Raw genomic sequence first — 56,138 nt, 5'->3', positions numbered from 1 at the left:
GCAGCGGCATGAACGGGGCGAACCTCACCATGCAGCACTCCCTCTCCGACCTCCCGGGAGCCTCCTTCGTCCGGGTTGCTGGCTGACACCGGAACGAACCACGCGCGGGAAGCGGCAGGTGCTTGGACGGGGCCCTGCCGCTTCCTTCTTTTAATGACCGCTCCCGGACGGTGCGTCAGCGGCGGGACAGCACGTCCTGGATCCCCGCGATGCACCCCTCGTTCTGCAGGGACGTGGTGTCCCCGAGCGGCGACCCCTCGTAGAGCTGCGTCAGCAGACGGCGCATGATCTTGCCGGAGCGCGTCTTCGGCACATCGGGCACGACGACGACGGCGGACGGCCGCGCGATCGGTCCGATCGCCGCCGCGACGTGGGCGCGGAGCGTCGAGGTGACGTCCGTGTCCGGATCCGCACCCGCGGCGAGGACCACGAAGGCCGCGATGGCATGGCCCGTCAGGGGATCGGGCACGGGGCATGCGCCGGCTTCGGTGACGAGGGGATGGGCCACGAGCGCCGATTCGATCTCGATCGTGGACAGGCGATGACCCGAGACGTTGATGACGTCGTCCACGCGGCCCAGGATCCAGGTGTCACCATCGTCGTCGTACCGGGCGCCGTCGCCGGCCAGGAACCAGCCCTGCGCGGCGAACCTCCGCCAGTAGGAGTCGAGATACCGCTGCGGGTCTCCCCAGACGGTGCGCGCCATGGCCGGGCCGTGACGGTCCACCACGATCAGGCCCTGCACGCCCGGCGGGACGGGGTGGCCCTCCTCGTCGACGATGCGCGTGCTGACCCCGGGCAGTGCGCGGGCAGCGCAGCCCGGCTTGAAGTCCGCGTCGGTGGGGCTGGGGGAGAGCACCGTGGCGCCGGTCTCGGACTGCCACCAGGTGTCGACGACGGGCACCTCGTTGCGGCCGAGGTTCCGGCGGAACCAGCGCCACGCCTCGGGGTTGACCGCCTCGCCGACCGTGCCCAGCACGCGGATGCTCGAGAGGTCGTGGGAGGCGGGGACGCCGTCCGGGAACCACCCCATGAGCGAGCGGACCAGGGTGGGCGCCGTGTAGTAGCTCGTGACGCCGTAGCGTTCGATGACCTCGAGGTGGCGTCCCGGATGGGGCGTGTTCGGCGTGCCCTCGTAGAGGACCTGCGTGGCGCCGTTGGAGAGCGGCCCGTACAGCTCGTAGGTGTGCGCGGTGACCCACGCGAGATCGGCGGTGCACCAGTGGACGTCCCGCTCCCGCAGGGCAGGGTCGGGGTTGCTGAAGAGGTGCTCGAAACTCCAGGACGCCTGCGTGAGGTACCCGCCCGAGGTGTGCACCAGGCCTTTGGGCTTTCCTGTGGTCCCGGACGTGTACATGATGAACAGCGGCGTCTCGGCGTCGAACGCCTCCGGCTCGTGGTGCTGTGAGGCGGTGTCGACGACGTCGTGCCACCACACGTCGCGGCCCTCCGTCCAGCTGATGTCCGACCCCGTGCGGCGGACCACCAGGACGTGCTCGATGCTGTTGTCCCCGGCCACCGCGGCGTCGGCGTTGTCCTTCACGGACACGGCGACGCCCCGCCGGAACTGGCCGTCGGTGGTGACCAGGAGCTTGGCGCCTGTGTCCTCCACACGGAAGCGGAGCGCCTCCGCGGAGAACCCTCCGAAGACCAGCGAGTGCACGGCGCCGATCCGCGCGCAGGCGAGCGTGACGACCACCGTCTCGACGAGGACCGGCAGGTAGACGACCACCCGGTCACCCGGTCCGATGCCCAGTGCCAGCAGCGCATTCGCGGCCCGCGACACCTCGTCCTGCAGGTCCGCGTAGGTGACGGTGCGGCGGTCCCCGGGCTCACCCTCGAAGTGGAGGGCCACACGATCGCCGCGGCCGGCCCGGACATGCCGGTCCACGCAGTTCACGGCGACGTTCAGGGTGCCGCCGGCGAACCACTCGATGGCGGGGATGCTCAGCGTCCCGTCCCTCTGCGGCTCCGCCCGGTCGAAGGAGTGCACGGTGTGCCACGGTGCCTCCCACTCGAGCCTGGCTGCCTGCTCCGCCCAGAACGCGAGGCGCTCGGCCTCCTCCTGGGCCATGGCGCCCGCCCCCGTCGCCGTGCCTGTGCCTGCCGTGCCTGCACTCACCGTGCTCACGCCCACCGACGCACCGCCCAGCGTTCGGCGACGCCGAGGAGCGCGTCCGTCGTCTTGCCGATCACGGCCAGCAGGATGATCGCGAGGATGATGCGGTCCACCCGGCCCGTCTGCTGGGAGTCCGTGAGCAGGAAGCCCAGGCCCATGGACGAAGCGATGAGCTCGGCGGCCACGAGGAACAGCCAGGACTGCGCGAGCGCCAGCCGGAGGCCCGAGAACAGGGCGGGCACGACGGCGGGCAACTGTACCGTCGTGAGCAGGCGGATGCCGTTGAGCCCGAACGCCCGGGCGGCCTCGACGAGGTTGCGGTCGACGTGCCGCAGGCCGAGGTAGAGCGTGGTGAAGACGGGGAAGAAGGCGCCGATGCTGATCAACGTGACCTTCGAGTCCTCGTTGATGCCGATCCACAGCACGAGGAGCGGGACCCACGCCAGGGACGGGACGGCGCGCAGGGCTCCCACGGTCGGGGTGAGCAGGACGTCGGCGAGGCGGGAGAGGCCCAGCAGGGCGCCGGCCACCACGCCGAGCAGGGATCCGATGACGAAGCCGAGGACCACGCGCTGGGTGGAGATCAGGATGTGGGTGGCGAGCTGGCCGCGCTCGATGAGGTCGACGGCGGCCGCGAGGACCGACGCCGGCGAGGGGAGCTGCGACGGGCGGAAGAAGCCCGACGCCGTGCTGAGGTGCCAGGCCAGCAGGATCAGTGCCGGGACGATGAGCCCGAGCAGGATGACGCCGGTACGCCGGACCGCCCTGCCCCGCCCCGCGTCGTTCTGTGCCTCGGGGCCTCCCAGCGGTGATCCTGCCGCGGAGAATCCGTCCCTGGTGATGGGAACCGCGCTGCCCCCGGTCAGATAGTCGGCACTCATGAATCGGAGCCGACGGATGCCGGATCGGCGTTCTCGACGAGCGAGGCGTCGAACAGGGAGTCGAGTGCTTCGTCGATCTGCTCCTGGCTCTGCACGTCACCGGTCTCCACGAACACGGGGCCGATCTTCTCCAGGACGCTGCGCTGGGCGTCGCCCGGGGCGGGATCGACGTCGAGGTTCGTGCGGTCGATGATGACCGACTCGGCGATCGTCGGGTCGATCGCGGCGACCTCGGCGAGGATGGCGGCCGTCTCCTCGGGATTCTCCTTCGCCCATTCCCGTGCCTTCTCGTAGGCGTTTACCACGGTCTGGGCGACGTCCGGCTTCTCCGTGAGGAAGTCCTCGGTGGCGTTGAGGAAGCCGTAGGTGTTGAAGTCGATGTCGCGGAAGAAGAGCTCCGCGCCGTCCTGCTCGGCGGCGGCCATGATCGGGTCCAGGCCGGACCAGGCGTCCACGGCGCCGCTGGCGAGCGCAGCCCGGCCGTCGGCGTGCTGCAGGTTCTCGATCGTGACCTCGGACTGGTCCACGCCCGCGGCCTCGAGCGCCTGCAGGAGGAAGAAGTACGGGTCCGTCCCGCGGGTCGCCGCGATGGACTTGCCGCGCAGGTCCTCGACGCTCGTGATACCGGAGTCGGGGAGCGTGACGAGGGCCGCCCACTCGGGCTGCGAGTAGATGTCGATGGCCTTGATCGGGGAGCCGTTGGAGCGGGCGAGCAGCGCGGCGGACCCGGCGGTGGAGCCGACGTCGATCGCCCCGGCGCGCAGTGCCTCGTTGGCCTTGTTCGACCCGGCGGACTGCACCCAGTTGACGGTGATGTCCTGGTCGGCGAGTTCCCCCTCGAGCCAGCCCTGCTCCTTGATGACGAGGCTCAGCGGGTTGTAGGTGGCAAAGTCGATGTTGAGCTCACCGCCCTGGGTGGCTCCGCCGTCGGCGGCCTGCGTGTCGGAGGCGTTCTCTCCCGCCAGGCAGCCGCTGAGGCTGAGCGAGAGGGCGGTGGCGAGGGCGAGGGTCGGCAGGAGGGCGCGGCGGTTCATGGTGGTCCTTCGGTGGAGGGTATGGAAAGTGGGTAGGCAGGGAGGCAGCGCGGTACGACGGCGCTGCGGGGAGGGCGGGAAGGCGGGCTCAGTGCCCGGTGACGCCGAGCATCGACAGCAGGGTGCTGCGCAGTGCCCCGAGGTCCGCTGAATTCCGGTCCCTCGGTCGGTCACCGGGCACGGTGACGAGTTCGGCGACGGTGGAACCCTCAGGCCCGTTCCCGTCCCCGCGGCCGAGCACGAGGACCCGGTCGGCGAGCTGGAGGGCCTCGTCGACGTCGTGCGTGACCAGCAGCACCGTGGTGGGCTGCGCGCGGTGGATGTCCAGCAGGAGGTCCTGCATGCGGATGCGGGTGAGGGCGTCGAGTGCGCCGAAGGGCTCGTCGAGGAGGAGGACGCCGGGGTTGCGGGCCAGGGCGCGTGCGAGCGACGTCCGCTGGGCCATGCCTCCCGAGACCTCGCGCGGGCGGTGCTTGGCGAAGGTGTCGAGTCCCACGAGCTTCAGCAGCTCGAGGACCTTCGCCTTGCCGGCACTGGCACTGGAGGACTTCGGGAGCCCGATCGCCACATTGGCCTGCAGGGTGTGCCACGGCAGCAGCCGGGGTTCCTGGAAGGCGACGGCGCAGCGCTCGTCGATGCCCGTCACGGGGGTGCCATCGATCAGGACCTGCCCGCTGTCGGGGATGTCGAGTCCGGCGGCGGCACGCAGGAGGGTGGACTTGCCGCAGCCGCTCGTGCCGAGGATGGCGAGGATCTCGCCGGGTTCCACGTCCACGGTGACGTCCCGGAGGACGGTGCGGCGGTTCGCGGACGGGCCGAAACTACGCCCGAGCCCGGCGAAGCGGACGCCGAGGGCCTGTTTGCGGTGGGACTGGGTGCTGCCGGGTGCCAGAACTGCGGTCATGGTGTCTCCATCGGTCCTGGCGGTAGCACCCTACGGACCGAGCCTTCGCCACCGTCTCCGGTGGTTCCCGTGGCTCGGACCTCGATATCGTCCGGCATCAGGGGGATGCGGACGACCAGGGTTGCTGCGGCTTCACTGATCCAGGTCTCTCAGCCGCTCGGGATGGTCACTCCTATGAAACGCCCGGGGTCCCGTGGGAGCAAAATGGGGCGTGTAACAAACGAGGTAACAATCGCAGGACACCCCCGGGAGGCGTCGTGGCACACCAGAACGATCCGCAGGTCATCAGGAGGCTCCTCACCGAGCACGGCCGGTGGGCGGTGGTGGGCCTGTCGAACAACCCGCGGCGCGTCGCCGTCGGGGTGTCGCAGTTCCTCAAGGACGGCCTGGGGATGGAGATCATCCCCGTGAGTCTCAAGGGCGACGACGTCCACGGCCAGCAGGGATACACGCGCCTGGCGGACATCCCCGGCCCGATCGACGTCGTCGACTGTTTCGTGAACTCGTCCCGGGTGGGAGCCGTCGTGGACCAGGCGATCGCCGTGGGCGCGAAGGCGGTGTGGCTGCAGCTGGGCGTGATTGACGAGGACGCCGCCCGCCGTGCGGCGGAGGCCGGGCTCGACGTCGTCATGGACACGTGCCCCGCGATGGAGGCCCCGGCGCTCGGCCTCTGACGCCTACATGCGCTGGTACTTCGACCGCACCCCCATGAAGACGCCGTAGGCCACGAGGCCCAGGGCCACGGCGCCGAGCAGCCAGACGCCGAAGGGCTGGTCCCGCAGGGACTTCAGGGCGCCGTCGAGCCCGGTGGACTGCTCGGGGTTGTTCGTGAGGGTGGCGACGATGACGAGGACGCCGAGGACCCCGAGGGCGAAGCCCTTGGCGATGTACCCCACGACGCCGAGGACGACGACGGCGGTGCCGGCGCGTCCCGGGGGGAGGCCGGCGAGGTTCTTGCGGAAGTGTTTGGTGGCCCCGCTGTAGACGAAGTACCCGCCGACGGCGAGGATGCCGATGCCGACCGCGAGCAGGAGCGCGGCCCCGACCGGATTGGACATGAGGGTGGCGCTCAGCGAACTCGCACTGCTGCTGCTGTCGCTGGAGCCGCCGAGCGCGTACCGGCCGAAGGTGACGCCGATCGCCGCGTACACCACGGCCTGTCCGCCGCTCTTGGCCTGCACCTTGAGCTTGTCCTTGCCCTGGCGTCCCTTCGCGCCGAAGAACACCTCGCTGAACTGGAACAGGGCGAGGGCGATGCATCCGATGAAGCAGAACCACAGGAGGGCCGTGCCGCCGGGGCTGCCGGCCAGCTGCCCGATCGCTCCGCTCTGGTCGGCCTCACCGGAGCCGCCGCGCGCCAGGCCGAGGGCTATGAGGCCGATCAGGATGTGGAGGATCCCGGCGGCCACGTAGCCCGCACGGGCCGCGACCTCGAAGCCCTTGGAGTTCGCGGCGTCCTCCGCGGCGTCGGACGCCTTGTCCGCCGCGTCCCTGCCTGGTGTGCCCGTCCCTGGTGTCATGGTGCTCCCGCCTCCCTTGTCGATCGGCGGGGCGGACGTCACAGGCGCGTCCGGGCCGGTCTGGACCTCTATCCTGCCATTGCTCGTCCATCTGCGCCCGCCGGTCCGTTTCCGGTCCACTAGGTTGGGACCGGACCCGTTCACCAGGGAGCCCTGGCGGCGAGGCATCGAGGGAAGAGGCACGCATGGAACAGTTCACGTACGAGGAGCGCGGCGCGACGGACAGGCCGTTCCCCGAGTCCCTCGAGGGCGGCTGGCCCGGCGGCTACACCGTGATGGTGGAAACCCACGAGATCGAGACCGGGGATCCTTCGGCCGCCTTCATCGCCCTCACCGAGGGCATCCTGGCCTGGGAGCTGCACCGCGGAGCCGGTCTCACCATGGAGTCCGACGCCGTGCGGGCCGTTCCCGGCGCCCGCGTCGTCTCCGGATTCGGCGTCGGCCCCGCACGGATCAAGGCCCCGTGCAGGGTCATCTGGTCGCGGGCGCCGCAGCTCGACGGCGCGGGCAGGGCGGTCCCGGGCCAGCGCGGCGGGTTCGGCTACGGGACGCTGCCCGGCCACCCGGTGCGCGGCGAGGAGGGGTTCTACGCGGAGCTGACAGCCGACAACCGGCTGCTCTTCATCTGCTCCGCCTACAGCGTGCCGGCGAGCCTCGTCTACCGGCTCGCTGCGCCGGTGACCAGGCTGACCCAGCGGTACGTCCTGTCGCGGTACGTGAAGGCAGCTCACGGGCTCGCGGGTTCCTAGCCACCCGGCGCACCCTGACGTCGGTCCCTCGCCCTCGTCCGTCGTGTGCCTGCTGCAACGGACTTCCTGCCGTATCGGATCCGAAACGGGCCCGTAACGCCCCGACGCTAGCTTGGGAAACTCCACGACCCGAGAGGATCCAGCATGGCTGACGTAGGAGGGCAGGAAGCTGCCGAGGTGTTGACGGACGGATTGGGCAGGCGGAATTTCATGGGAGTGGTCGCTGCCCTGGGCGCGCTCTCGGCCGCATCGGTGGCCGGAGCGCCTGCTGCGATCGCCACCGGCCCCGGAGCTGGGCACGACGCGGGGGCACAGGGCAAGGCCCCTTACGCGCCGGGCAAGGGATCCGCGGGGAAGGCGCCCCTCGACATCCTGCAGCCGGGACGCGGACGGATGCGCGGCGACCATTACCTCTCCTCCACACCCGACGAGGTCCTCTGGGGCTATGTGCCCACAGTGAATGCGGCACCCGTCATGACGATGCGGTCCGGCCGGACGGTCACCATCGACGCCCTCTCGCACGAGGGGATCCTCGAGGACCAGGGGCGCGACCCGGTGGAGTACTTCGGCGCGCTCGGCGTCGGCCGGTCGTCGGTCCTGGAGGACGCCGTCGACATCGCCGCCGGTTACCGTCGGACGGAACGCCGCTTCGACGTCGACGGCCCGCACGTCGTCACCGGCCCCATCGCCGTCGAGGGCGCCGAACCGGGCGATGTGCTCAAGATCGAGACGCTCGAGGTGGTTCCCCGCGTCCCCTACGGCGTGGTCTCCAGCCGGCACGGGAAGGGCGGCCTCGCGGTGCAGCCGGGGCCCATGCCCCCGGCCGGGATCACCATCGACGAGGTCATGCCGCCGGTGGCCACGGACAACCGCGCATCGGGCATCCCGTCGGACTACGGCAACGTCTCGGTGTTCACGCGGATCGAGAAGGGCAAGGGCGTGATGACCAGCGGTGACCTGACGGTGCGATTCCCGCTGCGGCCGTTCATGGGGATGATGGGCGTCGCCTTCGCGGAGGCCGACGGCCTCACGTCGCCCGAGGCGAACTCCGTGCCGCCGACGCTCGGCGGAGGGAACATCGACATCCGTCACCTCGGCACGGGATCCACCTTCTACCTCCCGGTGAAGGCCCCGGGAGCCCTCTTCTACGTCGGCGATCCGCACATGGGCATGGGCGACGGCGAGGTGGCGCTCACCGCGATGGAGGGCTCGCTGCGCGGGACGTTCCGGCTGACGGTGTGCAAACCCGGCTCCGGCGACGCTCCCTCGGTCGCGTACTCCTACCCGTTCGCCGAGACGAAGGAAGCCTGGATCCCGATCGGCCTGTCCGATCCGGACGGGCTGGCCGGTGGGGGCGTCTCGGGCGACCTGAACGTCGCCATGCGCCGTGCCATCATCAACGCGCTCGACTTCCTGCAGCATGATCGCGGCATGGACCGCGCGGTGGCCTACGCGTACCTCTCCGCGGCGGCGGATTTCGCGGTGTCGCAGGTCGTCGACCGGACGGTCGGTGTGCACGGGCTGATCGCGAAGGCGCACTTCGCCTGAGCGGCGGATGCCGCCCCGGGGCCGGCATCCGCCGCAGCGGCCCTGCCTGCGAAGCCGCACAACGCCATGCCTCCGTCGAACACGCTGATCGATGCCAAAGCGTGACCCTGCTTGATGGCCTCATCTCATTGCTTACGTCACACAACAGCTCTAGGTTGATGCATACAGCGATCGTTCGGGTAATTCACAGGATGCTGGGGCTCCTGCCCCGAAACGATCAGCGGATCATGGCGATCTTGTTCGCAGCGCCCTCTCCGAGGGCGCTGCTTGCGTGTGGGGCCGCAAGCTGCGCCGTCGGGGATGGCCCGGGGGAAACTACGTGTCCAGGAGACGCACAGACATGATCAGTACCAATACGTGGGTTGCCGCCGGTTCGACGGCCACCCTCCTCGCCGGTGGCCTGTTCTTCGGAGCTCCGATGGCGGCGGCCGCACCCGGTGACGCGGCGTGCCTGCAGGCTTCTGCGCAGTTCAACGCGGCTCTCGGTCTCGCCGGTGTCGATCTCCGCTTCGTCACCCAGTTCGAGCTGGCGACGGCGGCGGTCGTGGACGCTGCGGCGAACCTCGAGGCAGTCACTCAAGCTGCTCTGACGTCGCAGGTCGCAGTGGACGCCGAAGCCGCCCTCATAAGGGCCGAGGAGGACTACGAAGCTGCGGTCCTGCTTGCTCAGGGAGATCTGGAGGACCCGGCCGTCGTCGAGGCCCAGAGTCTCGTCGAGCTCGCCGCGGCCGCTTACGACGAGGTGACCTACACCGACGAGGTTCAGGCAGCGGAGGAAGCTTTCGTCGACGCAGACGGCGCAGCATCCGACCTCCTCGCACAGCTCGACATGGAGGTGGACCAGGCGAACGAGATCCTCGCCCTGTTCGAGGCGTTCCTCGCGGCGTGTGACGCCGAAGCGATCGGCGTCGATCCGGCCGGCCCGGGGATCACTCCGGTGGGCCCGGCTCCGGTCGCCGTGCCGGCGGCCCCGGTCGCAGTGCCGGCTCCTCCGGCCGCTCCCAGCGCCGTCGTCCCCGCACCGACCGGCACGAACAAGGGCCTGAACGTCCAGACCGCCGTCGCGACCGAGGACAACAGCGCCGCCGTGGCCCTCATCGCGGCGCTGCTGGCCGTGGGGGTCGCGGTTCCGGCGGCCACCGCCGCCCGCATGCGTCGTCTCGAGCGCGCACAGCGCTAGAGGCCGGCCGATCCGGCCCCGGGGTAGTGGTCGAAGGACCGTTGCCCCGGGGCCGGACCGGCGCATCATCCATTTCGAGCTCAGGACAGCGCAGCCATGGACCAGCCCCGGATGCCCGACGTAGCCCCGGGCCGGCCGGGTGCTCCCGCGCAGACGGCCCCACAGCCGCAGCCGCGCCGCTCGCTTGCGAAGCGCTGGGCGGCGCTGCCCCTCGTCGCTGCCGCAGGGCTCGCCATCGCCGTCTCGGTCATGCCCCCGGCGTCGTCGAGCACGCCGTCGGCCGTCGCGACCCCCGTGCCGTCGTCGCCGTCTGCAGCAGCGGCTGCCCCCGCACCCGCGGCGTCCACCCCGGCGCCCGGCCCGGCCGCAGCCGAGCCCATCGGACTGTCCTTCCCCACAGCGGGGATCGACATGGCGGTCCTGCCGCTCACGCCGAGCGAGGCGGACCTCGCCGCGCAGACCCTCGTCCCTCCGCTCACCATCGACGCCTACTGGTTGACGTCCTACGGGATCCCCGGCGCCGGATCGGTCAACACCACCTACATCGCAGGCCACAGCTGGGACGGCAGGGACGCACCGTTCAACGCGTTGAGCGACGAAACCCTGGTGGGTGCCGAGTTCACGCTCACCGTCGGGACGGGCGACCTCACCTACGTCGTCGACTCGGTGACGACCCATGACAAGGACACGCTGAAGGACAGCGACATCTGGAACATCGTCCCGAACCGCGTGGTCCTCATCAGCTGTTACACCGAGGACCCGTGGGGGAAGAACGTCGTCGTCACGGCGATGCCGAAGACCGCCTGACGTCCACCGCGGGCTGCGACTCCCGCATCTGCGTCCGGTCGAGGAACCCCGCCGGCGGGACACCGGGTCCCGCCGGAGCCGGGGTCAGCCGAAGTGCCTCGGCAGCGTCCCCTCGTGGGCTTCGCGCAGCCGGTCCAGCGGCAGGGTGAAGTAGCCCTGCACGTCCAACGCCTGGTTCTCCGTGTCCACCACGCCGATCCGGATGGTGGGGAAGTTCCGCGCCGTGCACATGTCGTTGAAGCGGACCTCCTCGGAGCGGGGGACGCTGACGACGGCGCGGGCCTGGCTCTCGCTGAACAGCGCGGTGAATGCGTCGACGCCGTCGCGTTCGCACAGCTCGTCGAGCCCGATCCGCGCGCCGACGCCGAAGCGCAGCGCCATCTCGCTCAGCCCGGCCGCGAGGCCCCCCTCGGAGAGGTCGTGGGCGCCGTCGATCATGCCGTCCCGCGAGCAGTTGACGAGGATCGCCGCGAGCGTCTTCTCGGCCGCGAGGTCCAGTGCCGGCGGCTGCCCGCCGAGGTGCCCGCGCAGGTTGGCCCACTCGGAGCCGTCCAGCTCGTCCGCCGTCGTCCCCAGCAGGTAGATGGCCTGTCCGTCCTCCCGCCAGCCCGACGGCGTGCGCCGCGCGACGTCATCGAACACGCCGAGCACGCCCACCACAGGGGTGGGGTGGATGGCGACGCCGCCGGTCTGGTTGTACAGCGAGACATTGCCGCCGGTCACGGGCACGCCGAGCTCCTGGCAGGCGTCGGCGAGGCCGCGGACGGTCTCGGCGAACTGCCACATGACCTCGGGGTCCTCGGGGGAGCCGAAGTTCAGGCAGTCGGTGACGGCGAGCGGCTCGGCACCCGACGTCGCCACGTTCCGGTACGCCTCGGCGAGCGCCAGGCGCGCCCCCTCGTAGGGGTCGAGGTAGGAGTAGCGGCCGTTCGCATCGGTGGAGATGGCGACGCCGAGGCCGGTCTCCTCGTCGACCCGGACCACGCCGGCGTCGTCGGGCATGGCCAGCGCCGTGTTGCCCTGGACGTAGCGGTCGAACTGGTCGGTCACCCAGTTCTTCGCACACATGTTGGGTGAGGCCATGAGCTCCAGGACGGCCTCGCGCAGGTCGGCGGGCCGTTCGGCGGCAGCGGAGGCGGTGAAGGCATCGGCCTGGACGCCGTCGAGCCATTCGGGCCGGTGGTACGGGCGCTCGTAGACGGGGCCCTCATGGGCGACGGTGCGGGGGTCGACGTCGACGATCTTCTCGCCGTCCCATTCGATGATGAGCCGGCCGGTGTCGGTGACCTCGCCCAGCCAGGAGTACTCCACGGCCCACTTGTCCATGATGGCCTCGAACGCCTCCACGTTCGCGGGCGTCACGACCGCCATCATGCGTTCCTGCGACTCCGACATCAGGATCTCGCCGGGGGTGAGCGAGGGGTCGCGGAGCAGCACGTTGGTGAGTTCCACGTGCATGCCGCCGTCGCCGTTGGACGCGAGTTCCGACGTCGCGCAGGAGATGCCTGCCGCGCCGAGGTCCTGGATGCCCTCGACCACGGACGCCTTGAACAGTTCGAGGCAGCACTCGATGAGCACCTTCTCGGCGAACGGGTCGCCCACCTGGACGGCGGGACGCTTGGACGGCTTCGAGGAGTCGAAGGACTCGGAGGCCAGCACGGAGGCACCGCCGATGCCGTCGCCGCCGGTGCGGGCACCGAAGAGGACCACCCTGTTGCCCGCGCCGGACGCGTTGGCGAGGCGGATGTCCTCGTGCCGCAGCACGCCGACCGCGAGGGCGTTGACCAGCGGGTTGCCCTGGTAGACGGCGTCGAAGACCACCTCACCGCCGACGTTCGGCAGCCCGAGGGAGTTCCCGTAGCCACCGATGCCCGCGACGATCCCGTGCACGAGGCGGGCGGTGTCCGGGTGGTCGATCGCCCCGAAGCGCAGCGGGTCCATGACGGCGACCGGGCGGGCGCCCATGGAGATGATGTCGCGGACGATCCCGCCCACACCGGTGGCCGCGCCCTGGTAGGGCTCCACGAAGGACGGGTGGTTGTGGCTCTCCACCTTGAAGGTCACGGCCCAGCCGTCCCCGATGTCGACGACGCCGGCGTTCTCACCGATCCCGACGAGGAGGTGCTTCTTCATGGCGTCGGTGACCTTCTCGCCGAACTGGCGCAGGTGCACCTTGGAGGACTTGTAGGAGCAGTGCTCGCTCCACATCACCGAGTACATGGCGAGCTCGGCGCCGGTGGGCCTGCGCCCGAGGATCTCCTCGACGCGCCGGTACTCGTTCTCCTTGAGCCCGAGCTCCGCCCAGGGGAGCGCCTGGCCGGGGGTGGCCTCCGCATTCGCGACGGTGTCGATGTTGAACGCACGGGACGTTGTTCCTGCAGTCACTTAGCCCACCAGTTTCTTGAGTACCGAGGTGAAGATGCCGAGCCCGTCGGTTCCACCGCGGACCTCGACGGCGCCGCGGGCCGAGGAGTCCGGGCCGAAGCCCGCCTCGACGGCGTGCTCGGGGTGCGGCATGAGCCCGACGACGTTACCCGCGCTGTTCGAGATGCCGGCGATGTCGCGGCGAGAGCCGTTGGGGTTGCCGTCGACGTAGCGGAAGACCACACGACCCTCGCCCTCGAGCTCGTCCAGGGTGCGGTTGTCGGCGACGAACTGCCCGTCCTGGTTCTTGAGCGGGATGACGATCTCCTCGCCGTCCGCGTAGTCCGAGGTCCAGGAGGTGCCGGCGTTCTCGACGCGCAGGCGCTGGTCGCGGCAGATGAAGTGCAGGGAGTTGTTCTTGATCATGGACCCGGGCAGCAGGTGCGCCTCGGTCAGGACCTGGAAGCCGTTGCAGACGCCGAGCACGGGGAGGGCATCCGCCCCGCCCGAGGCCGCCGCGGTGATCTGCTCCATGAGCGGCGCGAAGCGGGAGATGGCGCCGGCACGGAGGTAGTCGCCGTAGGAGAAGCCGCCGGGGATGATGACGGCGTCGACGCCCTGCAGGTCGTGGTCGCCGTGCCACAGCTGGGTGGCGCTGCCGCCGGCGAGGCGGACGGCGCGGACGGCGTCGCGGTCGTCGAGCGAGCCGGGGAACGTGACGACGCCGACCCTCACGCCGTCGAGCGCCCTGTCCTCGCGGCCGGCGACGGGCTGGGGGCCGCCGATGAGCGGGGTCTCGAGGGTCACTGGCCGTCCTCCTCGAGAACCTCCACGCGGGTGACGTCCTCGATGACCGGGTTGGACAGCAGCGTGGCGGCGGCATGGCGGGCCTGCTCGAGGACCTCCTCCGTGACGTCACCGTCCACGGTCAGTTCGAAGCGCTTGCCCTGGCGGACGCCGGCGAAGCCGGTGAGCCCGATCCGGGGGAGTGCTCCGGCGATCGCCTTACCCTGGGGGTCGAGGATCTCGGGCTTGGGCATGACGTCGACAACGATCCGGGGCATCCGGCAACTCCTGTGCGTGAGCGGCAAGTGCTGGGGGTTCCAGCATTAAATGCAGTAGCCCGGAAGTGCCGTCTCACGCCGCATCAGGGTTGATACCGGCGCTCCGCGAGCTTGCGGTCCAAGTCTACCGGGCATTCCCTGAGCCCCCGTCCGGCGCCCGGCTTTCGGTGCGCGCCTGTTCGGCCCGCAGCGCTCCGGTCCCGTAGGATGCCCGTCATGGCGGAGTCCCTCGAGGCGTGGACCGACTTCAACGTCGCCATGGTCGGGGCGACCGCGGCGCTCGCCGGCCTGCTGATCGTGGCGATGTCGGTCAACATCTCCGCGATCGTGGCGTCGCCGGCACTGCCGGCCCGCGCCGCCGCCTCGATCGGCACCCTCACTCTTGCGATCGTGGTCGGCGCGATCGGACTCGTTCCCGGTCAGACCGCCTGGGCCCACGGCCTCGAGGTCCTCGCCGCACTGGTGGTCGTGCTCGCTCTCGAGGTGCACGCCGTCCGCCTCGTCGCCGCCGAGAGCGGCCGGAAGCCTTCGGAGCGCGCCGGGAAGATCGTTGCAGGGGCGCTTCCCCTCGGCCCCTTCGCGGTCGGCGCCGTCCTCCTGCTCCTCGGCGCGCCCGCGACCGGTCTCGCCTGGCTCGCTGCCGGATGCGTCCTCGCGATCGTCGGAGGCATCCTGTTCTCCTGGGTCGCCCTCGTCGAGGTGCTGCGCTGAGGTTGCCCGGTCCGGCGGGCGGCCGATCCCGTCGCAGCGTCCGCCGGCTCTACTGCGCCCCGGGCGCGCCCAGGAGATCCGTCAGACTGTTCCAGCGCGAGATCTCGCAGCCGTCCGTCAACGCGAAGGATCCCACCACCGGGGTCCCGTCGATCTCCCCGGTGATGCTCGCCGTCTGCGGACCCGCGTACTGCTGGGTGCAGAGCACGTCCTTGTTCGGGCGAGCCGTGAAGAACGCGGCGCCGATCCGCGTGAGGGTCGCGCACGCGGCGTCGGCGTTGGGATGGGTGGAGGCAGGCCCGGGGACGCCGTCGACGCACTCGAGCACGTACTGGACGGGGTCCGAGGACGCATCCTGCCGGACGGAGATGGTCAGCAGGGCGTTCGTCGAGGCCGCCGGCGGAGTCGCCGACGCCGGTGGAGCGGACGCCGGTGGAGCGGAGGGCGCGCCGGAGGGCGCCGGGCCGGGGGTGGCGCTGTCGTCCGGCGCGGGCGAGGGGGTGGGGGACTGCACGGCGGTCTCCTGTTCGTCGGGTTCGTCTGGCGGGCCGCTCTCGCTGCAGGCGGAGAGGGCGAGGGTGAGCGCCACGAGCGGAACCAGGGCGCGCCGGGCGGCCCTGCGTGCACGGCCCGCTGCAGGCCTCGGATCGGTGCTGGTCATGGCGTCCCCTTCGGCTGGCTCCCCAGCGTAACGGCTGGCGATAGATCAACGCGGGACGACGGCGAGGCGTCCCGGGCGGCGCGGCTAGGGAGCATCCAGCGCGTCGTCGAGCAGCCCGAGGAGCCGCGCCCGGAGCGCCTGCGACTCCTCGGCGAAGCTGCGCTGCAGCCGGACGTACTCCGCCTTGCCCTCGGCCGTCTCGATCGCGATCGGCGTGTAGCCCCAGTCCGCGAGGTCGTACGGGGAGGCCCGCATGTCCATGGTCCGGATCCGCCAGGACAGTTCGAAGCAGTCCATGACGATCTCGCTGGGCAGCAGCGGCGTGAGCTTGTACGCCCATTTGTACAGGTCCATGTTGGCGTGGAGGCAGCCCGGTTGTTCGAGGTCCCGCTGCGTCCGGCGCGTGGGCGTGAGCTCGTTCAGGGGCACCGCCTCCGGGGTGTAGAAACGGAAGGCGTCGAAGTGGGTGCAGCGGATCCGCGCGGAGTCGACGACGCCGTCGGTGCCGTCCGCCCCGAGGCGCAGTTGCAGATATTCGTGGCGGACCCCGTTGACCGCAGACCGGTATGCCATCGCCCACTCGTGGAGCCCGAAGCAACCGAACTGCGCGGGCCGCGCCGCGGTCCGGGCGAGGATCAACCGGGCGAAGTCGACGGCGTCGCGCCGCTCGACCGCGAAGCGCTGCGCGTCGACCCGGACCCCGTCGTCGACGGCGGCGTAGTACTTCCAGCCGGTGCGCTCCGCAGCGGCCGGTCCCGCCAGCACGACGGCGGCCCCCGGGTGCCAGCGCATGAGCTGGCCCGGCTTCTGCGTGTAGTAGGTGAAGAGGAAGTCCTCCACCGGATGTTTGGCCCCCCGCGACCGCCGCTCCAGGTAGGGCTCCGCGAAGCGGGCCACCCGCTCGTGGTGCCGCCGTTCGCGGTCCTGCCATTCCGCCTGCGCGAGACGGGTCAGGAGGTCAGCGGGCATTCTCCTATTATCACCTGTTCGCCTCCTGGTAAATATCCTGTGTGAATTCTGGGAAACACGGCCGAAGGTCACTGTTCAGGGTGTGTTGCCTCGGGTAAGTTTGTGCTCGCTGTGGCGTCTGTGAGCGTCATCACAGGGGTGGGGTCCCATACGGGAGACCACGGCATCGGGGGAACGGCTTCGGCCGGCCCGTACTTTCACGAGAGGCACTACCTTCCTATGACACAACGGAGAATAGCCGGGCAGGGGCGCACCAGCATGCGCGCCGCCGCGGCGATCGTTCTGGGTCTGCCGCTACTGGTCTCATCAACGGCGGTGGCGCCGGCTGCCTTCGCAGCGCCGGCTCCGGCGACGTCAGTGACGCCGCAGAAGGCGCCCGCCAAGAGTCTGGATCCGGCGCAGTACCCGGCCGGCAAGTACATCGTGGTACTCGCCGACAAGCCGATCGCCACCTACACGGGCGGCGTGCAGGGCATCGCCCCGACGAAGCCGCAGCCGGGCAAGAAGCTCGACGCCCAGGCGCCGAACGTCCAGCAGTACTCGAAGTTCCTCGAGACCAAGCAGCAGGAGGTCGCCACCGCGGAGAGCGTCGAGATCGACCGCGCCTACACGGCGGCCATCAACGGCTTCGCGGCGGATCTCAGCGCCGACCAGGCCATCGAGCTCGCCAAGAGCGACGAGGTCCTCATGGTCGCACCGGACGTGGAGAACGCCCCGGACTACTCCACCATCGACTTCCTCGGTCTCAACGGCAACAAGGGAGCCTGGAAGACCCAGTTCGGCGGCGAGAAGAACGCGGGCAAGGGAACGGTCGTCGGCGTCATCGACACCGGCTACGCCCCCGACAACCCCTTCTTCGCCGGTAAGCCCGTCAAGCCGCTCCCCGGCAACTCCAAGCCCAAGGTGGGTGAGCCCTACCGCGACGCCGACGGCAGGATCGCCATGCTGAAGGCCGATGGGAGCACGTTCGTCGGTGACTGCGAGGTCGGCCAGGGCTTCGACGGCAGCCTCTGCAACTCGAAGGTCGTCTCCGCGCAGTACTTCGACGAGGCCTTCATCGCGAGCGTGCCCGCCGCGAACCGCGCGCCCGAGGAAGTCCTCTCCCCGGTGGACATCGACAACCACGGCACGCACACGGCGAGCACCGCCGCGGGCAACGCAGGCGTCACCCAGACCGTCGACGGCCGGAACTTCGGTGTCTCCTCCGGGGTCGCCCCCGAGGCGAAGATCTCCGTCTACAAGACCTGCTGGGAGGACACCGACCCCAACACGGGCGGCTGCTACTCCTCGGCATCGGTCGATGCCATCAACCAGGCCATCCTCGACGGCGTGGACGTGCTGAACTACTCGATCTCGGGCAGCACGACGACGACGACGGACCCCGTGTCCCTCGCCTTCCTCTCGGCCACCTCGGCGGGCATCTTCGTCGCCGCGTCCGCCGGCAACTCCGGCCCCACCGCCAGCACCGTGAACCACGGCGCCCCGTGGATGACCACGGTCGCCGCGAGCACCTTCAACTACGAGCTGCAGGGCACCGCCGAATTCTCGGACGGCACCAAGTACCGCGGCGCGTCGATCATGCGCGCCGGTGTGCCCGCCACCCCGGTCGTCCTCGCCGTGAACGCGGCGGCGGCAGGCGCGGCGAGCCCTAACCTGTGCGGCCCCAACACCCTGGACCCGGCGAAGGTCGCCGGCAAGATCGTGGTCTGTGACCGCGGCGTCGTCGACCGCACCGCGAAGAGCGCCGAGGTGCTCCGTACCGGAGGCGTGGGCATGATCCTCGTCAACCTCGTCGATTCCTCGACGGACACCGACCAGCACGTGGTGCCGACGGTCCACGTCAACGCGCCCGAGGCCCTCGAGCTCAAGGCGAAGGTCGCGGCCAACCCGTCGATCACCGTCGCCCTGCAGCCCACGGACACCACGGGCAAGCCCCTGCCTCCCACACCGCAGATCGCAGGCTTCTCCTCGCGCGGCCCCCTGCTGGCCACCGGGTCCGACCTGCTGAAGCCGGACATCACGGCTCCGGGCGTCGCCGTCCTCGCGGGCGTCTCCACGGTCGGTTCCAAGGGGGCGCAGTTCGGGTTCCTCTCCGGAACCTCGATGGCCTCGCCTCACGTCGCGGGCTTCGCCGCGCTGGTCCTCGGCAAGAACCCCGCCTGGTCCCCGGCCACCGTGAAGTCGGCGATGATGACCACCGCCTACCCACTGAAGACCGCCACGGGCGGCGTCGAGACCGACGTCCTCGCGGTGGGCGCCGGCCACATCAACCCGGCAACCGTCCTCAGCCCCGGACTGGTCTACGACCAGACCGTGGAGGACTACCTCAGCTTCATCGCGGGCACCGGTGTCGAGCTCGGCATAGCCGGCGTCGAGCCGGTCGCCACGAAGGACACCAACGTGCCGTCCTTCGGCCTCGGCAACCTGACGGGACGCATCGAGGTCACCCGCACGGTCACGGCCGTCACCCCCGGCCTCTACCGTGCGACCGCGAACGTCCCCGGAGTCAAGGTCACCGTCACGCCGTCGGTCCTGAACTTCAGTGCACCCGGCGAGAAGCGCACCTTCAAGGTCACCTTCGAGAACGAGAGCGCACCGTTCGGCAAGTTCGCAGCCGGGTCCCTGACCTGGTCCGGCCAGGGCAAGACCGTCACCTCCCCGGTGGCCGTCCGCCCGCAGGCCGTCAAGGCTCCGGCCGAGGCAGCCTTCACCTCCGCGGGTCCTGACGGCAGCGGCACCTTCGACGTCACCTCGGGCACCAACACCCCGATCCAGATGACGCTCCAGGGCCTCGCCAAGGCGGACTCGACGGCGATCAACCTGGTCCCCGGTGGCCTGGCCAACGCGAACAACGCCTCCAACGCCGTCAAGGACGTCACCGTCCCCGCAGGCGCCCCGATCGCGAGGTTCTCGGTCCTCTCGAGTGACCCGACCGCCGACTTCGACATGTTCCTGATCACGCCGGCAGGCACCGTCACCCAGGTGGCGACCGCGGATGCCAGCGAGACGATCACGCTCGAGAAGCCGGCACCCGGCAAGTACCGGATCATCGCCAACCTGTACGGCAGCACGGACAACCGGCCGACCGCAGGCACCATCGATGCGGCGGTCCTCAGCGGCACGGAGAACAATGCGACGCTGACCCCTAACCCGCTCGCCCTGGCGAACGGCAGCACGGGTGCCGTCACGCTCACCTGGACCGGCCTCGCCGCCGGCTCCTACGTGGGCCGCGTGACCTACGCCGGATCCTCGGCCGTGACCTACGTGACGGTCGTCGTGAAGTAACATCCCAGCTGAATGACAGGTAGAAGGCCGGTGGATCCCTGATCCACCGGCCTTCTCCATGTCCGTGTCCGGTCGTCTTCATCCCACTCCACGGGACCGCGGGGTGGGAAGGTTCGAACAGTCCCACTCCACGGGACCGCGGGGTGGGAAGGTTCGAACAGTCCCGCTCCACGGCCGCGGCCGATGGGACGAAGGTCGTCAGGTGACGCAGGGGCCCCGACGAAGCGGCTAGCGGCCCGTCCCCGCGTACACCGTCGCGGTGGCGTCGCCGTCGAGCTCGAACGCGGCGTGCACGGCACGTACCGCGGTATCGAGCAGGTCCGCGCCCGTGACCACCGAGATGCGGATCTCCGACGTCGAGATCATGTCGATGTTCACGCCGGCGTCGGACAGGGCGCGGAAGAAACGGTAGGAGACGCCGGGGTTCGAACGCATGCCCGCGCCGATCAGCGAGAGCTTCCCGATCTTCTCGTTGTAGTCCACCGATTCGAAGCCGACGCGGTCCTGCGCGGCGCCGAGCGCGGCGAGCGCCTCGGCGCCGTCGACGATCGGGAGCGTGAAGGAGATGTCCGTGCGGCCGGACCCGTGTGTCGAGACGTTCTGCACGATCATGTCGATGTTCGTGTTGGCGCCGGCGACGATCCCGAAGATCTCGGCTGCCTTGCCGGGGATGTCGGGTACGCCGACGACCGTGACCTTCGCTTCGGAGCGGTCGTGCGCGACGCCGGAGATGATGGGCTGTTCCAAGGGTTCTCCCTCTTGAATCTTGATCTGGTCATCGGGGCTGGGCAGCACCCAGGTGCCCTCGTTGTGGCTGAAGGAGGAGCGGACGTGCAGGGGGACGCCGAAGCGGCGCGCGTACTCGACGCAGCGCAGGTGCAGGATCTTCGCTCCTGACGCCGCCATCTCGAGCATCTCCTCGCTCGAGATCGTGTCGATCTTCTGCGCCGAGGCGACCACCCGGGGGTCTGCGGTGTAGACGCCGTCGACGTCGGTGTAGATCTCACAGACGTCCGCGCCCAGCGCGGCGGCGAGGGCGACGGCGGTGGTGTCCGATCCGCCGCGGCCGAGGGTCGTGATGTCGTTGCTGTCGCGGCTCATGCCCTGGAAACCGGCGACGATGGCGATATCGCCCTTCTCGATGGCCGTCCGGATGCGGTGCGGGGAGACGTCGATGATCCGCGCCTTGCCGTGGATGGCGTCCGTGATCATGCCCGCCTGGCTGCCGGTGAAGGACTGCGCGGAGGCGCCGGCCGCGTGGATCGCCATCGCCAGGAGCGCCATGGAGATGCGCTCGCCCGCGCTCAGGAGCATGTCCATCTCCCGGGCGTCCGACGCCGTCGGGCTCACCTGCCCGGCGAGGTCCAGCAGTTCGTCCGTGCTGTCGCCCATCGCGGAGACGACGACGACCACCTCATGGCCTGCTGCCTGGGTGTCGACGACCCGCCGCGCGACGCGCTTGATGCCTTCGGCGTCGGCCACCGACGATCCGCCGAATTTTTGGACTATGAGGCTCATGCACTCGCTCACTGACGAAGGAGGACGGCGGCGTCAGCCGGCCGTGCTTGCTGTGACGGGCGGCAGCGTCGGCGCCTGAGGGAGCGGGGGATCGGGATCCTACGCCCGTGCCAGTGTAGCGGCGGGGGAATCGTCCGCTCAAAGTCGGGGTCCGAATAAGAACCTGCGGGCGCCCCACGATTCCCTTGCCGAACTCCGGCCCAAATGCTCGCGCGTCGCCTAATCTCGGAGCATGACCAACGAATCTGGGGGAATCGTCGTCGAGGGGGTGGCACGGAGCTTCGGCTCGGTGCAGGCCGTCCGCGATATCGATTTCGAGGCTCCGCCCGGGGAAGTGACCGCTCTGATCGGTCCCAACGGCTCCGGCAAGACGACCCTGCTGCTGATGATGGCGAGCCTGCTGGCTCCCGATCTCGGCACCATCCGTGTGGCGGGCTTCGACCCCGTCACGCAGCCCAGGGAGGTGCGGAGCAGGGTCGGCTGGATGCCGGACACCCTGGGCGCGTGGGAATCGCTGACCGCCCACGAGGTGCTGACGACGATCGGCGCGCTTTACCGGATGAGCTCCGCGGACCGGACGCGGCGGGCCGACGAACTGCTGGCGGCCGTGAAGCTCACCGACTTCGGCCACCAGCCGGCCCGTGTCCTCTCCCGCGGTCAGCAGCAGCGGCTCAGTCTGGCCCGCGCCCTGATCCACGACCCGCAGGTCCTGCTGCTGGACGAGCCGGCGTCGGGCCTCGATCCCGGCTCGCGGGTGGACCTGCGGTCGCTCCTGCGCTCGCTCGCCGCCGAGGGCAGGACCGTCGTGGTCTCGAGCCACGTCCTGTCGGAACTCGACGAGATCGCCGACCGTGCCGTCTTCGTGAGCCGGGGGCAGTCGGTGAAGAGCCAGACGCTCGACGAGGCCGGTGGCCAGATCCGCCGCTACTACATCCAGGCCGAGCCGATGACCGCCCTCGCCGCAGCTTTGGAGAGCCACGGCGTGCGCTTCGAGACGCGCCGCGACTCGCGGCGCGAGGAGTTCCTCGTCCAGCTCGGCAGCACCGCAGAGGCCTCCTGGCTGCTGCGCACCCTGGTGATGGCCGACGTCGTCGTCACCGCCTTCGCACCCGCCGGCGGTGCGCTCGAAGAAACCTACATGAGCCTCGATACGGACAGACGATGAGCACAGCGACCGAACCCTCGACCCCCCACCCCGTCCGTTCCTCCACCTCCCTGCCGTTCCGGACCGCGGTCCGCACGGTGTTCACCCTCGAGATGAAGCAGCGACTCCGGGGCAGGGGCTGGTACTGGATGCTCGGCACCTGGTTCGTGGTGATCGGCTTCATCTTCGTCCTCGCCCTCGGGGTGATCGGGGCCACCGACAACGAGGGCGGGATCCTCTTCGACCTGATCGTCGGCTTCGTCCTCTTCTTCGGGCTCCTCGTCTCCCCGGGCCTCTCGGCGAACGCCATCAACGGTGACCGCGCGGGCGGCACCCTCGCGATCCTCCAGGTCACGCTGCTCACGCCGGGGCAGCTGCTTGCGGGGAAATGGCTGGCCTCGTGGGTGGGGTCCCTCGCGTTCCTCGTCCTCAGCAGCCCTTTCATCTTCTGGGCGCTGACGCTCGGCGGCGTCAACGGCCAGGAGGCCGTGGTCTCGCTCCTGATGCTCGCCGTGCAGCTCGGCGTGGTCTGCGCGATCGGCGTGGGCGTCTCGGCGCTCGCCAACCGGCCCCTCTTCTCCATCGTCAGTACGTACATGGTGGTGGCGCTGCTGGCCGTCGGCACGGTGATCGTCTTCGGGCTGAGCACCATGCTGGTGATGGAGGAGCGGACGATGACGTCGTCCTACTACAACTACCCGGAGGCAAGCCTCGACAGCATGGGCGTCCCCGATCCGGGCGCCGAGCTGGAGTGCGTGACGCAGACCTACCGGTCGGAGGTACCCAACACGCAGTACATCACCTGGATCCTGGCCGCGAACCCGTTCGTGGTGGTGGCCGACGCCGTGCCCTACAGCGTCGAGGACCTGCCGGAGCAGGGCACGCCGAATCCCTACGGTCCCGCCGACGGCCCGTACTACACGCCGGGCGTCATGGAGACGATCAGCCAGGGGGTGCGGTCGGCGCAGGCCGGACCCGACACCGACCAGACCTGCGAGGAGGCAAGCCAGGCTCTTCGCCCGCTCCCGCAGGAGACACCGATCTGGCCTCTGGGGCTGGGGATCCAGCTGGTCCTGGCGACCGGGCTCCTGCTGGCCGCCCGCCGGAAGCTGACGATGCCGGCCGGGCGCCTCGCGCGGGGGACTCGCATCGCCTAGGTGGGTCCTGCAGGGCCGCTCGCGTCAGGACATGACGCGGCGGCCCTCGAAGGCCCGGCCGAGGGTCACCTCGTCCGCGTACTCGAGATCGCCGCCGACCGGGAGGCCGGACGCGAGGCGCGTGACGGGGATGCCGATGGTCTTGAGCATCCGCACCAGGTAGGTCGCCGTCGCTTCCCCCTCCAGGTTCGGATCGGTGGCGATGATGATCTCCTGGATCTGCGCGTCCGACAGGCGGGCGAGGAGTTCGCGGATGCGCAGCTGGTCGGGCCCGACGCCCGCGATGGGATTGATGGCGCCCCCCAGCACGTGGTACCTGCCGCGGAACGAGCGCGTGCGTTCGACGGCGATCACGTCCTTCGATTCCTCGACGACGCAGATCATCGTCGCGTCCCGGCGCGGATCACGGCAGATGGCGCACTGTTCCTGCTCGGCGACATTGCCGCAGATGGTGCAGAACTTCACGCGTTCCTTGACCGTGGTGATCGCCGTGACCAGGCGCTGCATGTCCTCGCCGTCCGCTTCCAGGATGTGGAACGCGAGGCGCTGGGCCGACTTCGGGCCCACCCCGGGCAGGCGTCCGAGCTCGTCGATAAGCTCCTGCACTGCGCCTTCGTACACGGTGTGTCCTCTTCTGCCTGTGGTGATGGTGCCGGTGTTCCGGTACCAGGGGCGTGGTGCGCCCTCCCCGCTGCGTCGGCGGGAAGAAGCGCACCCTCCATTGTCCGCCCTGCCGTGGGTGTGGGGCGCCCGCGGGGAGGCGGCGGTGTTACGCCCTGAGCGTGGGCGCGGGCGGTCCTGCTGCCGGGCGCGGCCTACTGTCCGTCGATGCTGCGTTCCTCGATGAGGCGCCCGTTGAGGATGCGCTCGATCGCGGTCCGTCCCACGAGTCCCGATTCCTCGATGGTCTCGTCGTCCGCGCTTGGCTCGTCCTCCACGAAGCGGAGATCGACCGCGCCCCGTGTGGCAGCTGCCTCCTCGGCGCGCTTGCGTTCTGCTTCGTCGAGCAGCTGCTGGTAGCGGCTGACCGGCTTCTGCCGGACGTCGCCGGCTGCGACCGGTCCGGGCCCACCGGGCACAGACGACGTGCCCGGTGCCGCCGTGTCGGGTGCGGACGACGGCGTCGGGGCGGCGGCAGCGGGGGCGGGTGCCGCGAATCTGGGCACGACCGGCGTCCTGGGCTGAGTGGGAGCCGTGATGCGTGCGGCGGGAGGCTGGTGTGCCGTCCCCGCTGCGGTGAATCCCGCGCCGGGCGACGGCGTCCCGTCACCTCCGGCAGCCGGTGGCGCCGCAGCGCCCGGGGGGCTCCAGATGACGGATCGGGATGCCGTGGGTCCCGGGGCTGGACTCGCGGCCGCTCCTTCCGGTGCGGCGCGGGAGCCGGAGGCGTTTGGGTTCTGGGACATCGGGGCACGCTGGGAGCGCTGGGGGGCCGGACCTCGGCCGCCCGGGGTGTCGGGTGCGGGGGTAGTAGGCAGCTGAACGCCTCCGGCTCCGCGCGGTCCTGCGGTACGACGGTCGGAGGGATCCTCCGGGACGGAATCCCAGCCCGGACCGGGATCGTACGCGTCCTCGGGAGGTTCGACGAGGGCCCAGGAATCGTCCGACATGGACGGGTCCCAGGCACCGACGGTCTCCGCGCCGGCCGGAGCGGACGCTGCGCGTTCGGCCGGGCGGGTGCCACGGTCGGCGCCCGCGTCCGGCACCGGACCCCTCGGGCGGGACGGCATCGTGGCGTCACCGGAGCCCCGGCGCGTTGCAGGTGCAGCAGCGGACGTCGCGGTGCTGGAACGGTCGGGCTCCGCAGCGGGTGTCGGGCGGGTGTCGGAGGACTGCCGGGCCTGCGGCGCGGCCGGTGCGAGGTCCCGTTCCGGGTGGAGGGCACCTTCGGCGTCCGCGGTCGCTCCCGCGGTGTTCGCGCGGTTCGGAGTGGGCGCATCGCCCGTGACCGGCGGGGGTGCGGGGGTGCCGGTCCGGTGTGCGTCGCCGGCAGCGGTCGCGGTGGGTGCCGGACGGGTGGCGGTCGCCGCCGGGACGGAGGAGGGATCGTCAGGGCTCGGTGATGCCTGGGCGTCGGCTGATCCCGCGTCCGGGTGGCCTGCCTCGTCGGGGGTGCCGGCCGGGAGATTATGCGCCGCATCGCCCGATGGCCGCGGGGGCGTGGCCTCGGCCGTCCCGCCGTCCCGCGGTCCCGGGGTCGTGGACGACGACGGCGCAGCATCGCCGGCTCCGGCGTCACCCTGCGCAGGACCGCCGGCTCCGGTCCGCGGCACAGGGCCGGCGGGCGATGACGAAGCTCCCGGGTCCGCGTGCTGGGCGGACCCTGCGTCCGGAGACGGTCGAGCGTCATCCCGGGGGGCGGTCGGGTCGCTTTCGCGCGCCGACGCCGAGGAAGCGGGGCCCGGGCTGCTACCCGGGCCCGCCGTGCGGGCCGGTACTTTTGGGCCCGACTCACCCGACCCGCCGGCGTCGTGGACGGCTTCGATGGAGCAGGTGAGGCCGAGGACCTTGTGGATCGCCTGCTTCACGTTGTCCATGTGGGGTCCACGCTGGAACCCGATGGCGTTGCCCTGGTTCACGAAGGCGAGGACCAGCTGGTTGCCCTCGAACGACCGCGGCTTGGCCGAGACGTTCACGATGAGCCAGGTGGCGCGTTTGATGTGCGCGACCTCGTCCATGATCTCGGGCCAGGCCCGTCGGATCATCTCGACGTTGCCGCCGGACCCGGCGGGCTGCCCCTGCTGGCCCGGTTCGGGCTGCCGGGATCCCTGCTGCGGCCTTGCCGGACCGCCCGGAGTCTGTGCCGGCTGACCCGGGGACGGGGTCTGCTCCCGTGCCGCATGGGACTGCCGACCGGAATCGGCGCTCGGCTGCCGGCTCTCGTGGCCGGACGTTTGCGGGCCCTGAGCGGCAGGGCTCCGCGAACCGTCTTCGACGGAGGAGGCCTGCTCCGCGGGGACCGCCCCCGATGTGGCGCCCCGTGGGTCGGGCCTGCGCTCGTCGGCTGCCGGGTGCTCCTTGCGGTCGTCGGCGCTCACCGAGGGGTCCAGCGCCGAGGGGGCCGTCGCCGAGGTGTCCGCCGCCGCGACGTCCAGCGCCGAGGTGTCCGCCGTCGTGACCCCTGGAGGCGGGGTCGCCCCGGTGGTTCCTGCTGCGCCGGCCGCGTCCGGAGAGCCTGCTGCCTCCCGCATGCCTGCGGTGGTCGGAGCGCCTGGTGTGCCTGGAGCGCCGGGTGTGCCTGGAGCGCCGGGTGTGCCTGACTCGCCGGGGGCGCCCGCCACGGGACGCGCCGGCGTCTTCGCATCGGAGCCCGGGTCGGCGAAGGCGGAGTCGGTGGAGACGCCCCAGTTGCCGCCCCAGTCGGGCGAGGAGTCCGCTGCCGGCGATTTCGCCTGCTGGTCACGTGCGGCGGCCGGGATCGCGGGGGACTGCGCGCCGGGAGCGGCGGCGGGCACTGCAGGAGCGGAAGGATCGGCGACCGGCAGCGACCAGCGGGCTGCGGCCTCCTCGGCCGTCCGGGGGACGCCGTCGAGCCGTGGACGCGGTGGTCTCGTCGGCTCGGCCGCAGCGACCGGAGTGGGTTCAGCGGCGGGTTCGCTGCCGCTGTCGGCAGCGGGCGTCCCGGCGGCGTACTCGAGGCGACGCTCGATGCGGTCCACCCGCGCGAGCGTACCGCGGACCGAGGCGTCCGCCGCGGGGAGCAGCAGGCGTGCGCACAGCAGTTCGAGGTGCAGCCGCGGCGACGTGGCGCCGGTCATCTCGTTCAGGGCCGCATTGGTGACGTCGGCGGCGCGGGACAGCTCGCCGGCACCGAGCTGGTTCGCCTGCGTGCGCATGCGGTTCAGCTGGTCGTCGGGGACGCCGCGCAGGACGGACGCGGCACCCTCGGGGACCGCGTTGATGACGATCAGGTCGCGGAACCGCTCCAGCAGGTCCTCCACGAATCGCCGGGGGTCGTGCCCGGTCTGGATCACGCGGTCCACGGCGTTGAACACCGTTGCGGCGTCGCCGGCCGCCACGGAGTCGACGACGTCGTCGAGCAGGGTCGCATGCGTGTAGCCGAGGAGCGAGACGGCGAGCTCGTAGTCTAGCCCGGACTCGCTCGCGCCGGCCATGAGCTGGTCGAGCACGGACAGGGAGTCGCGGACGGAGCCGCCGCCGGCACGGACCACGAGCGACAGGACTCCCGGCGCCACCGGCACGTTCTCCTGGCGGCACAGCAGCTCGAGGTAGGCCATGAGGGGTTCGGGCGGGACGAGCCGGAAGGGGTAGTGGTGCGTCCGCGAACGGATGGTGCCGATCACCTTGTCCGGCTCGGTGGTCGCGAAGATGAAGAGGATGTGCTCCGGCGGCTCCTCCACGATCTTCAGCAGTGCGTTGAAGCCCGCCGACGTGACCATGTGGGCCTCGTCGATGATGAAGATCTTGAACCGGTCACGGACGGGGGCGAAGGTGGCGCGCTCGCGGAGATCGCGTGCGTCGTCGACGCCACCGTGGCTCGCGGCGTCGATCTCGATGACGTCCAGGCTGCCCGAGCCGTTCCGGGCGAGTTCGACGCAGCTGTCGCAGACACCGCACGGTGTGGAGGTAGGGCCCTGCGCACAGTTCAGGCAGCGGGCGAGGATCCGCGCCGAGGTGGTCTTGCCGCACCCACGGGGCCCGGAGAACAGGTAGGCGTGGTTGATGCGGTCCTTGTCGATGGCCGCCATCAGGGGTTCGGTGACATGCTCCTGGCCGATGACGTCCGCGAAGGTCTCGGGACGGTAGCGGCGGTAGAGGGCTGTACTCACGGATGAACCTTATCGGTTGGTGCTGATGGTTTGCATGCCGGTCCGGCGGCGGCGGGGAACAGGACGGCGGGGTCGACCACCCACGGGTGGCGCGGCAGCCGCCCAGGATCGAACACGGCGAGGGCCGAGTCCGGACTCCCGCCGGGAAGACCGAGGGAGGCCAGGATCGTCTCCAGGACCTCGGCCGGGGACCAGCCCTGCAGGGCGAGGTCCTCCAGTGTCACAGCGCCGTCGCGCTTTGCCAAGCGGCGGCCCCCGGACGCCACCGCCAGGGGCACGTGCGCGTAGGTGGGTATCGGGAGGCCGAGCAGGGAGGCGAGGTAGGCCTGCCGCGGGGCCGATTCGAGGAGGTCCTCGCCCCGCACCACCTGGTCGATGCCCTGGTCGGCGTCGTCGACGACGACGGCGAGGTTGTAGGCGATCACGCCGTCGTTCCTCCGCAGCACGACGTCGTCCACCGGAGCCGTGATGCGCCCGGCCAGCAGGTCCTCGACGGTCCAGCTGTCGACGGCGGAGCGCAGCCGCAGCGCCGGGCGGCGGCCGAGGCGCCGTCGGGCCCGCTCGTCCTCGCTGAGAGCGCGGCACGTGCCGGGGTAGAAGCCGGGCCGGCCGTGCGGGGCGCTCGCTGCTTCGGCGACGTCGCGCCGCGTGCAGAAGCACTCGTAGGCGAGGTCCCGGGCGATGAGCTGCTCCAGCGCCGAGGTGTACCGGTCGAGGCGCCCGCTCTGACGGAGGACCGGCTCGTCGGATGCGAGGCCCAGCGCCGCGAGTTCGGCGAGCTGCTCCGCCTCGGCGCCGGCGCGGACCCGGTCCAGGTCCTCCACCCGGATCAGGAACCGGCGTCCGGTGGAGCGGGCGAAGAGCCACGCGAGGACGGCCGTGCGGAGGTTGCCGACGTGCAGCCGGCCGGAAGGGCTCGGGGCGAAGCGGCCGGCGCCCGTGTCTGCCACCGTGGAACCTCCCGCTGCCCGCGTCCCTAAAGTCCTTAAAATGAAGACCCCCCATGCACCTGCCAGAGCCCGCTTACCCTTGCTACCTTCCGGTCCTGGGGGAGTTCACAGGATGACACCACATGAGGGGCCGGGAAATAGTCTACACAGTGGATCGCGTGGCGTTCGAATCCGCGGAGCAGGGCGGGAGAAGCGCCGCCGTCGCCCCGCGATATCCCGGCGATTCGGCGTGAGCCGGTTGTATGGGTATTCTGGTATCTGCTCCAAATGAGGAGGATTCGCCTAGCGGCCTATGGCGCACGCCTGGAACGCGTGTTGGGTTCACGCCCTCGGGGGTTCAAATCCCCCATCCTCCGCTTGTGGCTCGACAAGGAACACCCCGGTCTTCGGACCGGGGTGTTCCTTTTTGTCTGGGTGGGTGGTCGCGAACGGAGGCCACGGACCACCCCGCACCGGCGGGCTGCCGCGGTCCTACCGGTACCGTGCCGAACCGGCTCAAACGCTCGAGCGCGCGGGTCGCAGGTGTCCCTGGATGGCCCGCGCGGCCGCGGCGGGCCCGTCCTCGTCCGCATGGAGCAGGCGTTCCCGTTCGGCCGCAGCGCGGAAGGACCCGTCGGTGAGCAACCGCCGCACGGCGCCGGCGAGGTGCTCGGTGCCTGCATCCCGGGGCGACACCTCGATCGCGTTGCCCTGCCGCACGCACGCCGCGACGTTCCAGGCCTGCTCCGGCTGCATGCCGATGCCGACGAACGGTACTCCCGTCGCGCACGCAGTCTGCACCGTGCCCTGTCCGCCGTGGAGTACCGCCGCGTCGATGAGCCCCCCGAGTCGGTGTGCGGGTAGCAGGTCGACGACGTGCACGTTCGTCGGCAACCCGGCCACATCGCCGGGCGTGAGGAAGTGGCGGATGGGGGCGACGACGTTGATTTCCAGTGCGCCCAGGGTGTGGGCTGCACGCAGCGCTGTCCTCCGGTTGCCCGAGGATCCGAGCGCCAGATAGACGAGAGGCCGGTCCAAATGGGCGAGCTCATGCACCAGCTGGGGAACCTCGCCCGGCAGTTCGGCGAAGATCGGACCCACCCTGATGTAGTTCGCCGGGAGGTGGTACCCCTCGAGTTCGGAGGCCATGACCGTCAGGAGGTTGATGTCGCCCTCGAACAGGTCCAACCCGGTGCGCAGGGGGCGCACCCCGTTCTCCCTGGCGACGATGCGGAAGGCGCGCGGGGCGATCGGCAACCGACCGTAGACGAGGCGGAGGGCTGCCGACGCGAGGCCGTCGGCCACCCCGCTGAGGCGACCAGCCCCGGTGACGAGACCGAGCCGCGGCGTCTGCTCCACGTGAGGTCGGGTGAGCGCGAAAGGGACGGCGTAGAACAGCGGCACCTCCTCGGCGCGCGCCGAGATCAGCGAGGTGACGTTCGTCCCCATCACCACGGCCTCGGCGCCGGTCTCACGGAGGAGCCGACGCTCGGCATCCACCCGGGCGCGGACGAGCCCGGGGGAGAACGGATGGCGGAGCGAACGCCCCTGGTCGAGGGCCAGGACCTGGCCCTGCTCGCGCCTCGACAGGACGGGGCCGAGGTGGCGCACCTCGAAACCGGCCGAGCGCACGAGGTGCACGTACGGGGATTCGTACACCTGGAACACGGCGTGACATGCGGGGCCGAGCGCCCGCGCGATCATGATCATGCGGGTCGTCTCGGCAAGATTGAAGGTCACAGGAGCGAAGAGCAGCGTTCGCATGCCTGGAGCCTAACGCCGGCGTCGGACCGGGTATACGGTCGTCGGGCGGCTCCATCTCCAGGCTGTCTAGACGGTTCCTGCCACGCGGCGGATCCGGTTCTTCGCGGCGGCCTCCGCGGGACCCTCCGGCCCCAGCCCCAGCCGGATCATCCCGAGGACCAGCCGGACCGCCGGCCGGATCGGCAGCGGGACGGGTCCGAGGGACGGCGCCCGCAGGCCGAGCATCTCGCGGTGGCGCGGCTCCAGCGTCGCCACCGCCCCGGCGAACAGGATCTGGTACCCGAGGCGCTGGGACCGGGGCAGGGGCGGACGCCGAATGTAGGTGAGCGCCTCCTGCACCTGTTCGCTGTTCCTGAGGTCGCCGTCGAACGCGGCGAGCTGCGCCCTGAGCCCGGCGGCGGACCGCGGCGGGTCCTCGAGGCCCATCAGTTCCCCGGCCTGTGCCCATTCCGCCACGTACTGGTCCACGCCGCCCGGGATGGCCCCGCCGTATGCGGAGTGCGCCGCCACGAAGGCGTCGGTGAACGCGAGGTGCACCCATCGGATCAGGTCCGGGTCCGCCGCCGAATACGGCTTCTCGACGCCCCGGCTGTCGGTGTACGTCCCGGACACCCGGGTGTGGAGGCGCTGGACGAACGCCGATCCCTCCCGGGCTGCGACCTTCGAACCGTACGTCACCGTGAAGATCCAGCGGATGGTGTTCGCCAGTCTCCCGAGCGGCTCCTCCCGGAAGCTCGAGTGGGCGTGCACGCCGGCCATCGCGCCCGGGTGCAGTGTCTGCAGGAGGAGCGCCCGGATGCCCGCCACCGTCGGTGTCATCGAACTGTGCACCGTCCACACGGCGGAGCCGATCGGGAAATACCCGACGTCGTCGCCCTTCTCGAACTCGAACTGCCACTGCGGGATGGCCGGATCACCGTCCGTGAAGGTCGTTCGGAGCTGCGTCTTCCACGTGTCGATGATTCCCATCGGGTGACCCGTCCTGTCGGTGTCCTGCGGCGGCCTCCGGGCCGCCGTTCCTTCCAACGTACCCACGGGCCGATTTGCTCCGTCCGCACGGTGGGCCATCCGTCGCGTGCGACGATACGAAGCACGAGCACCACCGAGTCCCTGGGAGCAATCATGTCCTCGTCCGGCCTGTACGGCATCGACCTCACCATGAACGACGGCAGCACGAAGTCCTTCGGGGATTTCCGCGGCCACCCCGTCCTGGTGGTCAACGTCGCGTCGAAGTGCGGCTTCACCCCTCAGTACGCGGGCCTCGAGGCGCTGTACGGCCGCTACGCGGCCGAGGGCCTCGTGGTGCTCGGCATGCCCTGCAACCAGTTCATGGGACAGGAACCCGGGAACGACGGCGAGATCGCCGAGTTCTGCTCGAGGACCTTCGGCGTCACGTTCCCGCTGATGGCCAAGGGCGACGTCCGCGGGAAGGACCAGCACCCGCTCTACGGACAGCTGACGAGGTTCGGGACCGGGCTCCTGCCCGGCCTCGTGAAGTGGAACTTCGAGAAGTTCCTGGTGGGTCGCGACGGCGAGATCCTCGCGCGGTTCGCCCCGACGGTCGAGCCGGACGCGCCCGAGGTGATCGCCGCGATCGAGGACGCCCTGGCGCGACCCGCCGCCTGAGCCGGGTTCCCCGGGGTCGGCGCCGGGCCCTAGCCGAGGGAGGCGACGCAGCGCGCGAGGAAGGCGGCGCCCGCCTCCTCGTGGATGAGTGAGCCCTCGGTCAGGACCTCGTAGGGCTTCGGGGGCACACCGTCGGCCGGGCGGACGTCGAGGTGCGCGACGTCGTACCCCTGCTCGTGGAGGTAGTCGGCCATGGCGTAGTCGGTGCGTGAATCGCCCACCGTCCGCCATGTGCGGGGCAGGTCCATGAGCGGCGCGACCAGGGTGAGGGCGCGCTCGGCCCCGAGGTCCTTGCCCACGCGGACGGACTCGATGTCGGTCGAGATGATGGTCGGGTCGACCCGGTACTCGATGTCCCCCCGGCTGTCCGGTTCCTCCCGGTCCAGCCTGCAGGCGCCCATGTCGTGGCTGTGCATGATGTCCAGGGCGTCGTCGTCGAAGGAACTCTGGCCCTCGAGGTAGTCGGCGTTCGCCGCGTCGAGGGACTGCTCCACCGAGACCATGGCGAGTTTCGTCTCGTCGAAGAACATGAGGTGGGAGTACTTCTCCTCCACGAGGTCCCGCACGTCGTCGGCGAAGCTCGTGGGCAGCGCGAGCCCGCGGTCGAGGAAGACCTCCCCGGCGCCGTCGGCAGTGAACGAGAACCAGGTGGCACCCTTCTCGCACACGGCGTGGAAGGTCACTCCGGCCGGCAGACCAGCGGCGAGCATCGGCTCCATCACCTGCTCACGGATGAACGCATCCGAGCGGCCCGTGTTGAACACCACGGGCCAGCCCGCCGCGGCGAGCGTGAGCAGGTCGGCGATGATCCCGGCGGGGACGGTCCGCGTGACAGGGCTGGCCACGGGCCCGTCGACGTCGAGCAGGAGCCCCTGGGCGGGCTGTCCCCGGCCGGGGGAGGGCAGGGCGGGGGCGGCGGGCAGCAGATCGAGGGGGGCGTCCGTAGGCATGGGTCCATTATGTTCCGCCGCGCACGGTCCCTCCATCCGCGATCGGTTGACCAACATAGTGATGTCCGCCATACTGTTGCAATCGATTCCATGGAATCGATTCCACAATGACGTAGGGAGCAACGTGCGGTCAGTGACGATCAAGGACGTCGCCGTGAAGGCGGGGGTCTCCACTGCGACGGCATCCCGCGTCCTCTCCAAACACCCGAGCACTTCGCCTGCCGCTCGCAACGCCGTCGAACAGGCTGTCGCGGAGTTGGGCTTCCGCCCGAACGCACAGGCGCGGTCTCTCCGCAAGACCACCACGCAGACCATCGGGCTGCTCCTGCCCGACATCCGGAACCCCTTCTTCGCGGACCTCGCTCATGCCGTCGAACAGCGGGCCAGGGATTTCGGCTACGTCACACTGTTCGGAAACGCCAACGAGAACATGGAACAGCAGGAGCGCTACTTCGACGTGATGCTGTCGCAGCGGGTCGACGGCCTGATCGCCGCGCCGCAGGGGGACCGGGCCGGGCTCGTGGGCATCCTCGAGAGCGGGCTGCCCACGGTCTTCGTGGACCGCGTCATCGAAGGCACGGGTGTACCGAGCATCAGCCCCGACAATCGCACCGGTATCCGCGCGGCGGTCGCCCACCTCACCGGCCTCGGCCACCGCCGCATCGGGTACATCGCGGGGCCCCAATCCACTTCGACCGGGCGGGAACGCCTGCAGGCATACCAGGAGGCCATTGCCGCGTCCCCCGCCGATGCCTCTCCGGAGCTCGTCTACCTCGGTGACTTCCAGGCAGCCAGCGGCGCGGCGGGCGCGCATGCCCTCCTCGATCTCCCCGACGCCCCGACCGCCCTCCTCGCAGCCGACAGCCTGATGTCCATCGGCGCGATCGGTGTGTGCAACGAGCGTGGGATCTCGATCGGCTCCGAGGTCGCTTTCGTGGGGTACGACGACATCGAGGCCTTCACGCTCCTGAATCCGGCGCTGACCGTCATCGCGCACGACGTCGACGCGATGGGGCGCGGCGCCGTGGAGATGCTTGTCGACGTCCTCGCCGGCGAGCCGGCGCAGTCGCGGGTGCTGCCCAGCAGGCTGATCATCCGCGGCTCCACCCCTGAACTCCTGGAAGAAGTCGGCCCATGAGCATGCCTATCCTCTCGCTCGACAGAGTGACCAAGTCCTTCGGTCCGGTCACCGTGATCGACGGCGTGTCCGTGGACGTGCATCCCGGGAAGGTCCAGGTCCTCCTGGGCGAGAACGGTGCAGGCAAATCCACGCTCATCAAGATGATGGCCGGCGTCTACCAGCCGGACGGCGGCCGCATCCTCGTCGACGGCAGGGAGGTCGTGCTGCCGGATACAAGGGCCTCCGAGGCCCTGGGCATCGCGACCATCCATCAGGAACTCAATCTCGTGGGGTCCATGAGCATCGCCGAGAACATCTCCCTGGGCCGGATGCCCGGGCGCTTCGGCTTCGTCGACCGTCGGAAGATGAAGGAGGATGCTCGCGCCGCGCTCGCCTTGATCGGCCTCGATCTCGACGTCGACCAGCACGTGGGTACACTGGGGATCGCCCGGCAACAGCTCGTGGAGATCGCAAAAGCCCTCAGCCTGGATGCACGGATGCTGATCCTCGACGAGCCCACGGCCGCCCTGACCAATCGGGAGATCGCTGCACTCTTCAGGGTCGTGGAGGACCTCCGGGCCCGCGGCGTCGGCATGGTCTTCATCTCGCACCACCTCGACGAGATCGCCGCGATCGGCGATTCCGTCTCCGTCCTGAGGGACGGCAGGTTCATCGCCGAGGTTCCCGCGACCACTGATGAGGACGAACTCGTCCGGCTCATGGTGGGCCGGGACATCGCCCAGCAGTTCCCGCGACGCCGTGAATACGCGGGCGAGCCGGAGACACTCCTGTCCGTCCGGAACCTGTCCACCAAGGGCATGGTCAACGATGTCTCCTTCGACGTCCATGCCGGCGAGGTCGTCGCACTCGCCGGGCTCGTGGGAGCCGGCCGTACGGAGGTGGTACGCGCCGTCGCCGGCGTCGACCCGTATCTCGGCGGCTCCGTCTCCGTTCGTGGCAAGGAACTGCCCCGCCTCGACGTCGGTGCGGCCATCCGGGCCGGTGTGGGCCACGTCCCCGAGGACCGCAAGGTGCAGGGACTCGTTCTCGGCGCCAGCGTGAACGACAACATCGGCTACGCCACGCTCGCCTCGACCTCGAAGGCCGGTGTCGTGGACTTCGCCGGCCAGCGCTCCCGGGCGAAGGGCGTCGCCGACACCCTCCGTATCCGGATGCGCGACCTCGACCAGGCGGTGGGCTCCCTGTCGGGCGGCAACCAGCAGAAGACGGTCTTCGCACGGTGGATCCTCGCCGAGTCCTCGGTGCTGCTGCTGGACGAACCGACGCGCGGCGTCGATGTCGGCGCCAAGGTCGAAATCTACGAACTCATCAACGCCATCACCGCGGCCGGAGGCGCCGTCGTGATGGTGTCGAGCGAGCTCCCCGAAGTACTCGGGATGGCCGATCGCATCCTCGTGATGAGCGGCGGCCACATCTCCGGCGAACTCGACGCCACCACCGCAACCCAGGACGCCGTCATGTCCCTCGCCGTCCGCGACGTGCAGAGGGACCGCGAGGACCAGCAGATGAAGGACGAGTCATGAACACCGTAGCTGTACGCAAGCCCGCCACCGGCGGCACGAGAATCACGAAGTTCCTCGCGGACAACGGGGCGCTGGTAGGGCTTTTCGTCCTCGGGCTCGCGCTCTTCATCGCCACGCCGGACTTCCTCACGGGACCCAACCTGCTGAACATCGGCATCCAGGCCTCGGTCATCGCCGTGCTCGCCTTCGGTCTGACCTTCGTGATCGTTGCAGGCGGGATCGATCTGTCCGTCGGCTCGGTCGCTGCCCTCAGTGCCATGGGCTCCGCTTACATGTTCAGCACAGCCGCCCTTCCCGGGTGGCTCGCGTTGATCGGAGGACTCCTGGTCGGGACCCTGGCGGGCGCGGTGAGCGGATTCGCTGTCGCATTCGGACGGCTACCGTCGTTCATCGCCACCCTCGCGATGCTGAGCGTCGCCCGCGGCCTCACTCTCGTGCTCTCGGACGGCAGGCCCATCGCCACATCGCCCGCCGTGTCCTTTCTCGGCAGCAACATCGGCCCCCTCCCCATGCCGATCGTCGTCCTGGTCATCGCAGGTGCAGTAGCCGCACTGATCCTGAACTACACGGTCATGGGCCGTTACATGTACGCCGTAGGAGGCAACACCGAAGCGGCTCGTCTGTCAGGCATCCCCGTGCGGCGTGTCCTCGTAACGGTGTTCGCCCTGTCGGGCCTCTTCGCGGCACTGGCGGGGTTGCTGCTCTCCGGGCGGCTCGACTCCGCCCAGCCGCAGGCTGCAGCCGGCTACGAGTTGGACGCCATCGCCGCCGTGGTCATCGGTGGTGCCTCCCTGGCGGGTGGCGTGGGACGAATCAGCGGCACGCTCATCGGCGCCCTCGTCCTCGTGGTGATCCGCAACGGCCTGAACCTGCTCAACGTGTCCTCCTTCTGGCAGCAGGTCGTGATCGGCGTGGTGATCGCGCTCGCCGTCGGGATCGACTCCCTGCGCCGGAAGACCGGCAACCACTAGGCCACCTGACCTGTCCACCCTGCACTCCTCCCGACCCGATCCACATCCACCCAACAGAAGGAATCAACGATGAAGTTCTCCTCAACGACCCGCGCTGCGGCTGTCACGATGTCGCTCGCACTCCTGCTCGGCACCACCGCCTGCAACCGGGGTGGAGAGGCAGCGACCGAGACGCAGAGCGTCACACTCGCCGTCTCCACCCTCAACAACCCCTTCTTCGTGGAACTGCGCGACGGCGCCCAGGAAGCGGCGGATGCAGCCGGCGTGGAGCTGGAGGTCATCGACGCACAGAATGATTCCGCGACGCAGACCAACCAGCTCGCGACGGCAGCCACCAGTGGCACGGATGGCGTGATCATCAACCCCGTGGACTCGGATGCTGCCGCCGCCTCGGTGGCACCGCTGATCTCGGCCGAGACCCCGATCGTCGCCGTCGATCGTGCGGTCAACGGAGCCGAGGTCCAGTCCCTCGTCTCGAGCGACAACGTGGCGGGGGGCAAGCAGGCCGCCGACGAGCTCGCCGCCGCCATGGGCGGCAAGGGCTCCGTGATCGTGCTGCAGGGTGTTGCCGGCACCTCGGCCAGCCGGGATCGCGGAGCGGGCTTCGCAGAGGGGATGAAGGCCTACCCGGACATCGAGATCGTGGCTCAGCAGACGGCGAACTTCGACCGGGCGGAGGCCCTGAACGTCGCGACGAACCTCCTGCAGGCCAATCCGGGCGTGACCGGCGTCTTCGCCGAGAACGACGAGATGGCCCTCGGTGCCATCCAGGCCCTCGGAGCGAAGGCGGGCGCCGAGGTCAAGGTCGTCGGGTTCGACGGGACGGCCGACGGCCTGGCAGCCATCGAGGCGGGCACCCTGTCCGCGACCATCGCCCAGCAGCCCGCAGAACTGGGCAAGCGCTCGGTTGAAGTGCTCGTGCAGCTCCTCGGCGACGAGACGGTCGAGGAAGCCATCCCGGTCCCGGTGACCACGGTCAACACCGAGAACGTCGCGGACTTCGCGGGATGATCGCAGTGTCGCCGGGCGTCGTCGTCGTCGGATCCATCAACGCGGATCTCGTGGTCGCCCTCGAGCGGCACCCGCGGCCGGGTGAGACCGTGCTGGGACGATCGATGACGGTGCTGCCCGGCGGCAAGGGCGCCAACCAGGCCGTCGCCGCTGCACGGCTCGGAGCATCCGTCGCGATGATCGGAGCCGTGGGGGACGACGCGTACGCCGTCACCGCCCTCTCGGCGCTCACGGACGCCGGAGTGGACCTGCGTGCTGTCCAGCGGACCGACGGCGGCACGGGTGTGGCGGTCGTCGAGGTGTCCGATGACGGCGAGAACAGCATCGTGGTGCTGCCGGGGGCGAATGCACGGATGACCCCCGACCTGGTCTCGCCCTGGGCCGAGACCATCGGTGGTGCTGCGGTGGTCGTGGTGCAGGGTGAACTGCCGGCAGCCGCAACACAGACCGCGATCCTCACGGCATCGGGGCGCGTGATCATCAACCTCGCACCCGTCATCACCGTCGATCGCGACGTGCTGCTGCGGGCAGACCCGCTGGTCGTCAACGAGCACGAGGGTGCCCTGGTCCTCGAGCAGCTCGGGAAGGCAGCACCCGGAGCACACCGTGATGTCGTCGAGGCGCTCGTGGCCTGCGGCTTCGCGTCCGTGGTGATGACGCTCGGCGGCGCGGGCGCCCTGGTCGCCGACGGCAGTGAGGTCCTCGCTGTACCCGCGCCCGGCGTGACAGTGGTGGACACGACCGGAGCAGGCGACGCGTTCGTCGGAGCACTCGCCGCCCGGCTCCAGGCCGGGGACCCGCTCCGCGAGGCCGTCCGGTTCGCCGTCCGGGTGGGTTCCTATGCCGTCCAGTACCCCGGCGCGCAGCCTTCCTACCCGACGCTCGGGGACGAGCTCCCCGAGTTGCCCGTCGGTGGGCACGACCAGCAGGAGACGAGGACATGAAGAAGGCAGGAATCATCAACGGCCCGCTCAGCGGAGCGCTGGCCACCCTCGGTCATGGACACCTCGTGGTGATCGCCGACTGCGGCCTCCCCGTCCCCGTTGCAGCGACCGTCGTCGACCTGTCCCTCGTCCGGGGGATCCCTTCGTTCAGGGATGTCCTGGACGCGGTGCTGGACGAGATCGTCGTCGAAGGTGCCCTGTGTGCCCTGGAGGCCGAGGGGTCCGACGTCGAGCAATGGCTCGAGGATCGAGACCTGGCACCCCGCCGCATCACGCACGACGACCTGAAAGGACTCCTGCCCGCTGCGCGACTCATCATCCGGACCGGCGAGGCGACGCCGTATGCCAACGTGATCCTGCAGTGTGGAGTCGACTTCTGACGTCCTCGTGGTGCGGAGCCGCACTGCCGGCGGGTCCGGCGGCGTGACCGTCGAACCACGGGACGATCGCCTGCCCGACACGCGCGTTCCATTGGCCGAAGCAATTACTTACCCTAGAGATGTGATCTTCAAAGCAGTGAGTGACGGCCGGCCATACCCGGACCACGGATGCGTGACCCCCAAGGACTGGGCGGAAGTGCCTCCCCGGCAGGTGCGGCTCGATGAACTGGTGACCACCAAGACCACGCTCGACCTCGGGGCACTGCTCGCCGAGGACTCGACGTTCTTCGGTGATCTCTTCCCGCACGTGGTGCAGTGGAACGAGACGATGTACCTCGAGGACGGCCTGCACCGGGCCGTCCGGACGGCCCTGCACCAGCGGACCATCCTGCATGCGAGAGTCCTCGTGCTCGATGAGTGAGCAGGGCTCGCCGCGCCACCAGCGGGCGCAGGCCAGACGCGACCCGACCGAGTGGCACGGCCAGCGGATCGTGACCGAGACGGATCTCGGCGCCGTGTTCCCGGAGGACGACGCCGATCGCCGCCGGCGGGTGTCGATGCGCAGGATCCTCCATGGCGTCGTCCTCGTGCTCCTCCTGGGGCTCGTGATCGCCGCCGTGTACGTCGCCCTGGGGGTTGCGCGCGGAGACATCGGCACCGGCGCGCCCGAAGCGGTTCCCGAACCGACGTCGACGTGCCCCGCCGGTCCGTTCGACTACCAGGACCCGAGCGCCATCACCGTCAACGTCTACAACAGCACGAGCATCGACGGACTCGCCGGCATCGCCGCGGAACAGCTCCGCGGCCGCTCCTTCGCGGTGCGGGACATCGCCAACAGGCCGGTCGACCGCACCGGGATGACGGCAATCATCGTCTCGGGCGAGGCCGGCCGCGCCAACGCCTTCACCCTGCAGCGCACCATCCCCGACTCGATCTACGTGGCCGACGAGCGCGAGGACCGGACGGTCGACGTCGTCCTCGGTTCCGGCTACGCGGGAGTCGTCCCGCCCGAGCGGATCGACGTCACGCCGGCCGGGCTGTCCTGTGCCCCGGAAGAAGGCCCCACGGCCGCACCCACGGCCCCGTAGGCCTGATCGCGGAGGGAGGGACGGCGCCCTGGACGCCGTCCCTCCCTGTTCCCCTGCAAGGGGTCACGCGGCGGCGAGCGCCCGCTCGTCCCGCAGGTACTTCGAGTACGCGGTCACGGTCAGGAAGGCGGGGAACTGCGTGCCGAGGGCCACCTCCTCGAAGACCTCGCGGGCCTCGTCGAACCGGTCGCCGTCGAACCGCGTCAGGGCCGCGAACTCCTCGTCGAGCAGATCGGTGACCCGCTCCCGGGTGATCACCTCGCCGTCGTCCGTGAGCGCGCTCGTGTAGATCCACTGCCAGATCTGCGACCGCGAGATCTCGGCCGTCGCCGCGTCCTCCATCAGGTTGTTGATGGCGGCCGCGCCGTTGCCCCGCAGCCAGGACTCGATGTACCGCACCCCGACCTCGAGGTTCTCGCGGACGCCGCGCTCCGTGATGGTGCCCGGCGTCCCGGCGATGTCGAGCAGCGCGACGTCGTCCGGGCGGACGTCGTCGCGCAGGCGGTGGAGCTGGTTCGGGCGGTCACCGAAGGCCGCGTCGAAGACCTCCATCGCCACGGGCACGAGGTCCGGGTGCGCCACCCACGATCCGTCGAAGCCGTCGTCGGCCTCGCGGGTCTTGTCCGCCCGCACCTTCTCCAGGGCAAGGGCGTTGGCCTGCTCGTCGCGCCGGTTCGGGATGAACGCCGCCATGCCGCCGATCGCGTGGGCGCCACGACGGTGGCAGGCACGGACGAGCTGCTCGGTATAGGCGCGCATGAACGGTGCCGTCATGGTGACGGCGTTACGGTCCGGCAGGACGAAGCGCGGGCCGCGGGTGCGGAAGTTCTTGATGACGGAGAAGATGTAGTCCCACCGGCCCGCGTTGAGGCCCGCCGCGTGGTCCCGCAGTTCGTACAGGATCTCCTCCATCTCGAACGCCGCCGTGATGGTCTCGATCAGCACGGTGGCGCGGATGGTGCCCTGCGGGATGCCGAGCAGCTGCTGTGCCTGGACGAAGATGTCGTTCCACAGCCGCGCCTCGAGGTGGTTCTCGATCTTCGGGAGGTAGAAGTAGGGTCCGCGTCCCTGGTCGATCAGGGTGCGGGCGTTGTGGAAGAAGTAGAGGGCGAAGTCGAACAGGCCCCCCGCCACGGCGACGTCCTGGATGAGGACGTGCCTCTCGGGCAGGTGCCAGCCGCGGGGCCGGACGACGATCGTGGGCAGCGCGTCCGCCGGGCCCTCGACCCGGTACTCCTTGCCCTCGGGCGAGGTGAACCCGATCCGTCCCGCGAGGGCGTCCCGGAGGTTCAGCTGGCCGTTGATCACGTTGGACCACGACGGCGTCGAGGAGTCCTCCATGTCGGCGAGCCAGACCTTCGCGCCGGAGTTGAGGGCGTTGATGGTCATCTTGCGGTCCACGGGGCCGGTGATCTCCACGCGGCGGTCCTCGAGTCCCGGGGCCGTCGGGGCGACCCGCCACGACGCGTCCTCACGGATGTGCCGGGTCTCGGGCAGGAAGTGCGGGTCGGCGCCGGCCGCCACGGCCTTGCGCTGACGGCACCGGTGGTCGAGGAGCTCCTCGCGGCGCTTGTGGGTGGCCCGGTGCAGCGCCTTGACGAAGTCCAGTGCCTCGCGGGTCAGGATCTCGCCCTGGCGGCGGATGGGCGGCGCGGTGAGGGTGATGCCGTTCAGGGTGTAGGGGTCGTTCATGGTGTGCTCCTGGGAGGTCGGATGCCGATGCTGCGGGGAGGGTCAGTGGAACTGCTGCGTCTCGGTGGAGCCGGCGAGCGCGAGCGTGCTGCCGCCGGGGTTGAGAGCCGTGGCCACCTGGTCGAAGTAGCCGGTGCCGACCTCGCGCTGATGACGGGTGGCGGTGTAGCCGCGGGACTCGGCGGCGAACTCGCGCTCCTGCAGGTCCACGTAGGCGCTCATGCCATTGCGGGCGTAGCCGTGAGCGAGGTCGAACATCGAGTAGTTGAGGGCGTGGAAGCCCGCGAGGGTGATGAACTGGAACGTGAACCCCATGGCGCCGAGCTCGCGCTGGAACGTGGCGATCGTGGCGTCGTCGAGGTGCTTGCGCCAGTTGAACGACGGCGAGCAGTTGTAGGCGAGCATCTGGTCCGGGAACTCCGCCTTGATCCCTTCGGCGAAGCGCCGCGCCAGGCCGAGGTCCGGGGTGCCGGTCTCCATCCAGAGCAGGTCCGCGTACGGCGCGTAGGCCCGGCCGCGGGCGATGCACGCCTCGAGGCCGTTGCGCACGTGGTAGAAGCCCTCGGGCGTGCGCTCGCCGGTGACGAACGGCTGGTCCCGCTCGTCGACGTCGGACGTGATGAGCGTGGCGGCCTCGGCGTCGGTGCGGGCGACGATGACCGACGGCGTCCCCGCGACGTCGGCCGCGAGCCGCGCCGCGTTCAGGGTCCGCACGTGCTGCTGGGTGGGGATCAGGACCTTGCCGCCGAGGTGCCCGCACTTCTTCTCCGACGCGAGCTGGTCCTCCCAGTGGATGCCGGCGGCACCGGCCTGGATCATCGACTTCATGAGTTCGTAGGCGTTGAGCGGCCCGCCGAAGCCGGCCTCGGCGTCGGCGACGATCGGCACGAGCCAGTCCTCGACGGTCGAGGTGCCCTCGGCCCATTCGATCTGGTCGGCGCGGAGCAGCGCGTTGTTGATGCGGCGGACGACGGTGGGCACGGAGTTCGCCGGGTACAGCGACTGGTCCGGGTAGGTCTGCCCGGCGTTGTTGGCGTCCGCAGCCACCTGCCAGCCGGAGAGGTAGATGGCGCGCAGTCCGGCCTTGACCTGCTGCACGGCCTGGTTGCCGGTGAGGGCGCCGAGGGCGTTGGTGTACCCGCCGGTGCGGGCCTCGTCGGTGAGCTGGCGCCACAGCTTCTCGGCGCCGCGCCGCGCGAGCGTGTGTTCCTCCTGGACGGTGCCGCGCAGGCGGACGACGTCGGCTGTCGAGTAGTCGCGCCGTACGCCTTCCCAGCGCGCATCGGCCGACCACTCGAGGTCCAGTTCCCGGGCGGCGTCCGCTGCCGGGCCCTGCAGCCCGGTGGAGGGATTCGAGGGGGAGGGTTCCTGCGTCATTGCTATCTCCTTCGTGGGTGGCCGGCTGCCCCGGCGGGTGTGGAATCAACAATTCGCCACTCCTGCCGACGTTCCTACCCTCCGGCTCTGGCAAGAAACGCACTTCTTCGCTTATCGTCAAGAAATGACGACTTCCGCCTGGACCCAGCCCGCCTCGGGGACCTCCGCAACCCCGCCGGGCGTCGGCGGGGAGGCACTGGACCTCATCAGCCTGGGGCGGCGTGTGCGGCACCTCCGCAAGGCCAAGGACCTGACCCTCGATGACCTGGGCGCCGCCGTCGGCACGGTCGCGTCGCAGCTGTCCCTCGTGGAGAACGGCAAGCGGGAGCCCAAGCTCGGCATGCTCCAGCGGCTCGCGGCGGCGCTCGGGGTGACGATCGACGAACTGCTCGGCGCGGAGCCGCCGTCGCGCCGGGCCGCCCTGGAGATCGCGCTGGAGCGCGCACAGCGCGGCCCCCTCTACGAGTCGCTGGGGTTGCCGAAGGTCCGCATCTCGTCGAGGCTGCCGGTGGAGGTGCTGGAATCACTCGTGGGCCTGCAGGGAGAGCTCGAGCGCCGGTTGAACGAGCAGGTGGCCACGCCGGAGGAGGCGCGGCGGGCCAACGCCGAACTGCGTGCCGTCATGCGGGAGCGGAACAACTACTTCCAGGAGATCGAGGTCCAGGCGCAGACCGTGCTCGACGCCGTCGGGTACAGCACGGGGCCCGTGTCCCAGCACCTGATCGCGGACATCGCCGCGCATCTCGGCTTCTCCCTGCACCACGTGGGCGACCTCCCGCATTCCACCCGGTCCGTCACGGACCTCAAGAACCGGCGCATCTACCTCACGCAGTCGCAGCGGACCGATCACGACCCCCGCTCGGTGCTGCTGCAGGCGCTCGGGCACTACGTCCTGGAGCACCGGACACCCGAGAACTACGGCGAATTCCTGCGCCAACGGGTCGCCACCAACTACTTCGCCGCGGCGCTCCTGCTCCCGGAGCGGCCCACCGTCGAGTTCCTGAAGCGGGCGAAGGCGGCGAAGGAGATCTCCGTGGAGGACATCCGCGACAACTTCGCGGTGTCCTACGAGACGGCCGCGCACCGCTTCACGAACCTCGCCACCGAGCACCTCGACATCCCCACGCACTTCCAGAAGACGCACAAGAGCGGCATCATCTACAAGGCCTACGAGAACGACGGCGTGACCTTCCCCCAGGACCACACCGGCGCCATCGAGGGTCAGCCGTCGTGCCGCCGCTGGACCTCACGCGTGGTGTTCGACGTCCAGGACAAGTTCCGCGCGTACAACCAGTACACGGACACCCCGAGCGGCACCTACTGGTGCACGGCGCGGACCGAGCGGGCGGCGAGCGGCGAGTTCTCGCTCAGCATCGGGGTGCCGTACGCGCACGTGAAATGGTTCCGCGGACGGGATACGGACATCCGCGAGAAGTCCTTCTGTCCCGACGAGTCATGCTGCCGCCGGCCGCCCGCGGATCTCGCGCGGGAGTGGGCCGGGCATGCCTGGCCGAGCGCGCGAGCCCACTCGCACCTGCTCGCGGCGATGCCGCCGGGGGCGTTCCCGGGCGTCGACGAGACCGAGGTGTACGCGTTCCTCGCGGCGCACTCGCGCTGACGCGGGGCGCTTGCCGACCGCCCTCGGCGGCGGATCAGCGGCGCTTCGTGAGCGCGCGACGGCGGAGGGCCAGGGGGTAGGCGATCCAGAGGACCGCCTCCACGAGCAGGAGCGCTCCTGCCACGACGAGGCCGGCGGTCCGGCCCAGCACGAGGTCGAAGACCAGCCACAGGGTCCCCGCGAGGACCAGTCCCACGAGCGCCGTGGCCACCGGGATGATCGCGGAGGTGTGCCTGACCAGCGTCCCCTTGACATGGAGGCGGAACAGCGCCCGGTGCAGGTTCACGGTGGACAGCAACAGTGCCTGGATCAGCACGGACAGGCACAGCAGGCACAGGTAGACGGCCACCTGGAGGTCGTCGAGCTCCTCGAAGCGGCGCTGGAAGGGCAGGACCAGCAGGAACCCTGCCAGGATCTGGATGCCGGCCTGCATCACGCGCAGCTCCTGCAGCATCTCCTGCCAGTTGCGGTCCAGGCGCTGGTTCCCGCTCTCGCCGCGTCGGTCGTCGTGCACGGGACGCCGCGCCGAAGATCCCCGCCCGCCGGCGGCGCCGGCCGGAGCCGGGGTGGCCCCTGCTCCGGTGCTCTCCTGCCCCGCGGCGGCGCCCATCGCGTGCCGGCTACCGGGCGGACCCCGCGCCGCCCTGCCAGACGGCATCGAACGGGGCGTTGGAGGCGATGCGGTTGCGGATACCCTCGGTCACGAAGGCCTTGGCCGTGCGGGCGGCGTCCAGCGGTGTCGAGCCCTTCGCGAGTTCCGCGGTGATCGCCGCTGCGAGGGTACAGCCGGCGCCGCTGACGGCGACCTCGCCCACCTTGGGGGAGGACAAGACCTCGAGCGTCTCGCCGTCGAAGTAGACGTCGACGGCGTCCGGGCCGTCGATGCGCACGCCGCCCTTGGCGAGGACCACGGCACCACTCCGGCGGTGGATGATCCGGGCAGCCTCCTCCAGGTCCTCGAGTGACCCGATGCTGATGCCGGAAAGCGACTCCGCCTCGAAGTGGTTCGGGGTGACGAAGGTCGCCAGCGGCAGGATGTTCGCCTTGAGTGCCTCGTCGGTGTCGAGCGCGGCGCCGGGCTCCTGCCCCTTGCAGATGAGCACCGGATCCAGGACCACGTTGTCCCACTCCTGGCTCGTCAGTGCGGAGGCCACGGTGTCGATGGTCGCCGGGGTGCCGAGCATGCCCAGCTTGACGGTGCGCAGGGGGTAGCAGGACTGGATGGCCTCGAGCTGGTCCGCGATGACCTGCTGGTCCACCGGGACGAAGCGGTGCTGCCACTCGTTCTTCGGGTCGAAGGAGACGATGCAGGTGAGGGCCACGACGCCGTAGACGCCGAGCTCCTGGAACGTCTTGAGATCCGCCTGGGCTCCTGCGCCGCCCGTGGCCTCGGAACCGGCGATGGTGAGGGTGACGGCGGGGGCTGCGGAGGGCTGGAGTTCGGACATCGTCCTAGTCTGCCCGACTCGGCTCCACGGCGGCCACCCGGTCCGGGGTGAGGATGTCGTCGAGCGCCGGTCCCAGCGTCGGATGGTCGAAGGTGAAGCCGGCGTCGACGAGCTTGCGCGGGGCCACCCACCGGCTCTTGAGGACCAGCTCTGCTTCCGTCCGGATGATCCTGCCGCCCAGCTCGAGGAGCCATACCGGGGTGGGGAGCCCGACCGGGATGCGGAGGCGCGTGCGGAGGGCGGCCATGAGCTCGGCGTTGGTGACGACGTCGGGGGCCGCCGCGTTCACCGGCCCGTTCAGCGAGGACGTCCCGGCGATGAACACGATGGCACGGAAGACGTCGTCGAGGTGGATCCAGCTGAACTTCTGCGTCCCCGGACCCATCGGGCCGCCGAGCCGGGTCCTCGCCAGCATGACCAGCGGCGTCATCACGCTTCCGGGTCCGAGCACGATCGACAGGCGCAGGGCCACCTTCCGGATGCCCGGCACGTCCGCGTCGGACAGCGCCTGCTCCCAGGCCCGCGCGACCGACACCGAGAAACCGGTGCCGAGGTCACCGTCGTGCTCCGTCTGGGGCCTGTCGGTGGCGTGGCGGTAGATCGTGCCGGTGCTCGCGTTGATCCAGACACCCGGCGGCGTGCCGCCGTTCCGGCGACACAGTGCGAGGGCTCGGCCGAGTTCCTCCGTGGTGTCGACCCGGGAGGAGAAGATCGCGTCGGCGTTCCGCCTGTTGTACCGGCAGTCGACGCTGCGTCCGGCCAGGTTGACGAGGAGGTCGACGCCGTCGAGCGCCTCCGCGATGGCGTCCGTGTCCCCCCAGGTCACGCGCCCGGACCGGCCGATCGTCCGGACCTCTGTCCCGAGGGCACGGAAACGCCGGACCAGGTCCGCCCCAATAAATCCCGAGGCTCCGGCGATGACCACCGTTCGGGTGGTCGTGTCGTCATACATGGCAGGGTTCGTTGCAGGGTTCATTGCTCGGTTCCGTGCACGTGGACCAGCTTCCAGACGCTGGCACGGGCCAGGGCGCCCGCACCTCCGATGATCAGGGCGATGGGGAGGCTCTCGAGGAGCACCCGGGAGGGGGACAGCAGGGTGATGATGACGAAGGACACCAGGGTGAAGCCGGCGAAGAAGACCCCGATGTGCACCCACTGGTTGGCGACGGGGCGCAGCAGGAGCCCGAGCACGATGCCGAGGGGCAGGCCGGTGATCACGCCGACGCCGACGCCGTACCAGAGTGCCAGGAGGAAGACGCCCGGGGCGTCGGGCCCCCAGGAGAGGGCGAAGGCCAGCGCGAGGGTGGAGAGTCCCACGAGGAACCCGACGGCGACGGCGCCGATCCCGAACGTCACCCGATGGCGGGGGTTCGGTGCGCGCCGCCCGGCGTCGCCCGTTCCTGCCGGGTCCTCCGTCATTGCCGGGTCCCCCGGATCAGCTGCACGATGTCCTCGACGATCTTCCGCACCACGGGAAGCCGGGAGAGGATCACGAGCTTCGAGAGGAGCGGCGCGGCCTGGTCGATGAGCCGGCGCGTCCGGATCTGGTCGGGGGAGGAGTCGTAGACCCAGAAGAGGGTGATGCCCATGTAGGCGTACCAGAGGAGTTCGGGGAGGTCGTCCCGGATGGCCAGGGGCGGCTGCGGCCGCGACATCGCCACGGCCTGCCTGAAGAGCGAGATGGCGCGGGCCCGGGCCACGGCGGACTCGCTGCCGAACGGGCTCGTCGTCGCGGACGGCTTGATGGCGATGTTGATGAAGTTCGAACCGAAGTCGTGGTACGGACCCATCACGCCCACCCCCGTGTTCAGGACGATCCGCAGGAGTTCACCGAGATTCTGGCCCTCGCGGAGACGGGGGAGGGCCAGCGAGCGGTGTTCCTCCTGGAGGCTGCGGTACAGCTCGTGGACGAGGTCGTCCTTCGAGGCGAAGTAGTAGTAGGCGCTCCCGGTGGAGACGTCCGCGGCGGCGGCGATGGCCCGCATGGTGGTCTTCTCGTAGCCGTGCTCGCGGAACAGCCGGAGCGCGGTGGAGACCAGCAACTCCCGGGTCGCTTCGCTCTTGGCCGTCGGCGAGGGCATCGGTCTCCTTTTTCGAACGTGTTCAATTCCGAGTGTAAACCAGAACTGAACACGTTCGAATCCGGGCCGTGGCAGAGGGTCCCCCGTTCGTCCGGAGCACGCGGAGGGGTCCCCGGAACGGGAGAACCCCCGCCGGTTTCCCGTCGGGGGTCCTCTCGGTGCGGCAGGAGTGCTGCTACCGGAACAGGTCCGATGCGACGCCCATGATGATGCGGTCCCCGGGCGTCGACTTCCTCAGGTAGTCCACGACGGCCCAGTCGTCGAGCGCGATGCACCCGGCCGTCGGAACCTTGTTCTGGTGCAGGAAGATGGCGAAGCCTGCATCCTGGACGATGGGTGAGTCCGGCGGCCGGTTGTAGTTGATCACGGCGCCCTGACGGTAATCGTGGGTCGCCCGTGTCGCGAAGTACCACATGTCCTCGTCGTAGCCCACCCAGGTGGAGGACTCGAAGTACTTGTTGTAGGTGCTCGTGTAGGGGTTGCCGCCCCAGCGAGAGCGGGGGTTGAGCGTGCGGTAGGGCAGCGCGGTGCCGGGGTTGCCCAGGCCGAAGGCCTCGGTCACGGAGTAGGACCCGGTGGGGGAGTAGTTGAAGCGGGTCGGCCCGGAGGGGACTCCCGGCCGCTTGAAGCCGCTGGCTCCTACCGTCGCGTCCGTCTGCCAGTCGGTGACATAGGTTCCCGCCACCCGCTGGCAGTACACGGCCTTGGCGGAACTCTGGCCGTACCCGCCGGCGATGGTGAGAAGGACCCTCTTCGCGCCGCCCGTCGGGTACTTGGAACGCCCATTGTTGAGCGTGGTGCATTCGGTGTGCCGGTGATCCCGGCTGGCGGAGCCGTTCCAAGAGATGTAGCCGCCCTGGAAGGGTTGCACGCACGTGCCGCCCTCGCAGCGCTCCGGCGTCAGGGGGTAGGCGAGGTAGCTCAGCTGCCGGCCCATCGCTTCGTATCTGGTCTTCATGCCTCCGCGCACGGGCTGGGACCCGGTCGCGGGTGACCAGAGGATCACGCCACCCTGGAACCGCTGGTAGCAGCCACCGTTGCGCTGTCCGCAGACTTCGGCTTCCAGCGGGTAGCCCAGGTAGCCGGTGTGGGCGCCCTGGTTCCTGTAGCGGGCACCGATGTCGCCGTTCGTCGAATGTCCGCCCGTCGCCGGGGACCAGTAGGTCGAGCCGCCCTGGTACTTCTGGACGCACCCGCCGTTCGGCTGTCCACACACCTCGTTCTCGAGGGGGTAGCCGAGTACACCGTTCTGGGCGCCGCGCGCTGCCCAGGCGGAGAGCATCCCGCCGCGGCTGATGTGGGCGCCTGTTGCGGATGACCAGGAGATCACCCCGCGCTGGTAGGTCTGCTTGCAGCCGGCCGACCGCAGTCCGCAGGTCTCTTTGGACGTCGGATAACCGAGCCAGCCGTTCTCTGCGCCGGTCCGCGAATACGCGCCGCCGATCGCTCCGGGGGCCCATACCCCGTAGGCGCCGGACGACGCGGACCACATGATCCTGAGTCCGCCGAACTCCTGGACGCAGCCGTTGTCCCGCTTGCCGCATATCTCGGCCGAGGACGGGTAGCCGACGGCAGCGTAGCCGCCGTACAGGTTGTACAGCGCGCCACCGACGGCACCCCGGGTCCATACCCGCTGGTGCCCGGCCGTCGTGCTCCAGGTGAGGTCGATCCCGCTGGAGAACCGCTGGGAGCAGCCGCCCGGGGTGCACTGTTCATCGGTGATCGGGTAGCCGAAGGCGCGCAGGCCCCCGCCGGCTGCCCACCGGGGGCCGGTGTTGCCGGAGGCGAGCAGTACGGCGTGCGCTCCGGTGGAGGGGGTGTAGTGGATCTCTCCACCGACGAAGGTCTCCACGCAGTGTCCTGCGGTGCAGGATTCGTTGGACGTCGGTTCTCCCAGCACACCTCCGGCCCCGCCGAGCGCCCTCCACTTGGCGGCAATGCCTCCGATGGGGGTGAAGGGGCCTGCTGCGGCAGCGCCGACCTCGGAGTCTCGTGCGTCCGCCGGGGCAGTCGGCTCCTGCGCCTCGGGCACCGCCGGTGCGGTTCCCTCCGGTGCGGTTCCCTCAGGTGGGACGTCACTTCCCGGGCCGGCCGGGGCGACCGGCGCCTGGTCCGACGGTTCAGCCGGGTCCGGGACCGCAGGCGCCGTTGTCGCTGGACGCTCGGACGGGACCGTCCCGGAGGTCGACGGCTCCGGAACTGCTTCCGGGCTCTCGGGCGCGGGTGTCCGCAGCCCGGCAGCAGGGGGAGTCGTGCCCGGATCGGCCGTCGCCGGGGGTGTGGTTGCGGGAGGGCTCTGCTCCGTGCTCGTGACGGAGGGCGCGGGCGCCGCGGCCGCACCCGGAGCGAGTCCGGAGAGGAGGAGCGCGGTCAGCGAGACTACAGCGAGCGCGCGCGCCGGAAGGGACGTGGATGAATGGTTCACCGGGAGACAACCGCCTGACATGTGGAAGATGCTGGGGCCCCATCGGCGAAGGCGTCAGCGCGGACTTCAGCCGTGCCGCCGGCTGGTACTGTTCGTTCGATGCGCGCGCGGCCGGCCACGCTGCTGGTGCTGCCGACCGCGACGACGACGGAGAACGTCACCTCGGTGTCGGCCGTGTTCGTCAGCGTCCCGGAGAAGGACCAGACGCCCGCTGCATCCGCCGCGCACACCACATCGCCGAGGGCCTCATTGGCGATGGCGGTGGGACTCGCGGGCACGGACTCCATGCCGGTTTCGAGGGTTGCCTCGACACTCGGTCCCGGATCCGGGGCGACCGTTGCCGGCGGACCCGGTGCCGTCGCCGTAGCCCCCGACGTCGTCGCCGGGACGGACGGTTCGGGAGCCGTCGTCGATCCCGGGGCCGACGGTCCTGATGCCGGTGCGCCCGGCGCATCGGCGGGCGGCGAAGTGCAGCCGGAAAGGGCGAGGACGCCCGCGGCCGTCCACAAGAAGAGCGGCGTGGGACTCCGCATTGTTCCCCCATTTCCTGCCGTGAACTCCACGTTCGGGAACCAGGGGCTTCTGACCGGGAATATCGTACAGTCGGAGATTATCAGCGATCTCCCGTGATCCGGCCCGTAATTCGACAAGAATTCCGCAGCTTCCTGTCAGGAACGAGTTCTACCGGTAGTAGGACCCCAGCACTTCGGCTTTCAATTCGTTGAACGTCCCGTTGTCGATGGCCTCGCGGGCGTCGTCGACCATGCGCACGACGAATCGTTCGTTATGGATCGAGATGAGGGTCGCGGACACCATTTCCTTCGCCTTGAACAGGTGATGGATGTAGGCGCGTGAATAGTTCCCGCAGGTGTAGCAGTCGCATCCGTCGACGAGGGGCGTGAAATCCCGCTTGAACCGTGCGTTGGAGAGATTCCAGCGGCCGTGGGGGGTGTAGAACGCGGAATTGCGGGCCACCCGGGTGGGCGAGACGCAGTCGAAGGTGTCCGCGCCGTTCTCGATCGCGGTGAAGAGGTCGTCGGGCTCCGAGATGCCGAGCAGATGGCGCGGCTTGTCCTCGGGCAGCTCGTCGCTGCACCAGCCGAGGATCGTCCCGAGATTCTCCTTCTCGAGGGCACCGCCGATGCCGAACCCGTCGAAGTCCATGGCGCCGAGATCGGCGGACGCCTTCCGTCGGAGATCCTCGTACTGTGCGCCCTGGATGACCCCGAACAAGGCCTGGTAGGGGCGGTGGCTGCGCTCCTCGGTGAGCCGCTGGTGTTCGACGATGCACCGCTGGGCCCAGAGCCGGGTCCGTTCGAGGGACTCCTCCTGGTAGCCGCGCGAATTCATGAGGGTGGTCAGCTCGTCGAAGGCGAACATGATGTCCGCACCGAGCTGGTGCTGCACCTGCATGGAGATCTCCGGCGTGAAGCGGTGGCGGTCGCCGTTGAGGTGGCTCTTGAACCAGACGCCGTCGTCGTCGATGTGCGCGAGGCGCTCCTTGCCGACGGCGACGCGGTCGTCGGCGCCCGCCTTGTCCGAGTCCACCGGGACGTCCATGGTGATCACCTTCTTGAAGCCCGATCCGAGGCTCATGACCTGGAAGCCGCCGGAGTCGGTGAAGGTGGGGCCGGGCCAGTTCATGAACGCACCGAGCCCGCCGGCCTCGTCGAGGATGTCCGCGCCCGGCTGCAGGTACAGGTGGTAGGCGTTGGCGAGCAGTGCCTGGGCGCCGAGCTCGGCCATCGCCGCGGGCAGCACGGCCTTCACGGTCGCCTTGGTGCCCACCGGGATGAAGGCGGGCGTGCGGATCTCGCCGTGCGGGGTGGTGATCGTCCCGGTGCGCCCGTGCCGCGGCCCGCCGCTCCCGGCTCCCGGCGTCGTGTCCTCGAGGCGGTGACGGACGGAGAAGGCGAACGAGGACTGCTGGGACTGTGGATGCACCACCCCATTTTGCCAGCCCGACGGCGGTCGGCCCGACCGCTACCGGTCGGCGAGCTGCGCGTTGAGGGCGGCGACGGCGGCGAGCTCCGCGGCGATGCGCCGCTCCAGCACGTCCCGGCTCAGTGTCTCGGAGCCGCCGTGGGCGCGCAGGTAGAGCAGGACGCCGATGCGGAGCACGCGCCAGTCGCGTTCGACGTCGATCCGTCCGGCGGTTGAGGCACGGAGGATCTCGGGGTCGTAGACATTGGGTTCGTTGAGCTGCCGCTGCCGGTACATGGCGCTGGTCTTGGCGCGCAGCGGGTCCGTCTCGGCGTCGTCGGCCGCGCGGATCGCGGCGGAGTAGCGGAGGGAGCGCTCCTCGTCGTGCCGGGTGAGGTAGGCGGCGATCGCGAGGCCGCCCTCGATCCACTTCCAGCGGCCGAAGTTGCCGTCGAACGGCAGCTCCGCCAGGAGGTCGGCGATGCCCAGGGCCGCTGCGGCGTCGCCCTCGTCGACGAACAGGGCCAGCGCGAGCTGGTGCAGGTCCTGGAGGTTGCTGCCGGACTTGAGGTTGATGCCGCGGGCCAACCGCCCGGCGACGTCCTGGATGTCCGTGCTGTCCGGGTGCGCCTGGGCCACCTGGGCGACGAGCGCTTCGGGGGATCCGTGGTCGGCGGCGACGGCGGAGACCCCGATCTCGGCGTCCGCGGGCTCCACATAGACCATCGAGCCCGTGGCGATCGTGATGCGGTGGTCTCCGGCGACCGTCGCGACGACGAGTGCGGGCACCCCGAAGTCGTCGTTCTCGATCCCGATCGCCGTGACCTCGGCCGTGTCCCCGCCGTCGGGGAGCGCCAGCACATCACCGGCCGCCAGCATCTCCGCTGGGACCGCGCGCAGTCCTGCCCTGTCCACCCTGTTAACCATCATGTACGTCGTGCCAACCTCTGCCTCTAGCCCCCTGGATGTTCCCGGCGCCCCAGCGCGCCCATACGACGATACGGGAACGAGGAGCCGGCAAGTGCCGTCGGCTCAGCGTCCCCAGCCGGCGTGGGCGAGTGCCTGGCGCAGCAGGTCCGCGCGTCCTCCCGAGAACTCGGCCTGGATCGACGGGCTCAGCGCCTCGGACGGCGTCAGCCAGGACAGTTCCAGCGCATCCTGGCGCGGGTTGCACTCCCCGGTGACGGGGATCAGGTACGCGAGGGCGACGGCGTGCTGGCGGTCGTCGGTCAGTCCCGTCTCCGAGGGGGAGGGGAAGTACTCGGCGATCGTGAACGGCACGGGCGACGGCGGCAGCTGGGGCAGGGCCAGCGGCCCCAGGTCCTTCTCGAGGTGTCGCAGCAGCGCGGCCCGGATGGTCTCCCGGTACATGACGCGTCCTGAGACGAAGGTGCGCACCATCTCGCCCTGCTCGCTGGCCTGCAGCAGCAGTCCCACCTCGTTCACGTACCCGAGGGCGTCGCACCGCACGGGAATCGCCTCCACGTACACCATCGGCAGGCGGCGGCGGGCCTCGTACAGGTCATCTTCGGAGAGCCAACCCGGATTGGGGTCAGGGGTACGAACGTTCATACCCCAGTTCTATCGCAGTGCCTCCGCCCGGGGCAGGCGGCGCGCGGTTCTTCGGCCAGCGGCTGAATCCGCGCGGAGGTGCAGGAGCGGTCGAGGAACTCCTCGCCCGACAAAGGCAGGCCGACGCGGTCTCCGGGTTCGGACGGAAAGCCGCTGTCGAAGAATTCCCTGCCCGATTGGTGGTCACAAGAGCGCGATACGCCCGTATAGTCACCGAAACACGGAACGAAACAGGCAGGCGGGGTGATCGTTCCGTATTGACGCATCAGGGTCTCAGTAACGCTTTCGCGAGTTATGGGGTCTTGATGTCCAGGATGATGAGGCTCGGCGCCGTTGCTGTAGCAACCTTTGTTCTGTGGTCGGGGGCGGGGGCTCTTGCACCCCCCGCGCAGGCGGCCGTCCCGCCGCAACCCCCACCCCTGCTCCGGGTCGCGGGCTACACCGTCGATGGCCAGACGTACCTCAAATGGAACGCCAACCGCGCCGTGCTCGGCGACCCCCTCGGCTACAAGAGCTGTGACGGGATCAGTTGCTCCCAGCGCTTCCAGAAAGGCCATGTCCTCTGGACCCGAAGCACCGGCGCGCAGATCGTGCTCGACGACGCCATCGGTGCCCGGTACTCGGCCACCGGGTGGACCAGGGGTTTCCTGGGCTTCCCCACCGGCGACGCCGGCGGGCTCTCCGTACGTGGCGGCCGACTCCAGCACTTCCAGAACGGGTACATCTACTGGTCGCCTGCGACCGGAGCCCAGACCGTCTTCGGCGGCATCAGGAGCTACTACGCCGCCAACCGGTACGAGCGCGGCTTCCTGGGCTATCCCACGTCCGGAGAGGTCGCCGTCCCGAACGGCGTGCGGCAGGACTTCGAGGGCGGCAAGGTCTTCTGGTCCCGCGGCCAGGTCTTCGCCACCACCAACGGTGGCATCCAGACCTACTACGAGCAGAAGGGCGGCGCCCACTCCTTCCTCGGCCTGCCGACCGGCAACAAGACCGGCTGGCAGGGTGGGTACTCCCAGAGCTTCCAGAACGGCTACGTGAACTGGTCGCCTGCGACCGGAGCCCGTGCCGTCATCGGCGGCATCAGGAGCTACTACGCCGCCAACCGGTACGAGCGCGGCTTCCTGGGCTATCCCACGTCCGGAGAGGTCGCCGTCCCGAACGGCGTGCGGCAGGACTTCGAGGGCGGCAAGGTCTTCTGGTCCCGCGGCCAGGTCTTCGCCACCACCAACGGTGGCATCCAGACCTACTACGAGCAGAAGGGCGGCGCCCA

At 70.1% G+C, this 56,138-nt stretch carries 50 protein-coding genes, 1 tRNA gene and 1 other RNA gene (1 of these 52 cut by a window edge); 23 read left to right on the top strand and 29 right to left on the bottom strand.

What is annotated here, in order from left to right:
- On the top strand, window positions 1-86 hold the 3' portion of the coding sequence (locus CXQ92_RS08295; RefSeq protein ID WP_104167139.1) for a LysM domain-containing protein. 865 nt of this gene lie to the left of the window's left edge; 86 of the gene's 951 nt are visible here — the last part of the coding sequence; its start codon lies off the left edge, out of view; it ends in the stop codon at window positions 84-86.
- An 89-nt stretch (window positions 87-175) separates the two neighbouring features.
- On the opposite strand, the gene acs is transcribed toward CXQ92_RS08295, so the two are convergent.
- From acs to CXQ92_RS08275, 4 genes are all read right to left on the bottom strand, one after another.
- On the bottom strand, window positions 176-2,074 hold the full coding sequence (gene acs, locus CXQ92_RS08290; protein ID WP_104168156.1) for an acetate--CoA ligase: 1,899 nt from the start codon (window positions 2,072-2,074) through the stop codon (window positions 176-178).
- Window positions 2,075-2,127: 53 nt separating this feature from the next.
- Window positions 2,128-3,000, bottom strand: a complete 873-nt coding sequence (locus CXQ92_RS08285; RefSeq protein ID WP_104167137.1) for an ABC transporter permease — start codon at window positions 2,998-3,000, stop codon at window positions 2,128-2,130.
- Entirely contained in the window at window positions 2,997-4,034 is a 1,038-nt protein-coding gene (locus CXQ92_RS08280; protein WP_104167135.1) for an aliphatic sulfonate ABC transporter substrate-binding protein, read from the bottom strand. Before CXQ92_RS08280 ends, CXQ92_RS08285 begins: the two co-directional genes overlap by 4 nt.
- Window positions 4,035-4,122: 88 nt before the next feature.
- Window positions 4,123-4,938 (bottom strand): ABC transporter ATP-binding protein, encoded by an 816-nt coding sequence (locus CXQ92_RS08275; RefSeq protein WP_104167134.1) that lies wholly within the window; start codon window positions 4,936-4,938, stop codon window positions 4,123-4,125.
- A 257-nt stretch (window positions 4,939-5,195) separates the two neighbouring features.
- Between CXQ92_RS08275 and CXQ92_RS08270 the strand changes: the two genes are divergently transcribed.
- Entirely contained in the window at window positions 5,196-5,612 is a 417-nt protein-coding gene (locus CXQ92_RS08270; RefSeq protein WP_104167132.1) for a CoA-binding protein, read from the top strand.
- A gap of 3 nt (window positions 5,613-5,615) precedes the next feature.
- Here CXQ92_RS08270 and CXQ92_RS08265 read toward each other — a convergent pair whose 3' ends face one another.
- Window positions 5,616-6,458, bottom strand: coding sequence for a DUF1206 domain-containing protein (locus CXQ92_RS08265; RefSeq protein ID WP_104168155.1), 843 nt, complete (start codon window positions 6,456-6,458; stop codon window positions 5,616-5,618).
- A 185-nt stretch (window positions 6,459-6,643) separates the two neighbouring features.
- Here CXQ92_RS08265 and CXQ92_RS08260 point away from each other — a divergent pair, with 185 nt between their 5' ends.
- From CXQ92_RS08260 to CXQ92_RS08245, 4 genes are all read left to right on the top strand, one after another.
- Window positions 6,644-7,207, top strand: coding sequence for a DUF1990 family protein (locus CXQ92_RS08260; RefSeq protein ID WP_104167130.1), 564 nt, complete (start codon window positions 6,644-6,646; stop codon window positions 7,205-7,207).
- Between the two features lie 144 nt (window positions 7,208-7,351).
- Window positions 7,352-8,755, top strand: a complete 1,404-nt coding sequence (locus tag CXQ92_RS08255; RefSeq protein WP_104167128.1) for an acetamidase/formamidase family protein — start codon at window positions 7,352-7,354, stop codon at window positions 8,753-8,755.
- 340 nt (window positions 8,756-9,095) lie between these two features.
- Window positions 9,096-9,935, top strand: coding sequence for a hypothetical protein (locus CXQ92_RS08250; protein ID WP_104167126.1), 840 nt, complete (start codon window positions 9,096-9,098; stop codon window positions 9,933-9,935).
- Between the two features lie 96 nt (window positions 9,936-10,031).
- The gene (locus CXQ92_RS08245; protein WP_258069818.1) at window positions 10,032-10,742 is read left to right on the top strand and encodes a class F sortase; all 711 of its coding nucleotides are present in this window, start codon (window positions 10,032-10,034) and stop codon (window positions 10,740-10,742) included.
- Window positions 10,743-10,826: 84 nt separating this feature from the next.
- Here CXQ92_RS08245 and purL read toward each other — a convergent pair whose 3' ends face one another.
- The 3 genes from purL to purS are packed head-to-tail and all read right to left on the bottom strand — an operon-like array spanning window position 10,827 to window position 14,170.
- The gene (gene purL, locus CXQ92_RS08240; RefSeq protein ID WP_104167124.1) at window positions 10,827-13,127 is read right to left on the bottom strand and encodes a phosphoribosylformylglycinamidine synthase subunit PurL; all 2,301 of its coding nucleotides are present in this window, start codon (window positions 13,125-13,127) and stop codon (window positions 10,827-10,829) included.
- Window positions 13,128-13,892, bottom strand: coding sequence for a phosphoribosylformylglycinamidine synthase subunit PurQ (gene purQ, locus CXQ92_RS08235; RefSeq protein ID WP_258069913.1), 765 nt, complete (start codon window positions 13,890-13,892; stop codon window positions 13,128-13,130).
- 17 nt (window positions 13,893-13,909) lie between these two features.
- The gene (gene purS / locus CXQ92_RS08230; protein WP_104167120.1) at window positions 13,910-14,170 is read right to left on the bottom strand and encodes a phosphoribosylformylglycinamidine synthase subunit PurS; all 261 of its coding nucleotides are present in this window, start codon (window positions 14,168-14,170) and stop codon (window positions 13,910-13,912) included.
- 216 nt (window positions 14,171-14,386) lie between these two features.
- Between purS and CXQ92_RS08225 the strand changes: the two genes are divergently transcribed.
- Window positions 14,387-14,881, top strand: a complete 495-nt coding sequence (locus tag CXQ92_RS08225) for a hypothetical protein (RefSeq protein ID WP_104167118.1) — start codon at window positions 14,387-14,389, stop codon at window positions 14,879-14,881.
- A 49-nt stretch (window positions 14,882-14,930) separates the two neighbouring features.
- On the opposite strand, the gene CXQ92_RS08220 is transcribed toward CXQ92_RS08225, so the two are convergent.
- Both CXQ92_RS08220 and CXQ92_RS08215 read right to left on the bottom strand, forming a co-directional pair.
- On the bottom strand, window positions 14,931-15,542 hold the full coding sequence (locus CXQ92_RS08220) for an SSI family serine proteinase inhibitor (RefSeq protein WP_104167116.1): 612 nt from the start codon (window positions 15,540-15,542) through the stop codon (window positions 14,931-14,933).
- Between the two features lie 84 nt (window positions 15,543-15,626).
- Complete coding sequence (locus tag CXQ92_RS08215) at window positions 15,627-16,511, bottom strand: 3-methyladenine DNA glycosylase (protein WP_104167114.1); 885 nt, start codon at window positions 16,509-16,511, stop codon at window positions 15,627-15,629.
- 258 nt (window positions 16,512-16,769) lie between these two features.
- On the opposite strand from CXQ92_RS08215, the gene CXQ92_RS08210 reads away from it, so the two are divergent.
- Entirely contained in the window at window positions 16,770-19,796 is a 3,027-nt protein-coding gene (locus CXQ92_RS08210; protein WP_104167112.1) for a S8 family peptidase, read from the top strand.
- A 228-nt stretch (window positions 19,797-20,024) separates the two neighbouring features.
- Here CXQ92_RS08210 and CXQ92_RS08205 read toward each other — a convergent pair whose 3' ends face one another.
- On the bottom strand, window positions 20,025-21,314 hold the full coding sequence (locus CXQ92_RS08205) for an aspartate kinase (RefSeq protein WP_104167110.1): 1,290 nt from the start codon (window positions 21,312-21,314) through the stop codon (window positions 20,025-20,027).
- A gap of 232 nt (window positions 21,315-21,546) precedes the next feature.
- Here CXQ92_RS08205 and CXQ92_RS08200 point away from each other — a divergent pair, with 232 nt between their 5' ends.
- On the top strand, window positions 21,547-22,479 hold the full coding sequence (locus tag CXQ92_RS08200) for an ABC transporter ATP-binding protein (protein WP_104167108.1): 933 nt from the start codon (window positions 21,547-21,549) through the stop codon (window positions 22,477-22,479).
- The gene (locus tag CXQ92_RS08195) at window positions 22,476-23,615 is read left to right on the top strand and encodes an ABC transporter permease (protein ID WP_104167106.1); all 1,140 of its coding nucleotides are present in this window, start codon (window positions 22,476-22,478) and stop codon (window positions 23,613-23,615) included. The genes CXQ92_RS08200 and CXQ92_RS08195 overlap by 4 nt, the downstream gene beginning before the upstream one ends.
- A gap of 24 nt (window positions 23,616-23,639) precedes the next feature.
- Here the strand turns inward: CXQ92_RS08195 and recR are convergent, their stop codons facing one another.
- The 4 genes from recR to ffs form a co-directional block, all read right to left on the bottom strand.
- Entirely contained in the window at window positions 23,640-24,236 is a 597-nt protein-coding gene (gene recR, locus CXQ92_RS08190; RefSeq protein ID WP_104167104.1) for a recombination mediator RecR, read from the bottom strand.
- 194 nt (window positions 24,237-24,430) lie between these two features.
- Window positions 24,431-28,405, bottom strand: coding sequence for a DNA polymerase III subunit gamma and tau (locus CXQ92_RS08185; protein WP_104167102.1), 3,975 nt, complete (start codon window positions 28,403-28,405; stop codon window positions 24,431-24,433).
- A complete protein-coding gene (gluQRS, locus tag CXQ92_RS08180; protein ID WP_104167100.1) occupies window positions 28,402-29,355 on the bottom strand; it encodes a tRNA glutamyl-Q(34) synthetase GluQRS in 954 nt (317 codons plus the stop codon). Before gluQRS ends, CXQ92_RS08185 begins: the two co-directional genes overlap by 4 nt.
- Window positions 29,356-29,394: 39 nt before the next feature.
- Window positions 29,395-29,490: signal recognition particle sRNA small type (gene ffs / locus CXQ92_RS08175), an RNA gene on the bottom strand.
- A gap of 136 nt (window positions 29,491-29,626) precedes the next feature.
- On the opposite strand from ffs, the gene CXQ92_RS08170 reads away from it, so the two are divergent.
- Window positions 29,627-29,711, top strand: a tRNA-Ser gene (locus CXQ92_RS08170).
- A gap of 139 nt (window positions 29,712-29,850) precedes the next feature.
- On the opposite strand, the gene CXQ92_RS08165 is transcribed toward CXQ92_RS08170, so the two are convergent.
- Together CXQ92_RS08165 and CXQ92_RS08160 are read right to left on the bottom strand one after the other, a co-directional pair.
- Window positions 29,851-31,098: a nucleotide disphospho-sugar-binding domain-containing protein gene (locus CXQ92_RS08165; RefSeq protein ID WP_104167098.1), complete on the bottom strand. Its 1,248-nt coding sequence runs from the start codon at window positions 31,096-31,098 to the stop codon at window positions 29,851-29,853.
- 66 nt (window positions 31,099-31,164) lie between these two features.
- Entirely contained in the window at window positions 31,165-32,067 is a 903-nt protein-coding gene (locus tag CXQ92_RS08160; protein WP_104167096.1) for an oxygenase MpaB family protein, read from the bottom strand.
- A 153-nt stretch (window positions 32,068-32,220) separates the two neighbouring features.
- Here CXQ92_RS08160 and CXQ92_RS08155 point away from each other — a divergent pair, with 153 nt between their 5' ends.
- Window positions 32,221-32,724, top strand: coding sequence for a glutathione peroxidase (locus tag CXQ92_RS08155; protein WP_104167094.1), 504 nt, complete (start codon window positions 32,221-32,223; stop codon window positions 32,722-32,724).
- A gap of 29 nt (window positions 32,725-32,753) precedes the next feature.
- Here the strand turns inward: CXQ92_RS08155 and CXQ92_RS08150 are convergent, their stop codons facing one another.
- Window positions 32,754-33,674, bottom strand: a complete 921-nt coding sequence (locus CXQ92_RS08150; protein WP_258069817.1) for a hypothetical protein — start codon at window positions 33,672-33,674, stop codon at window positions 32,754-32,756.
- A gap of 133 nt (window positions 33,675-33,807) precedes the next feature.
- Between CXQ92_RS08150 and CXQ92_RS08145 the strand changes: the two genes are divergently transcribed.
- From CXQ92_RS08145 to CXQ92_RS08110, 8 genes are all read left to right on the top strand, one after another.
- Window positions 33,808-34,812 (top strand): LacI family DNA-binding transcriptional regulator, encoded by a 1,005-nt coding sequence (locus CXQ92_RS08145; protein ID WP_258069816.1) that lies wholly within the window; start codon window positions 33,808-33,810, stop codon window positions 34,810-34,812.
- Window positions 34,809-36,338, top strand: a complete 1,530-nt coding sequence (locus tag CXQ92_RS08140) for a sugar ABC transporter ATP-binding protein (RefSeq protein ID WP_104167090.1) — start codon at window positions 34,809-34,811, stop codon at window positions 36,336-36,338. Before CXQ92_RS08145 ends, CXQ92_RS08140 begins: the two co-directional genes overlap by 4 nt.
- Window positions 36,335-37,309 (top strand): ABC transporter permease, encoded by a 975-nt coding sequence (locus CXQ92_RS08135; RefSeq protein WP_104167088.1) that lies wholly within the window; start codon window positions 36,335-36,337, stop codon window positions 37,307-37,309. The genes CXQ92_RS08140 and CXQ92_RS08135 overlap by 4 nt, the downstream gene beginning before the upstream one ends.
- A gap of 69 nt (window positions 37,310-37,378) precedes the next feature.
- A complete protein-coding gene (locus tag CXQ92_RS08130; RefSeq protein ID WP_104167086.1) occupies window positions 37,379-38,320 on the top strand; it encodes a substrate-binding domain-containing protein in 942 nt (313 codons plus the stop codon).
- Window positions 38,317-39,264 (top strand): ribokinase, encoded by a 948-nt coding sequence (locus CXQ92_RS08125; RefSeq protein WP_104167084.1) that lies wholly within the window; start codon window positions 38,317-38,319, stop codon window positions 39,262-39,264. Before CXQ92_RS08130 ends, CXQ92_RS08125 begins: the two co-directional genes overlap by 4 nt.
- Window positions 39,261-39,644, top strand: coding sequence for a D-ribose pyranase (gene rbsD, locus CXQ92_RS08120; RefSeq protein WP_104167082.1), 384 nt, complete (start codon window positions 39,261-39,263; stop codon window positions 39,642-39,644). Before CXQ92_RS08125 ends, rbsD begins: the two co-directional genes overlap by 4 nt.
- A gap of 121 nt (window positions 39,645-39,765) precedes the next feature.
- Window positions 39,766-40,065, top strand: coding sequence for a type II toxin-antitoxin system VapB family antitoxin (locus CXQ92_RS08115; RefSeq protein WP_104167080.1), 300 nt, complete (start codon window positions 39,766-39,768; stop codon window positions 40,063-40,065).
- Window positions 40,058-40,732 carry a LytR C-terminal domain-containing protein gene (locus CXQ92_RS08110; RefSeq protein ID WP_181033596.1) on the top strand — a complete coding sequence of 225 codons (675 nt, stop codon included), beginning with the start codon at window positions 40,058-40,060 and terminating at the stop codon, window positions 40,730-40,732. The genes CXQ92_RS08115 and CXQ92_RS08110 overlap by 8 nt, the downstream gene beginning before the upstream one ends.
- Before the next feature lie 63 nt (window positions 40,733-40,795).
- On the opposite strand, the gene aceB is transcribed toward CXQ92_RS08110, so the two are convergent.
- Both aceB and aceA read right to left on the bottom strand, forming a co-directional pair.
- Window positions 40,796-42,424 carry a malate synthase A gene (aceB, locus tag CXQ92_RS08105; RefSeq protein ID WP_104167076.1) on the bottom strand — a complete coding sequence of 543 codons (1,629 nt, stop codon included), beginning with the start codon at window positions 42,422-42,424 and terminating at the stop codon, window positions 40,796-40,798.
- A gap of 42 nt (window positions 42,425-42,466) precedes the next feature.
- Window positions 42,467-43,801, bottom strand: coding sequence for an isocitrate lyase (aceA, locus tag CXQ92_RS08100; RefSeq protein WP_258069815.1), 1,335 nt, complete (start codon window positions 43,799-43,801; stop codon window positions 42,467-42,469).
- Window positions 43,802-43,925: 124 nt separating this feature from the next.
- Here aceA and CXQ92_RS08095 point away from each other — a divergent pair, with 124 nt between their 5' ends.
- Complete coding sequence (locus tag CXQ92_RS08095; RefSeq protein WP_104167074.1) at window positions 43,926-45,419, top strand: helix-turn-helix domain-containing protein; 1,494 nt, start codon at window positions 43,926-43,928, stop codon at window positions 45,417-45,419.
- Between the two features lie 34 nt (window positions 45,420-45,453).
- On the opposite strand, the gene CXQ92_RS08090 is transcribed toward CXQ92_RS08095, so the two are convergent.
- The 6 genes from CXQ92_RS08090 to CXQ92_RS08065 all read right to left on the bottom strand — a co-directional run bounded on the left by CXQ92_RS08090 (window position 45,454) and on the right by CXQ92_RS08065 (window position 51,394).
- Window positions 45,454-46,029: a DUF6328 family protein gene (locus CXQ92_RS08090; RefSeq protein ID WP_219815700.1), complete on the bottom strand. Its 576-nt coding sequence runs from the start codon at window positions 46,027-46,029 to the stop codon at window positions 45,454-45,456.
- A 10-nt stretch (window positions 46,030-46,039) separates the two neighbouring features.
- Window positions 46,040-46,867, bottom strand: a complete 828-nt coding sequence (locus tag CXQ92_RS08085; RefSeq protein WP_104167070.1) for a hydroxymethylpyrimidine/phosphomethylpyrimidine kinase — start codon at window positions 46,865-46,867, stop codon at window positions 46,040-46,042.
- Window positions 46,868-46,871: 4 nt separating this feature from the next.
- Window positions 46,872-47,819: a TIGR01777 family oxidoreductase gene (locus CXQ92_RS08080; RefSeq protein ID WP_104167068.1), complete on the bottom strand. Its 948-nt coding sequence runs from the start codon at window positions 47,817-47,819 to the stop codon at window positions 46,872-46,874.
- Window positions 47,820-47,839: 20 nt separating this feature from the next.
- Window positions 47,840-48,286, bottom strand: a complete 447-nt coding sequence (locus tag CXQ92_RS08075) for a hypothetical protein (protein WP_104167066.1) — start codon at window positions 48,284-48,286, stop codon at window positions 47,840-47,842.
- Window positions 48,283-48,948: a TetR/AcrR family transcriptional regulator gene (locus CXQ92_RS08070; RefSeq protein WP_104167064.1), complete on the bottom strand. Its 666-nt coding sequence runs from the start codon at window positions 48,946-48,948 to the stop codon at window positions 48,283-48,285. The genes CXQ92_RS08075 and CXQ92_RS08070 overlap by 4 nt, the downstream gene beginning before the upstream one ends.
- Window positions 48,949-49,123: 175 nt before the next feature.
- Entirely contained in the window at window positions 49,124-51,394 is a 2,271-nt protein-coding gene (locus CXQ92_RS08065; protein ID WP_104167062.1) for a L,D-transpeptidase family protein, read from the bottom strand.
- Window positions 51,395-51,472: 78 nt separating this feature from the next.
- On the opposite strand from CXQ92_RS08065, the gene CXQ92_RS08060 reads away from it, so the two are divergent.
- Complete coding sequence (locus CXQ92_RS08060) at window positions 51,473-52,003, top strand: hypothetical protein (protein WP_104167060.1); 531 nt, start codon at window positions 51,473-51,475, stop codon at window positions 52,001-52,003.
- Window positions 52,004-52,054: 51 nt separating this feature from the next.
- Here the strand turns inward: CXQ92_RS08060 and tgt are convergent, their stop codons facing one another.
- The 3 genes from tgt to CXQ92_RS08045 form a co-directional block, all read right to left on the bottom strand.
- The gene (tgt, locus tag CXQ92_RS08055) at window positions 52,055-53,317 is read right to left on the bottom strand and encodes a tRNA guanosine(34) transglycosylase Tgt (RefSeq protein WP_104168151.1); all 1,263 of its coding nucleotides are present in this window, start codon (window positions 53,315-53,317) and stop codon (window positions 52,055-52,057) included.
- 39 nt (window positions 53,318-53,356) lie between these two features.
- A complete protein-coding gene (locus tag CXQ92_RS08050) occupies window positions 53,357-54,211 on the bottom strand; it encodes a DUF6707 family protein (protein WP_258069814.1) in 855 nt (284 codons plus the stop codon).
- Window positions 54,212-54,328: 117 nt separating this feature from the next.
- Complete coding sequence (locus CXQ92_RS08045) at window positions 54,329-54,868, bottom strand: NUDIX hydrolase family protein (RefSeq protein WP_104167058.1); 540 nt, start codon at window positions 54,866-54,868, stop codon at window positions 54,329-54,331.
- Window positions 54,869-55,173: 305 nt separating this feature from the next.
- Here CXQ92_RS08045 and CXQ92_RS18110 point away from each other — a divergent pair.
- On the top strand, window positions 55,174-56,138 hold a 965-nt coding region (locus tag CXQ92_RS18110), incomplete at its 3' end, for an LGFP repeat-containing protein (RefSeq protein ID WP_368784566.1).

This window comes from Arthrobacter sp. SX1312, from assembly GCF_002929295.1.
In the GTDB taxonomy this organism is placed as follows: Bacteria; Actinomycetota; Actinomycetes; order Actinomycetales; family Micrococcaceae; genus Arthrobacter_D.
The sequence above is the reverse complement of the archived record's forward strand: the minus strand, read 5'-3'. Positions and strand labels throughout refer to the sequence as shown.

Excerpts from the sequence above, each read along its gene's own strand:
- CXQ92_RS08285 (WP_104167137.1), bottom strand. The coding sequence starts at position 3,000 with ATGAGTGCCGACTATCTGACCGGGGGCAGCGCGGTTCCCATCACCAGG.
- CXQ92_RS08275 (WP_104167134.1), bottom strand. The coding sequence starts at position 4,938 with ATGACCGCAGTTCTGGCACCCGGCAGCACCCAGTCCCACCGCAAACAG.
- CXQ92_RS08135 (WP_104167088.1), top strand. The coding sequence starts at position 36,335 with ATGAACACCGTAGCTGTACGCAAGCCCGCCACCGGCGGCACGAGAATC.
- CXQ92_RS08110 (WP_181033596.1), top strand. The coding sequence starts at position 40,058 with ATGAGTGAGCAGGGCTCGCCGCGCCACCAGCGGGCGCAGGCCAGACGC.
- CXQ92_RS08130 (WP_104167086.1), top strand. The coding sequence starts at position 37,379 with ATGAAGTTCTCCTCAACGACCCGCGCTGCGGCTGTCACGATGTCGCTC.
- CXQ92_RS08195 (WP_104167106.1), top strand. The coding sequence starts at position 22,476 with ATGAGCACAGCGACCGAACCCTCGACCCCCCACCCCGTCCGTTCCTCC.
- CXQ92_RS08070 (WP_104167064.1), bottom strand. The coding sequence starts at position 48,948 with ATGCCCTCGCCGACGGCCAAGAGCGAAGCGACCCGGGAGTTGCTGGTC.
- CXQ92_RS08155 (WP_104167094.1), top strand. The coding sequence starts at position 32,221 with ATGTCCTCGTCCGGCCTGTACGGCATCGACCTCACCATGAACGACGGC.
- CXQ92_RS08260 (WP_104167130.1), top strand. The coding sequence starts at position 6,644 with ATGGAACAGTTCACGTACGAGGAGCGCGGCGCGACGGACAGGCCGTTC.
- CXQ92_RS08265 (WP_104168155.1), bottom strand. The coding sequence starts at position 6,458 with ATGACACCAGGGACGGGCACACCAGGCAGGGACGCGGCGGACAAGGCG.
- CXQ92_RS08045 (WP_104167058.1), bottom strand. The coding sequence starts at position 54,868 with ATGAACGTTCGTACCCCTGACCCCAATCCGGGTTGGCTCTCCGAAGAT.
- CXQ92_RS08060 (WP_104167060.1), top strand. The coding sequence starts at position 51,473 with ATGCGCGCGCGGCCGGCCACGCTGCTGGTGCTGCCGACCGCGACGACG.
- CXQ92_RS08095 (WP_104167074.1), top strand. The coding sequence starts at position 43,926 with ATGACGACTTCCGCCTGGACCCAGCCCGCCTCGGGGACCTCCGCAACC.
- CXQ92_RS08220 (WP_104167116.1), bottom strand. The coding sequence starts at position 15,542 with ATGACCAGCACCGATCCGAGGCCTGCAGCGGGCCGTGCACGCAGGGCC.
- CXQ92_RS08280 (WP_104167135.1), bottom strand. The coding sequence starts at position 4,034 with ATGAACCGCCGCGCCCTCCTGCCGACCCTCGCCCTCGCCACCGCCCTC.
- CXQ92_RS08225 (WP_104167118.1), top strand. The coding sequence starts at position 14,387 with ATGGCGGAGTCCCTCGAGGCGTGGACCGACTTCAACGTCGCCATGGTC.
- CXQ92_RS08075 (WP_104167066.1), bottom strand. The coding sequence starts at position 48,286 with ATGACGGAGGACCCGGCAGGAACGGGCGACGCCGGGCGGCGCGCACCG.
- CXQ92_RS08200 (WP_104167108.1), top strand. The coding sequence starts at position 21,547 with ATGACCAACGAATCTGGGGGAATCGTCGTCGAGGGGGTGGCACGGAGC.
- CXQ92_RS08125 (WP_104167084.1), top strand. The coding sequence starts at position 38,317 with ATGATCGCAGTGTCGCCGGGCGTCGTCGTCGTCGGATCCATCAACGCG.
- CXQ92_RS08090 (WP_219815700.1), bottom strand. The coding sequence starts at position 46,029 with ATGGGCGCCGCCGCGGGGCAGGAGAGCACCGGAGCAGGGGCCACCCCG.
- aceA (WP_258069815.1), bottom strand. The coding sequence starts at position 43,801 with ATGACGCAGGAACCCTCCCCCTCGAATCCCTCCACCGGGCTGCAGGGC.
- CXQ92_RS08160 (WP_104167096.1), bottom strand. The coding sequence starts at position 32,067 with ATGGGAATCATCGACACGTGGAAGACGCAGCTCCGAACGACCTTCACG.
- acs (WP_104168156.1), bottom strand. The coding sequence starts at position 2,074 with ATGGCCCAGGAGGAGGCCGAGCGCCTCGCGTTCTGGGCGGAGCAGGCA.
- CXQ92_RS08215 (WP_104167114.1), bottom strand. The coding sequence starts at position 16,511 with ATGCCCGCTGACCTCCTGACCCGTCTCGCGCAGGCGGAATGGCAGGAC.
- rbsD (WP_104167082.1), top strand. The coding sequence starts at position 39,261 with ATGAAGAAGGCAGGAATCATCAACGGCCCGCTCAGCGGAGCGCTGGCC.
- CXQ92_RS08165 (WP_104167098.1), bottom strand. The coding sequence starts at position 31,098 with ATGCGAACGCTGCTCTTCGCTCCTGTGACCTTCAATCTTGCCGAGACG.
- CXQ92_RS08065 (WP_104167062.1), bottom strand. The coding sequence starts at position 51,394 with ATGTCAGGCGGTTGTCTCCCGGTGAACCATTCATCCACGTCCCTTCCG.
- CXQ92_RS08080 (WP_104167068.1), bottom strand. The coding sequence starts at position 47,819 with ATGTATGACGACACGACCACCCGAACGGTGGTCATCGCCGGAGCCTCG.
- aceB (WP_104167076.1), bottom strand. The coding sequence starts at position 42,424 with ATGAACGACCCCTACACCCTGAACGGCATCACCCTCACCGCGCCGCCC.
- CXQ92_RS08150 (WP_258069817.1), bottom strand. The coding sequence starts at position 33,674 with ATGCCTACGGACGCCCCCCTCGATCTGCTGCCCGCCGCCCCCGCCCTG.
- CXQ92_RS08210 (WP_104167112.1), top strand. The coding sequence starts at position 16,770 with ATGCGCGCCGCCGCGGCGATCGTTCTGGGTCTGCCGCTACTGGTCTCA.
- purS (WP_104167120.1), bottom strand. The coding sequence starts at position 14,170 with ATGCCCCGGATCGTTGTCGACGTCATGCCCAAGCCCGAGATCCTCGAC.
- CXQ92_RS08255 (WP_104167128.1), top strand. The coding sequence starts at position 7,352 with ATGGCTGACGTAGGAGGGCAGGAAGCTGCCGAGGTGTTGACGGACGGA.
- CXQ92_RS08140 (WP_104167090.1), top strand. The coding sequence starts at position 34,809 with ATGAGCATGCCTATCCTCTCGCTCGACAGAGTGACCAAGTCCTTCGGT.
- CXQ92_RS08250 (WP_104167126.1), top strand. The coding sequence starts at position 9,096 with ATGATCAGTACCAATACGTGGGTTGCCGCCGGTTCGACGGCCACCCTC.
- CXQ92_RS08205 (WP_104167110.1), bottom strand. The coding sequence starts at position 21,314 with ATGAGCCTCATAGTCCAAAAATTCGGCGGATCGTCGGTGGCCGACGCC.
- CXQ92_RS08245 (WP_258069818.1), top strand. The coding sequence starts at position 10,032 with ATGGACCAGCCCCGGATGCCCGACGTAGCCCCGGGCCGGCCGGGTGCT.
- CXQ92_RS08085 (WP_104167070.1), bottom strand. The coding sequence starts at position 46,867 with ATGTCCGAACTCCAGCCCTCCGCAGCCCCCGCCGTCACCCTCACCATC.